The sequence below is a fragment of the Pedobacter zeae genome (genome assembly GCF_014196715.1).
Lineage (GTDB): Bacteria > Bacteroidota > Bacteroidia > Sphingobacteriales > Sphingobacteriaceae > Pedobacter > Pedobacter zeae.
The window spans coordinates 1,080,944-1,138,614 of sequence record NZ_JACIEF010000003.1; the positions used below are offsets into that span (position 1 = coordinate 1,080,944).

General features: G+C 40.3%; 55 protein-coding genes, 1 pseudogene and 1 riboswitch (1 of these 57 cut by a window edge). Of the genes and pseudogenes, 13 read left to right on the top strand and 43 right to left on the bottom strand.

Features of this window, described 5'->3' with window-relative positions; all coding sequences use genetic code 11:
- The 16 genes and pseudogenes from GGQ60_RS17640 to GGQ60_RS23030 all read right to left on the bottom strand — a co-directional run.
- Positions 1–114, bottom strand: partial view of an MbnP family protein gene (locus GGQ60_RS17640; RefSeq protein WP_183766804.1) — the start only. 732 nt of this gene lie to the left of the window's left edge; 114 of the gene's 846 nt are visible here — the first part of the coding sequence; its start codon is at positions 112–114; its stop codon lies off the left edge, out of view.
- On the bottom strand, positions 111–1,211 hold the full coding sequence (locus tag GGQ60_RS17645) for a cytochrome-c peroxidase (protein ID WP_229685144.1): 1,101 nt from the start codon (positions 1,209–1,211) through the stop codon (positions 111–113). Before GGQ60_RS17645 ends, GGQ60_RS17640 begins: the two co-directional genes overlap by 4 nt.
- 5 nt (positions 1,212–1,216) lie before the next feature.
- On the bottom strand, positions 1,217–1,999 hold the full coding sequence (locus GGQ60_RS17650; RefSeq protein ID WP_183766805.1) for an MbnP family protein: 783 nt from the start codon (positions 1,997–1,999) through the stop codon (positions 1,217–1,219).
- A gap of 210 nt (positions 2,000–2,209) precedes the next feature.
- Positions 2,210–2,425 carry a hypothetical protein gene (locus GGQ60_RS17655; RefSeq protein ID WP_183766807.1) on the bottom strand — a complete coding sequence of 72 codons (216 nt, stop codon included), beginning with the start codon at positions 2,423–2,425 and terminating at the stop codon, positions 2,210–2,212.
- Positions 2,426–2,685: 260 nt separating this feature from the next.
- A complete protein-coding gene (locus GGQ60_RS17660; protein ID WP_183766809.1) occupies positions 2,686–3,210 on the bottom strand; it encodes a thermonuclease family protein in 525 nt (174 codons plus the stop codon).
- Positions 3,192–3,401: a hypothetical protein gene (locus GGQ60_RS17665; RefSeq protein WP_183766811.1), complete on the bottom strand. Its 210-nt coding sequence runs from the start codon at positions 3,399–3,401 to the stop codon at positions 3,192–3,194. Before GGQ60_RS17665 ends, GGQ60_RS17660 begins: the two co-directional genes overlap by 19 nt.
- 28 nt (positions 3,402–3,429) lie before the next feature.
- Positions 3,430–4,236, bottom strand: a complete 807-nt coding sequence (locus GGQ60_RS17670) for a hypothetical protein (RefSeq protein ID WP_183766813.1) — start codon at positions 4,234–4,236, stop codon at positions 3,430–3,432.
- A gap of 73 nt (positions 4,237–4,309) precedes the next feature.
- The gene (locus GGQ60_RS17675) at positions 4,310–5,599 is read right to left on the bottom strand and encodes a hypothetical protein (protein WP_221235987.1); all 1,290 of its coding nucleotides are present in this window, start codon (positions 5,597–5,599) and stop codon (positions 4,310–4,312) included.
- A gap of 64 nt (positions 5,600–5,663) precedes the next feature.
- On the bottom strand, positions 5,664–6,044 hold the full coding sequence (locus GGQ60_RS17680) for a DUF6804 family protein (protein WP_183766816.1): 381 nt from the start codon (positions 6,042–6,044) through the stop codon (positions 5,664–5,666).
- 44 nt (positions 6,045–6,088) lie between these two features.
- A complete protein-coding gene (locus GGQ60_RS17685; protein WP_183766818.1) occupies positions 6,089–6,469 on the bottom strand; it encodes a DUF6232 family protein in 381 nt (126 codons plus the stop codon).
- 264 nt (positions 6,470–6,733) lie between these two features.
- Positions 6,734–7,069 (bottom strand): hypothetical protein, encoded by a 336-nt coding sequence (locus GGQ60_RS17690; RefSeq protein WP_183766820.1) that lies wholly within the window; start codon positions 7,067–7,069, stop codon positions 6,734–6,736.
- 218 nt (positions 7,070–7,287) lie between these two features.
- Positions 7,288–8,352, bottom strand: coding sequence for a type I restriction endonuclease (locus GGQ60_RS17695; protein WP_183766822.1), 1,065 nt, complete (start codon positions 8,350–8,352; stop codon positions 7,288–7,290).
- A gap of 10 nt (positions 8,353–8,362) precedes the next feature.
- Entirely contained in the window at positions 8,363–8,695 is a 333-nt protein-coding gene (locus GGQ60_RS17700; protein WP_183766824.1) for a YegP family protein, read from the bottom strand.
- Between the two features lie 401 nt (positions 8,696–9,096).
- Positions 9,097–9,762, bottom strand: a complete 666-nt coding sequence (locus tag GGQ60_RS17705) for a DNA-binding transcriptional response regulator (protein ID WP_183766826.1) — start codon at positions 9,760–9,762, stop codon at positions 9,097–9,099.
- Positions 9,763–9,773: 11 nt separating this feature from the next.
- Complete coding sequence (locus GGQ60_RS17710; protein WP_229685160.1) at positions 9,774–10,862, bottom strand: sensor histidine kinase; 1,089 nt, start codon at positions 10,860–10,862, stop codon at positions 9,774–9,776.
- Positions 10,863–10,916: 54 nt separating this feature from the next.
- A pseudogene (locus GGQ60_RS23030) lies at positions 10,917–11,219 on the bottom strand (tetratricopeptide repeat protein); the annotation flags it as partial.
- Positions 11,220–12,075: 856 nt separating this feature from the next.
- Here GGQ60_RS23030 and GGQ60_RS17715 point away from each other — a divergent pair.
- The gene (locus GGQ60_RS17715; RefSeq protein ID WP_183766830.1) at positions 12,076–13,113 is read left to right on the top strand and encodes a hypothetical protein; all 1,038 of its coding nucleotides are present in this window, start codon (positions 12,076–12,078) and stop codon (positions 13,111–13,113) included.
- On the opposite strand, the gene GGQ60_RS17720 is transcribed toward GGQ60_RS17715, so the two are convergent.
- Positions 13,085–14,065 (bottom strand): hypothetical protein, encoded by a 981-nt coding sequence (locus GGQ60_RS17720; RefSeq protein ID WP_183766832.1) that lies wholly within the window; start codon positions 14,063–14,065, stop codon positions 13,085–13,087. The two genes, GGQ60_RS17715 and GGQ60_RS17720, sit on opposite strands and share 29 nt — an antisense overlap.
- 10 nt (positions 14,066–14,075) lie before the next feature.
- Positions 14,076–16,280, bottom strand: coding sequence for a peptidase domain-containing ABC transporter (locus GGQ60_RS17725; protein WP_183766834.1), 2,205 nt, complete (start codon positions 16,278–16,280; stop codon positions 14,076–14,078).
- A gap of 114 nt (positions 16,281–16,394) precedes the next feature.
- Here GGQ60_RS17725 and GGQ60_RS17730 point away from each other — a divergent pair, with 114 nt between their 5' ends.
- Together GGQ60_RS17730 and GGQ60_RS17735 are read left to right on the top strand one after the other, a co-directional pair.
- Entirely contained in the window at positions 16,395–17,510 is a 1,116-nt protein-coding gene (locus GGQ60_RS17730) for a sensor histidine kinase (protein ID WP_183766836.1), read from the top strand.
- 27 nt (positions 17,511–17,537) lie between these two features.
- Entirely contained in the window at positions 17,538–18,248 is a 711-nt protein-coding gene (locus tag GGQ60_RS17735) for a LytR/AlgR family response regulator transcription factor (RefSeq protein ID WP_183766838.1), read from the top strand.
- 237 nt (positions 18,249–18,485) lie between these two features.
- Here GGQ60_RS17735 and GGQ60_RS17740 read toward each other — a convergent pair whose 3' ends face one another.
- The 16 genes from GGQ60_RS17740 to thiS form a co-directional block, all read right to left on the bottom strand.
- The gene (locus GGQ60_RS17740) at positions 18,486–19,178 is read right to left on the bottom strand and encodes a hypothetical protein (RefSeq protein ID WP_183766840.1); all 693 of its coding nucleotides are present in this window, start codon (positions 19,176–19,178) and stop codon (positions 18,486–18,488) included.
- Between the two features lies 1 nt (position 19,179).
- Positions 19,180–22,341, bottom strand: coding sequence for a lantibiotic dehydratase (locus tag GGQ60_RS17745; RefSeq protein ID WP_183766842.1), 3,162 nt, complete (start codon positions 22,339–22,341; stop codon positions 19,180–19,182).
- A gap of 12 nt (positions 22,342–22,353) precedes the next feature.
- Complete coding sequence (locus GGQ60_RS17750; RefSeq protein ID WP_183766844.1) at positions 22,354–22,722, bottom strand: LytR/AlgR family response regulator transcription factor; 369 nt, start codon at positions 22,720–22,722, stop codon at positions 22,354–22,356.
- A 2-nt stretch (positions 22,723–22,724) separates the two neighbouring features.
- Positions 22,725–23,933 carry a lanthionine synthetase LanC family protein gene (locus GGQ60_RS17755; RefSeq protein WP_183766846.1) on the bottom strand — a complete coding sequence of 403 codons (1,209 nt, stop codon included), beginning with the start codon at positions 23,931–23,933 and terminating at the stop codon, positions 22,725–22,727.
- Positions 23,934–23,935: 2 nt separating this feature from the next.
- A complete protein-coding gene (locus GGQ60_RS17760; RefSeq protein WP_183766848.1) occupies positions 23,936–26,350 on the bottom strand; it encodes a TonB-dependent receptor domain-containing protein in 2,415 nt (804 codons plus the stop codon).
- A gap of 47 nt (positions 26,351–26,397) precedes the next feature.
- Complete coding sequence (locus GGQ60_RS17765; protein WP_183766850.1) at positions 26,398–26,568, bottom strand: class I lanthipeptide; 171 nt, start codon at positions 26,566–26,568, stop codon at positions 26,398–26,400.
- A 128-nt stretch (positions 26,569–26,696) separates the two neighbouring features.
- A complete protein-coding gene (locus GGQ60_RS17770) occupies positions 26,697–26,870 on the bottom strand; it encodes a class I lanthipeptide (RefSeq protein ID WP_183766852.1) in 174 nt (57 codons plus the stop codon).
- Positions 26,871–26,987: 117 nt separating this feature from the next.
- Positions 26,988–27,167 carry a hypothetical protein gene (locus GGQ60_RS17775; protein WP_183766854.1) on the bottom strand — a complete coding sequence of 60 codons (180 nt, stop codon included), beginning with the start codon at positions 27,165–27,167 and terminating at the stop codon, positions 26,988–26,990.
- A gap of 22 nt (positions 27,168–27,189) precedes the next feature.
- Complete coding sequence (locus GGQ60_RS17780) at positions 27,190–27,342, bottom strand: hypothetical protein (RefSeq protein WP_183766856.1); 153 nt, start codon at positions 27,340–27,342, stop codon at positions 27,190–27,192.
- Positions 27,343–27,825: 483 nt separating this feature from the next.
- Entirely contained in the window at positions 27,826–28,869 is a 1,044-nt protein-coding gene (gene moeB / locus GGQ60_RS17785) for a HesA/MoeB/ThiF family protein (RefSeq protein WP_183766858.1), read from the bottom strand.
- Positions 28,863–29,987, bottom strand: coding sequence for a 2-iminoacetate synthase ThiH (gene thiH / locus GGQ60_RS17790; RefSeq protein WP_183766860.1), 1,125 nt, complete (start codon positions 29,985–29,987; stop codon positions 28,863–28,865). The genes moeB and thiH overlap by 7 nt, the downstream gene beginning before the upstream one ends.
- Entirely contained in the window at positions 29,974–30,744 is a 771-nt protein-coding gene (locus GGQ60_RS17795) for a thiazole synthase (RefSeq protein ID WP_183766862.1), read from the bottom strand. Before GGQ60_RS17795 ends, thiH begins: the two co-directional genes overlap by 14 nt.
- An 11-nt stretch (positions 30,745–30,755) precedes the next feature.
- Positions 30,756–31,391 carry a thiamine phosphate synthase gene (locus tag GGQ60_RS17800; protein ID WP_183766864.1) on the bottom strand — a complete coding sequence of 212 codons (636 nt, stop codon included), beginning with the start codon at positions 31,389–31,391 and terminating at the stop codon, positions 30,756–30,758.
- Positions 31,388–31,999, bottom strand: a complete 612-nt coding sequence (locus GGQ60_RS17805; protein WP_183766866.1) for a thiamine phosphate synthase — start codon at positions 31,997–31,999, stop codon at positions 31,388–31,390. Before GGQ60_RS17805 ends, GGQ60_RS17800 begins: the two co-directional genes overlap by 4 nt.
- Before the next feature lie 6 nt (positions 32,000–32,005).
- Positions 32,006–33,889 carry a phosphomethylpyrimidine synthase ThiC gene (gene thiC, locus GGQ60_RS17810; protein WP_183767234.1) on the bottom strand — a complete coding sequence of 628 codons (1,884 nt, stop codon included), beginning with the start codon at positions 33,887–33,889 and terminating at the stop codon, positions 32,006–32,008.
- Positions 33,890–33,958: 69 nt separating this feature from the next.
- A complete protein-coding gene (thiS, locus tag GGQ60_RS17815) occupies positions 33,959–34,162 on the bottom strand; it encodes a sulfur carrier protein ThiS (RefSeq protein WP_183766868.1) in 204 nt (67 codons plus the stop codon).
- Positions 34,163–34,225: 63 nt separating this feature from the next.
- Positions 34,226–34,314: riboswitch (TPP riboswitch) on the bottom strand.
- Between the two features lie 394 nt (positions 34,315–34,708).
- Here thiS and abc-f point away from each other — a divergent pair.
- Positions 34,709–36,295 carry a ribosomal protection-like ABC-F family protein gene (abc-f, locus tag GGQ60_RS17820; RefSeq protein WP_183766870.1) on the top strand — a complete coding sequence of 529 codons (1,587 nt, stop codon included), beginning with the start codon at positions 34,709–34,711 and terminating at the stop codon, positions 36,293–36,295.
- Between the two features lie 49 nt (positions 36,296–36,344).
- On the top strand, positions 36,345–37,637 hold the full coding sequence (locus GGQ60_RS17825) for a leucine-rich repeat-containing protein kinase family protein (RefSeq protein ID WP_183766871.1): 1,293 nt from the start codon (positions 36,345–36,347) through the stop codon (positions 37,635–37,637).
- 146 nt (positions 37,638–37,783) lie between these two features.
- Here GGQ60_RS17825 and GGQ60_RS17830 read toward each other — a convergent pair whose 3' ends face one another.
- The 3 genes from GGQ60_RS17830 to pepT form a co-directional block, all read right to left on the bottom strand.
- Entirely contained in the window at positions 37,784–38,212 is a 429-nt protein-coding gene (locus tag GGQ60_RS17830; protein ID WP_183766873.1) for a VOC family protein, read from the bottom strand.
- Between the two features lie 185 nt (positions 38,213–38,397).
- Entirely contained in the window at positions 38,398–39,264 is an 867-nt protein-coding gene (locus GGQ60_RS17835; RefSeq protein WP_183766875.1) for an aldose 1-epimerase family protein, read from the bottom strand.
- Positions 39,265–39,362: 98 nt separating this feature from the next.
- The gene (gene pepT / locus GGQ60_RS17840; RefSeq protein ID WP_183766877.1) at positions 39,363–40,616 is read right to left on the bottom strand and encodes a peptidase T; all 1,254 of its coding nucleotides are present in this window, start codon (positions 40,614–40,616) and stop codon (positions 39,363–39,365) included.
- 149 nt (positions 40,617–40,765) lie between these two features.
- Between pepT and GGQ60_RS17845 the strand changes: the two genes are divergently transcribed.
- Genes GGQ60_RS17845 through GGQ60_RS17855 form a run of 3 tightly spaced genes read left to right on the top strand, consistent with a single transcriptional unit; the run spans position 40,766 to position 43,797 of the window.
- A complete protein-coding gene (locus GGQ60_RS17845; protein WP_229685145.1) occupies positions 40,766–41,407 on the top strand; it encodes a hypothetical protein in 642 nt (213 codons plus the stop codon).
- A 30-nt stretch (positions 41,408–41,437) separates the two neighbouring features.
- Positions 41,438–43,177, top strand: a complete 1,740-nt coding sequence (locus GGQ60_RS17850; RefSeq protein WP_183766879.1) for a M14 family metallopeptidase — start codon at positions 41,438–41,440, stop codon at positions 43,175–43,177.
- A 5-nt stretch (positions 43,178–43,182) separates the two neighbouring features.
- Positions 43,183–43,797 carry a rhomboid family intramembrane serine protease gene (locus GGQ60_RS17855; RefSeq protein ID WP_183766881.1) on the top strand — a complete coding sequence of 205 codons (615 nt, stop codon included), beginning with the start codon at positions 43,183–43,185 and terminating at the stop codon, positions 43,795–43,797.
- Between the two features lie 391 nt (positions 43,798–44,188).
- Here GGQ60_RS17855 and GGQ60_RS17860 read toward each other — a convergent pair whose 3' ends face one another.
- Both GGQ60_RS17860 and GGQ60_RS17865 read right to left on the bottom strand, forming a co-directional pair.
- Positions 44,189–45,172: a hypothetical protein gene (locus GGQ60_RS17860; RefSeq protein ID WP_183766883.1), complete on the bottom strand. Its 984-nt coding sequence runs from the start codon at positions 45,170–45,172 to the stop codon at positions 44,189–44,191.
- 71 nt (positions 45,173–45,243) lie between these two features.
- On the bottom strand, positions 45,244–46,380 hold the full coding sequence (locus GGQ60_RS17865; RefSeq protein ID WP_183766885.1) for a hypothetical protein: 1,137 nt from the start codon (positions 46,378–46,380) through the stop codon (positions 45,244–45,246).
- A 78-nt stretch (positions 46,381–46,458) separates the two neighbouring features.
- Here GGQ60_RS17865 and GGQ60_RS17870 point away from each other — a divergent pair, with 78 nt between their 5' ends.
- On the top strand, positions 46,459–47,490 hold the full coding sequence (locus tag GGQ60_RS17870) for a dipeptide epimerase (protein WP_183766887.1): 1,032 nt from the start codon (positions 46,459–46,461) through the stop codon (positions 47,488–47,490).
- On the opposite strand, the gene GGQ60_RS23035 is transcribed toward GGQ60_RS17870, so the two are convergent.
- Positions 47,468–47,665 (bottom strand): DUF6358 family protein, encoded by a 198-nt coding sequence (locus tag GGQ60_RS23035; RefSeq protein WP_183766889.1) that lies wholly within the window; start codon positions 47,663–47,665, stop codon positions 47,468–47,470. The two genes, GGQ60_RS17870 and GGQ60_RS23035, sit on opposite strands and share 23 nt — an antisense overlap.
- Positions 47,666–47,867: 202 nt before the next feature.
- Positions 47,868–48,185: a rhodanese-like domain-containing protein gene (locus GGQ60_RS17880; RefSeq protein ID WP_183766891.1), complete on the bottom strand. Its 318-nt coding sequence runs from the start codon at positions 48,183–48,185 to the stop codon at positions 47,868–47,870.
- Between the two features lie 128 nt (positions 48,186–48,313).
- Between GGQ60_RS17880 and GGQ60_RS17885 the strand changes: the two genes are divergently transcribed.
- From GGQ60_RS17885 to GGQ60_RS17895, 3 genes are all read left to right on the top strand, one after another.
- On the top strand, positions 48,314–49,435 hold the full coding sequence (locus tag GGQ60_RS17885; RefSeq protein WP_183766893.1) for a DUF4407 domain-containing protein: 1,122 nt from the start codon (positions 48,314–48,316) through the stop codon (positions 49,433–49,435).
- Between the two features lie 105 nt (positions 49,436–49,540).
- Complete coding sequence (locus tag GGQ60_RS17890; protein WP_183766895.1) at positions 49,541–51,382, top strand: M61 family metallopeptidase; 1,842 nt, start codon at positions 49,541–49,543, stop codon at positions 51,380–51,382.
- Between the two features lie 8 nt (positions 51,383–51,390).
- Entirely contained in the window at positions 51,391–52,698 is a 1,308-nt protein-coding gene (locus tag GGQ60_RS17895; RefSeq protein ID WP_183766897.1) for a M20/M25/M40 family metallo-hydrolase, read from the top strand.
- A gap of 184 nt (positions 52,699–52,882) precedes the next feature.
- Here the strand turns inward: GGQ60_RS17895 and carB are convergent, their stop codons facing one another.
- Together carB and GGQ60_RS17905 are read right to left on the bottom strand one after the other, a co-directional pair.
- Positions 52,883–55,720 (bottom strand): carbamoyl-phosphate synthase large subunit, encoded by a 2,838-nt coding sequence (gene carB / locus GGQ60_RS17900; protein WP_183766898.1) that lies wholly within the window; start codon positions 55,718–55,720, stop codon positions 52,883–52,885.
- 207 nt (positions 55,721–55,927) lie between these two features.
- Positions 55,928–56,245, bottom strand: a complete 318-nt coding sequence (locus GGQ60_RS17905) for a peptidase associated/transthyretin-like domain-containing protein (RefSeq protein ID WP_183766899.1) — start codon at positions 56,243–56,245, stop codon at positions 55,928–55,930.
- 435 nt (positions 56,246–56,680) lie between these two features.
- Between GGQ60_RS17905 and GGQ60_RS17910 the strand changes: the two genes are divergently transcribed.
- The gene (locus tag GGQ60_RS17910; protein WP_183766900.1) at positions 56,681–57,214 is read left to right on the top strand and encodes an AAA family ATPase; all 534 of its coding nucleotides are present in this window, start codon (positions 56,681–56,683) and stop codon (positions 57,212–57,214) included.
- Positions 57,215–57,671 lie beyond the last annotated feature (457 nt).

Genomic DNA, 57,671 nt, shown 5'->3' on the forward strand with positions numbered 1-57,671 from the left:
CGCGAGGTTGCTTTCATTGAAGTTTGGGGTTACATCTTCACTTTTTTTGCATGAGCAGATCAGCAATATTGCTGAGCTTAAGAGAAGTGTAATGGTGTATTTGAATCTTATCATGGCAAATTGGGTTTGTTAAATTTTGTATTGCGGACGAATTGCTCATCCGTTAGTGTATTTAAAAAGGCTATGATATCGCTTTTGTCCTGTAGCGATAGTGGAATACCTGCCTCGCCGTTGTTTTGGAAAAGCAGTACATCTGTTGTGGGCGAAACCTGTATACCCTTGTTATAATGCTCGAGTACATCTTTTAGGGTTTTTATTCTTCCATCGTGCATATAAGGCGCTGTAAGGGAAACGTTTCTGAGTGTTGGTGTTTTAAACTTTCCAAGATCAAGGAGATTGTAGGTAATTCTTGATCTTCCCTGGAAAAGGCCATCGAGCGAGGCATTGCTAAAATCCGAATCGATCCCGTTATTATGATAGCCGTCATCGGTAAAAAGTTCGCCCGAATGGCAACTACGGCATTTGGTATTAACCAGTGCCATTCCCCTGATTTCCGCATCAGTCAGCGCTGCACCGTTTTCTTTCCTGATATATTTATCATACCTGGAATTTGCGGAGATGAGTGTGCGTTCAAATTGGGCGAGGGCCTTTACGATACTGGCCGATTTTACACCGGTGCCAAATGCATCCTTAAAACGTTTCACATAATCGGGAATGGCCTTGAGCTCATCTTCCAGTTCAGAAAGGTTTTGGTGCATCTCATCTTCGCTGGTGAGCGGTCCGAATGCTTGCGATTCCAGGTTGGTCGATCCACCATCCCAAAAAAGACCACTTTTTGCCCAGGCCAGGTTAATCAGTGCAGGTGCATGGCGGGGCAATGGCTGCCCGGATTCGCCAATGTTGCTCCGTGCAACCCCATCGCTGAAAGCAAGCTCCTGACGATGGCAGGATGCGCACGACAGTTTGTTGCTTCCTGAAAGCCTCGTATCGTAAAAGAGCAGCCTTCCGAGTGCAACGCCCTGTTCGGTAAGCGGGTTATCGGGATCATCTGTCGCTTTAGGGAAATTCGAAGGGATATCAAGCCCTATTTTTTTGGGCAAGGTTTCCCCATCCATATCCTTTACCACGTCCTTTTTACAGGATGAAGCAAAGAATATGGCGGAAAACGCCACCAATGTGGCAAAGTCATGAAAAGACTTAAGACCTGCCACAGGTATTATTGGGCAGATTTTACGGTAAATACCTTGCCCGAATAGTTTGCCGCCACTGCCGCCATAACCGTAGCCTGAGTTGCACCCACAACGGGTGTGCTCATGATATCAATACCATCGGTAATCCTGGTCACATCTGCATTCAGCAAAATCGCGGTCGATTTGGCCGAGCTGATGTGCAAAGCAGATGGCAGGTTAAGGGTAACTGTTTTAAAGTTGGTATTCAGGCCGGTTTCTACAACAATGGTTTTGGTGGTTGCTGCTTCTGTTACTTTTCCTTTAAGCGAAGAGAAGATGTAGCTGGTTGCCCACATCCATGAAACATTGGTCATTCCGTTAAGTTGCGAAAGCTCCCCCGCCTGGAGGCTAAGGTTATTGTTATATTTCTCCGGAACGCCTAGAGAAAAACGGATCGCTTTATAATCTCCTGCCGGGATACCTGCAAGTTCAATGCTTTCCCTTTTGTTGGCAGGATAGATATAGGCACTGTTTGTTTCAGCGGCTTTGTTCTCTTCAATCAGGTAATAACTGTTGGGCACGGCATATTCTTCGCCATTTGCCTTAACCAGCACCACATTACTTACCCAATATCTTAGCTGGGTAAAGTTCCAGGTTTTGGTTCCTACCGTAAAATCTTTATCAAGTGCAAAATCTGATGTCCCAACAACGGCATCAAAAGTAAGGGTCGCCTTGCCTTCGGTTTCGTTAACAGGTGCCAATTGGGCATCTTTTGAACATGAAGCAAATAGCAGCGCAGATAACAATATAATCGTTAAAAATTTTTTCATTTTTTAATATAATTCACTGGGGCACACTGATTGTATGCCATGATGTTTAATGGTTGTAATTAATTTTGGGGAGAGCCTCCCCGGAAAGAAAATACAGGCCTAAACGCCAGCGACTGCCAAAGCAATGGCAACGACTGATTAGCATGATACAGAAATGCCGGCGCACAGAAAATCACTGGCGCAGAGGACAAAAAAATAAAGCAATTGAATTTAAGCCTGTAGGTTTAAGGCTTTTGGTGGTTGAAAAATAGAGAAGGCACGGTGTGTGGTGTTAAGCACCGGACGTTCTGGATAGATCGTCTTAACGGTTGGCCGTTTAAAGGTGAAAGACGAGGCAACTGTTGGTAAGGCTTCCATGTAATGGCTGCGCTGGTTTTCCCTTTCCTGTTTTTTCTCCTTTTCTTCGGCCTGCTTTAGTTTTTTCATGAGAAAGCACTTGCCATTACAATGCATCCACGGGCGGTTCTTGTTTTCGCATAGTTTTTCTGAAATATATTTCTGGTTTACCTCGAAACCGGCATAGATGAAAAAACGCGAAAAATTGCATCCGATCAGCGCAAACAATAAAAATATGGCAACAAACCTGTTCAACATTTCGCTGCAAAGATAGGGATTAACAATTCCAAAAATCAAAGAAAATGAATAAATTACCGTAAAAGTCCTTTTCGAAAAGCAGTTTTACCAGGTTATTTTGTAAAATGATGCTTTGTTTCTCTCCATTCCCAGGGTGCTACCGCACCAGCTTCTTGCCATAACCCTATTTTGTTTTTACTTGCTGTGATTTCCAGCTGCGCATATAGCGGATCGCTGGAATATTTTTTAAAATGCCAGGCCATGCCCCGTTTAATCATTTCCTGGTTAACCACCTGTTTGTTATGGTTAATTACTACAGCAATTAATCGTTTATAGCGGTCGTATTTTTGGCCCTGTACGTTTACGACTTGTCCAAAACATAAATCAGACAAAGCTTTTTTCGCCTTATTGCCGTATGGTTGCGATTTGCTTTTCTCTGGGCAATCGATATGTGCCAAACGGATTTTAATGGGCTGATGCCGGTACAGGACCTCCATGGTATCTCCATCTAAAATTCGTATGACCTTGGCGGTAAAAACAAGATTGCTGTCATTAATGTCCTTATGGTCTGCAGGCCGGATGAAACAGGACTGAAGCGTGAGCAATAACAGGAGCAGGCTTACTTTTCCCAGCCGCATAGTGTTTTTCCGTCTTTTTTAGCTTTTTCTATATCAATTGAAATAATCCTGTAAGTACAATTGCTTAAACCGCGGCATTTTGGACTGTTATGGTATTTTTTTGCACCAGGACTGTTGCAGATGTATACAGTTGTGCTTTCTTTGCAGGTAATATTCGCCAGGAAAAAGAGGAGCAAGGAGAGTGTTTTCATGATGAGGGGGTGGTTTAAGGAAAAATAATTATGGTTTTTCTTTAATGAAATTATTGATTACAATTTCTACGTCGGAGGGCAGGCCTGTTGTTTGAAGCTCAAATTTCTTCACCTTCATGGCTTTAAACCAATCGCTCCAATATTGCTTAATCACATCTTCTTCGTAGGGATTTTGCTCAGAAGGATTGATCCCCAGAACAATAATCTCCAGATCTTTCAGATTATATTCGAAAGGAATAAAGCCAAGACCGTTTTTTTTGATAGTAGCAAGATAATTAGCAGAAGTAAGTTTTTTCGTTTTTATAAACGCAGGAGTAATATAAGAGCTTTTACCTCCATTTAAAAAGATACTTTTTTTATGGTACATATAACCATCGGTTAAGATTACCAAAATGTTTCTATGTTTTTCTTTAATGCAATAATTCTCGACATTGTTTTTGAAGAATTTCCAAATGTCAGAACCCACATAGTGGCCACTTTTAATTGCATTTTGATAGATTTTCGAAGGAATTTCTGAAAAGTTCTTCTCTACATCCAGTATATTCATTCTATTAACAGATTTATCAAAATTTACCTTTAATTGTTGGCTTAGTTTATCAATGCCTGGCATTTTGGGGATTGGGTCAAAAAAGACCTGCATTTGGTCGTTGAGTAAAAGGACTTTTTTCTTTTTAATGTGATTAATAAATGCCTTTTCTACAGATTTGATGTATTGAAGATCTCTTTGATAGATATCAAAATTCTTTTTAGGATCAATTCGATCTGATAAATCTAACAAAAAGCTAATATTGAGATTTTGTACTTTTGATTGCCCTGTTGTTGTTTTGCTTTCCATTTTAAAACTACTGGTAAATAAGAGGATTAAAATTAGTGGGCATAGTAATAATTTTACTTTCATGATAATTAATTTATAATGCAGGTAAATAAACAGCGTTTTGAGCATCGTCACTTGCTCCAACATTTTTCAGATTTTCATGGTAGCAAGCAATACAATCATTCTGGAGATTGTTCTTTTCAGTTTGTGAAATGCGCAGTTTTTCACTAACAAATGTTATCCAACCTTTAACATATTCAGAAGCATATAATACATATTCTTTAGTAGGTATGATCACCGAATCGATTATTCTTTGGAGTTCAATAATTCTCCCCTCGGCTTTTACTGTGCTTTCTTTGATGTTGGCGAGCTCTGTGATAAGTATTTCTTTCTGGCTTTCTATATCCGTAATCCTGTCTTTATGGATCTGTATATCTTTCTGCCTGCGTTGTTGTTCATGTTTGATCTTATCTTTTTCGCGGTGTTCTTTCATAATAAAATCGAAAACAACACCCCAGATTACATAAACGACAAAACCTGCGAAAATGATTCCCCAAAACTGAATTTTAGAAAAGGCGATCCAAAGGTTAAAGGGAGGTGAATCAATTTCTCGGTTGGCTTTGTAAATGCTTTCTTCAATCTGGTAGGCTAAGATCGCATCGAAGATAAAAGTGGTTAGAAAAAGTAAGCCTATTTTGGTATAATTTTTCCAGCTTTTGTTCTCTCCAAACATGTGGATTAAATATCCTAAACCTAAAAATACAAAAGGGATAAAGGTAACGAATGCACCCTCAAGTCCACCATCTTTCCAAGCTTTCTCGAAGGCTTTTGAATCCAGGATGTTCATAATAACTGTACTGGTAGCATCGAATTGTTTGAAGAAAGCCGAGTAAGATGTAGAAATATAAAAGGTAAACAAATATAAGCTGAGCGGCAAAAGAATAATCAGGCCAATCCAAAACTTGGTGGATGCACCTTTTGAAGCACTGATATGATATTTTTCGGGATTTCTGACCAAGTCATTAATCTCGAATTTCAAATCTTCAATAGTATCTTTTACTAATCTTATATTACCTTCAACAGTTTTAATTTGCTCTTCTTTGTTTGTTTTGCTAATGGCAAGGGCTTTAATTTCTATTTCCTTTTCGCTTTTTTCATTCAGATAGGGCTCTTTTGCCTGTTTCTGTTTTTCTACCAATTCTTTCTCTTCATTTTGGAATTTTGCATAAATGGCATTCAAGCAGATAGATAGGGCAAGCGGACTTCCGCTGTTTCGCGATCCATCTCTGAAACCGGCTTCGTGAAAGGTTATTTTTCTTACTTCCACATTTTCTTCATTTGCTGGTTCCTTGAGCTCAACATCTTCATCTTGTGGTTGCTCCATAGGTTTTGAGGAGAAAAAATTTTCTATTTTGGGAATCATAGCTTTAAATTTTGGGTTTGATTAATTATTTTATTTCTTTTTTCGCCGAAACAATCCGGTCTCTGGTATAGGTTTTGGAAACAGTCATTACTTCAGTAGCTTTTTCTTCTTTTACGGGCTCCTTTTTTTCATAATAGCTGATGATCAAAAAAAGCAATCCGGTTATTACATCTAGCGGAATCCAAATACTTTTTCTATGCAGATAAACAGGTAATATTGGATTGAAAAGAAGCAATACAACCATAAAAACAACGGTAAGCGAATAATTTTTTTGCTTAAAGAAGTTGTAAATAAGTACGATAGCACCTAATGAAACTATTGCTCTTAAAAAAGTATAATAAGCTATAGGCAGTCTCAATATGGCAATGAAACAGGCAATTGCACAAATGGTGAGGAATTGTTTCATGGTATGAAAATTAGATTTTCTAATATTGATTGTATCAGTTGCATTTAGCCCCTGTAAACAATAGCATCATTAAGTGCATTAACAATATTCTGAACATACAGCCTGTCTTTAGAAACAATACTGTTTACTTCACCTGCATTTGTGCTAATCCTTACTGTAAATTCATTTTTAGTAAGTACCAAGATTAAAATGCCCAGAGCAAAAAGAATAAAACCCAAAATCCTCGAAGATTCTGAAAAAAGCATCAGAAAACCAATAATTACCATTATAATAGGTAATGTTCTATTTTTTATAATTTCAAAAATATGAACAGAAGAGATGTTCCGCATTGCATAAGTCTTTGAATTGGTTACATACCTTGACTGTGTAACTGTAACATTTACATCTTGATAAAATGTTACCTCGTTTTGTAATGGTCCTTCCATGTTTAGTTTATTAGAGTGTTTAAGTTTATACTCCAAAACTACCTAACCTGATACGGCTCTCCTTACGGAAAACCGTAAAATGAAAAACAATTTTAAAAATGATAGAGCCTGATTGATAGTTGGTTATGTGCCTGCAAGAAAAGGAATAGCTTCTCTCCGCAAGCACAAATTTACCTGGACAAATTAGTTTTGCTGGGCACTTTTTGGGTTCGCTACTGCATTGCGTTTCGCCTGGAATGATATCAAACCAAGAAGTTGAAAAAATCATTCCTCAGGCTTCACCTCATCTTCTGATTTTTCTTTCTTCCACCAGTTATTATCCAGGCGTTTAATGGAAATAAATGCACGGGTAAGCCCTGGTTTCATGGTTGTGGTATCGAGGTGCCTGGGCCATACGTGGATAATGGTATCTTTCCCGATGCACACCCACCAGAAGGTCTTCCCGTAACGGCGGGTCGTATAAACTTCGCTGATGGTTCCTTTAATTACTTTGGTGTTAAAGCCAGGTTCCATTAGCTGATAGGTGATTACTTTCTTTTTTTGTGCATAGGCTATGCCCGTTGCGAAGGTTAAAATTAGCAGTGTAATGAGTTGTTTCATGCCGCTAAGGTATTCAGGCTAAAAACAGATTCCTTACGGCTAACCTTAGGGTAATTCCTCCCACTTCAATACCATTGACTGGAACAGAGAGATCTACTCATATGAAGGACCCTGACGAGTTCAGGGTGACGATATTTTTTAAAAATGAGCGGCTGCCCTGTCTGCTCCCAAAACAGGCCATGAAGCAGCCCCTGCATTTTTTAGTGAAGAGCGGATAATTAATAATTTTCTAAAGTTTGATGTAATTGAGCCCTGTAATCGTAAAGTTCATCCAGGCTAAACAACTGTTTTTTCTCTCCGGCATCTTTTCCGTTATGAAAAGTTTCGAGGTATTTATTGGCGGTATTAAAGTGGAACCTGCAGATCGGTTTGCGGTTATTATCATCCAGTAATACACCGAAATATGATTGGGTATCGCGGTAGGCAATGCGTGCAGCAGGAATTTTTTCGCGTAGAATAGCCTTCACAATCTGGAAAGCTTCCAGCTCTTCTTCGGTAGTTACAATTTTGGAAGAATCAGGATCTACGGTAACGGGCATCACTTTTTCTCCATCCTTTTTTTCAATTTTCTCGTTAATATTCAGGGCCGATTTTAAACGATCGCTGATGGATTCGTTGATGGAAACAGCCAGGGCTTTTTTGGTATATTCTTTAAAAGCGATCATCCGGTTTGCGGTGAGCGGTTTGTCGAAAAACCGGCTCACCAATAATTTTACGATTTCGTCGGATGGGGTATCAATTTCTTTTTCAAATTCTTTCCTGATGGCTTTAATGTATTTTAAACCTTCGGCCGAATCGAGAATATTTTCCAGGTTATACTCATTTTTGGTAAAGCTTTGGAGGATTTTAATGGCATTGTCTTTCAGGTCTTCAATATCGATGGTAAAGAAAGGTTTCTCATCCATAATATTGGGTTTTTCGAGATCGGTATAGAAATTATAAACCGTACCATTGGTTAACACACCAAACCTGGCCTTAGAAACATGGTAGTAGCGGTGCAGCTGCGAATTGTGTGCATCGGCACTCTCTTTCCAATGTTTACATTCGAAAATGAGAATGGGTTCACCGTTTTTGCGGATCACATAATCCACTTTTTCGCCCTTTTTAGTGCCGATATCGCAGATGTGCTCGGGTATCACTTCTGTGGGGTTAAAAATATCGTAACCGAGGATTTGAATAAATGGCATTACAAATGCATTTTTAGTGGCCTCCTCGGTATTGATCTGGTCTTTTAAACCCACCACCCGTTGATGGAGTTGTTCTAATTTAAGTTTAAGATCCATAGCGTTTCCGTTAAATGGTTTCATCAACAATTTCAGCACCAGGTGCATTTGCCTTAACCGATTCGATACCCTTATTGCGTGCATCTTCGGTAGTATACAGCTGGCTTGTGCCGATAACCTCTCCGTTTCCCGCCTTCAGGTTGAAATAATAAGTGCCGTTTTTGGCGATTTTCCTGTCGTACCCGGCATCGGTGGTTGCATTGTTCTTAACCGATTCGATGCCTTTATAACACGATGCCTTAGCATTGTAACCTTCGCTGGTGAGGATCGCCTGTCCGTTTGCAGCTTTAAGGTTAAACTGATATTCGTTATTGCTTCTTTTAGTAATGATAAACTTTCCCATAGTTATTTTTTTGATCAAAAATAGGAGGGGAATAAGGACAAACCTTACGGGAAACCGTAGCAGCGCTAGTTAACTGGTTAATTGTTGATCCATCGACAGGCTATCATTGAATCTATAGAAAATCGTCCTTTCGACTGGAGTGTGCCGATTTTTCATCGGTAGCGAAATGGAGAAATCTAAAGAGACAGATTTAGCTTCGCTGAGCACTCCGTGGTTCTCGACTGCGTTGCACTCCGTTCGAAATGACGACCCGTGAGCGGGCTGTCACTCATATTGATTTTTATACAATAAATTATCCCTCAGGATAGTAATTGCCCGGAAGAATGAAATGGCCAGGAGCTGACCGAGACTAACCGTTTTCACACTGTGCAGAAATAAAATGCCTTACCCTTTGCGCTTTCCTAAATAATCCCGATATCTTTACAATAAGCGATAAGCTGTTCATTTTTGGAGAAACCGAGCACTTCTTTCATCAGATTAAGGCGTTTTTCTATGCTACTCAGGCCAGAAGGTTTAATATTGTTTTCCTGGAGGTAGTAAGGGATGTTTTTTTGAGGTGTACCTTCCACCAGCTGGGAGATGATGGCAATATCCAAATCTGAAAAATCGTGCGAATTATTTTCTTTCCTGGCCAGTTTTAAATCAGGCGAAAGGTATTTTTTATGGTTGAGGATGGCAGCTATAGCGAGTTTTAAATACTGACCATCATGGCGGGCCTTACGCACGTAACCATCAATGTGCATTTCTTTAAATAGCGAATCAATAACTGCAGTTTTACTTTCCCCGGAAAATACCAAGGTTTTTAAACCGGGTTGTACTTCTTTTGCGGCTTTAATAAGTTCGGCCCCTCCCGTAATTTTTTGGCGATTATGGTCTTCCTCAAAATAAAGGTCGGTAATCAACAGATCGTAAGGCTGCCCTGTTTTAACGGCATTTTTTATCCAAGTAAGTGCATCGTCGCAATAAAAAACATATTCAGGTTTTTCTGCACCCAGTTCGGTCAATGTTTTTTGCAACGAAATATTCTGTGTTTCATGATCTTCGGCAATCAGTATTCTTTTAAACATATTTAATACAATTAAGAAACCGGAAAAGAGATTTGGATTTTAAGCCCCTTTTCAACTTTGGTATCAAAGGTAATGGTACCACCAATTGCATCAATACGGGTTCCCGTATTCGTTAAGCCATTTTTAGGTTGTGGCTTGCCTGCAATGCCAATGCCATTATCGGTATAATAAATGTTTATTTTTTGCTGTACCTGTTCAAACCTGATCACCACATCGCTTGCGTGGCTGTGTTTGCTCATGTTTACCATCAGTTCCTGTAGGATATGTTCTATTTCCTCTTTTGCCTGTTCTGAAACTTTCTCCCATAGTGCTGCCGAATTTCCAACAAGTACTACCCGTGTGTTTTCGGAAGCGAAAGATTTTAAGGTTTCAGAAATTTTTTCGTTGAAAGGTTGGTTTTTCAATTCAGGTTTTTCATAAGAAATATCGCGCGATTGCTCATAAAGTTCCTCTATCTCATTGATGATAGGGCTGTCTTTTAAAGTTTCCTGATGATCGAGTTTACTCATAATGCGATACAATCCGTTAGCCACAACATCATGTACTTTTTGGGAGGTTTTAAGCTTATTATTGCGGATAGTGTTTTGAGCTTCGAGTTCTAATCTCTGTTTCCTTTTTTTATACCAAAGTGTACCTACAATAATAAGTAAAGGAATACAGGTAATGAGTATAATAATCTGATACCTTTTGCCATCGTTGTCCTTTTGTAGCACGAGATTATCGGCTTTGCTTTTTTCGGTTTCGTAACGGATCAGGGCAAATTGGTTTTTGGCAGTATTACGAGCAAACTGAACGCTATCGTTCAGTTTTTCATAAACACTAAAAAAAAACTTAGATTCCTTTGTTGGGCTTAGCTTTATAAGTTTTTGCAAAGCCTGTAATTGATCATCAGGGCTTTTTATTGCTTTTGCCACACTATACATTTTATCAGCATAGAAAAGTGCTGAATCGGATCTTTTCTCGATGTAATAATCTGCAAGATGCGCATAGCTTGAATTTTGCCCCCACTTATCTTTTTTCTTTTCACGGATGTGAAGCGCTTTTAAAAAAATGGGTATGGGATTATAATGCCGATTTTGACGCCACTTTGTCAAAGACATATTTGTTAATATACGAGGAAGAACTGTACTGTCTTGAGTAAGCTCGGCACTCTTTAGTATTTTCTCAAAATAAGTTAATGCTTCAGAATATCTTTTTTGATCTGATAAATTTATCGCGAGATTACCTGTATATATAATTTTAGATTTTTCTTTAATAGCTAATTTAATAGATTTCAAGTAAAATGTATCCGCTTCTGCGTAGTTGTAGAGTTGGTGCGCAACTTTACCTAAATTATTATAATTTGTTGAAAGGATTTCCCGTTCTAACGTATCAGCAACATTTAGATATTTAATTGCAGATAATGACATTTCTTGGCTTCCGAAATAATCATTTTGATCACCACTAATGATTGCCATATTTATTAGGCATTTGGCAATTCCTACACTATCCTTTGTGTTCGAAAAATCTTCCCTAGCTTTATTAAAATAGATGAAACTGCTGTCAGGTAAATTATGATCAGAGAAATACCAAGCTCTTTCGTAGTTTGGATTGGTGCTATTGGCTTTTTTTTCAGATTTTTTTTTATTGCAGGATAAGAGCAATAGCAAGAGAAGAGGCGTTATCAGTTTTTTCAATACTTTTATTATTTAATCCCCTAATTTAAAAAAAAGCGAGCAAAAATTGCCCGCTTTTTAAATCCATTATCTAGGAGGATTATTTCCAGTGTCGCCACCGGTGCCATCATCACCTGGATCTGTCGGTGGTGGATCTCCCGGATCACCAGGATCCGTATCATTGGTGCTTACTACTGTACCACCGTTATGGTTGCAATTGTTATTTGTATTTGTAGGCGTTGCCAGGCCAAGTAATATGGCAATAAAAAGAGGTAAAAACATCTTGTCAAAAATTAAAGGGTGATAAAATCTGTAGGTCCCCGCGAATCCTATCGCGGGGGTTGCTACGGTTGTATCAGAAGGCCTTCTGAATTTTTGGGAAGTGTTTGAGTGTCTGTCGCGGGAGCTAATAACTGCTTCCCAAACCGGCTATTCACTACCGCGATTTCTACTCGTTTTAACATTTAGTTCTTTGCTTGGATTATCGTTTGAATCGTCGCTTGAATTAATTGTTGAGACAAATATCCAAGCTTCAAATCGCTAGTTTTCAGATAATTCCAAAGATTCTAAAGAATTCTTTTTAAATTCCAAAGAATTCCGGAAACCCGTAAGGATTCCAAAAATTCCATTTTTACTTTTACATTAAATTTTTTGAAAAATGCCTGAAGATTATCAAGACATAGTATTGGCTGCCTATAAAAAGATGAGGGATAATGGGAAGCTGCGTGCAATTTTGCCTAGAGAAACAACTACTAAATTAAGAAGCGCTTATTTGAAGGTTTACGAAAGTAGGCACGATCCAAAGGACCTAGATATACTTGCAGTGTTCTTTGATGTAGATAGAATGGATTGCGATTTTGAGAACATTTTAAACAAGTCTGAACCTGATGATTACAAAGCTCTTTGGAAACATATTAGAGGTAAAACAATCACAACCGACGAGAAAAATAGTGATCTTTTAGCCTGGTTAATAGATTTGGAACCCAGACCGAGTAGTTCTTATTATTTGAGTGCTGATAAAACAATTAAAATAGGTGGGATACCTATAAATGAGCTTTTTCTCCCTCCAGTGCCACCAAATCCACCCGGCCCCCAAAAGCCACCTACTGAAGATCCCGTTTACATCCCGCGCTTCTCACCGCGTTACATCATCCTTTCCTGTATCCTTTTACTCTTTATTGGCAGCACTTCTTTTTTTGCCTGGGAGCGTATTGCCGCAAGCGTTAGAACGCCCAATGCAGGCGAGAATTCTATGTATTGGGATGGTGATCACTATGAACCTGTTAAAGCTGGGCAACAGGAGCCTGGGATTGCCATCATTCCATTAAACCTTAAAAAGTTAGAGCAGCAAAGAAAAATTAATTTACCAGATACGCTAACCAGTTATTCGATTGGTAAAGTGTGGTATAAAGGTCATGGCAAGGACCATGAATTTTTTACTGATAGTGGCGCGTATCCTTTAGATACACAAAGAGTATTAAAACCACTTTCAAATATAATCTTAACCAAGTATACTTCTAATTATAGGTATTTGCTTACACGGTTAGTGTGGTTTTTATGTGCTGCATTTTTTGTAGGCATTTTCGGTATTTGGGCAAGTAGATTAAAGAAAGAAGTAAAACAGCCAGTGGAAGAACCAAAGGCTGAAGAAGGAGAGACATTGAACTTTATAGCGTCACAAGCTGCAAGTTATTAAGGTATAAAGAAACACCTTCCTGTACCTTTTTTAAATCTTTACATTCGTGTTTTTCTAATACGCGGATGCTTTGCAATAATAGGTTTTCTTTCAATTTATTATAATCAGGCGAAATTTCTTCGTCTTTTAAAAAGATGCTGATGTTGTTTAAAAAAGATTCCGGTCCTTCTTTAAAATAAGAAGCTTTGATGTACATCCAGTTGTATAAAATGCTGCGGTTATAGGTGTCGGTTTCCATGGTTTCCAATAACTCCTTAAAAAAGAAATCGTAATAAAATAGATCGCCAAATGGCGTTTCATGGGCCGAACTGTTTAAAATTGCCAGTTGTATAAATACCGAATCGAGGGTATTCTCCGTCATTTGCCTGATCTGCATAAATTTTTGATGGTTCCAGTCATTGATGTATAATCCATCAGTATTACCACTCATAATAAAGCGGAGTATCGAGCGCAATAGCGTAAAACCCTCGAGGTATTTTTTACTGCTGAACAAAATGCGCGAAATATTTTGTAATTGTTCTATACGCCTAAACTGCAATACCTCATAACCTTCGGCCTCCAGCCCGGCACTTAAAGATAAACCGGAAACCAGTAAATCAATCCCCTGGTTAAACTGTCCGGCCTTATAATGGTAGTTGGCCCATGCCGATAGTTTAAAAAGCCTGATTAAGCGTTGAGGCGCTTCTTCAAAATCTTCGAAAGCGGTATCGCCCGAAAGCAGCACGGCATGTGCTTCGGTAAGTTTATTTTTTCTGCACAGTACCACGGCATTAAAATAGGTATCTGTTACCTCCGAAATGCGGTCATTCATTTCGTCGCCCATTTTTTTTGCTGCTTCTGCATTTAACAGGATACTGAATACGCCCCGCTGTGGCTTGGCAAACTTATCTGCAGTTTTGTAATGGTCGTTTAGCCTTAAAGTTTCGATAAATGAAGTTATTGCTGTTTTCATGGCTTATTGATTAATTTCCTAATTCAAGCTGATTTTTGATCAATTCGTAATAGTAACCGCGCTTGGCTACCAGGGCATTATGATCGCCCTGTTCTACTACATTACCGTTATCGAGCACTAAAATGTTATCAGCATTTTTAACGGTACTTAAGCGGTGTGCTACAATGAGCACGGTTTTCCCTTCGAAAAAGTTATAAAGACGTTCCATAATTACTTTTTCGTTTGATGAATCCAGTGAGCTTGTGGCCTCATCCAGAAAAATATATTCAGGATTTCTGTAGACCATGCGGGCAATCAGTACCCGCTGCCGTTGTCCGCCGCTTAAACCTTTACCATCCTCCCCGATTTTGGTATAGATACCCAAGGGCTGACTTTTTATATACTGCTCTATATTGGCAATGTGGATGGCACGGTCCATTTCTGCCGGATCGGTAAATTCTTCATTGAGGGCAATGTTATTGGCAATGGTATCAGAAAAGATAAAACCATCCTGCATCACTACGCCACAATGCTGGCGCCAAAACTTCGGACTGATCATACTAAAGGGCAGGTTATCTACATAAATTTCGCCCGATGTGGGTTCTGATATTCTTTGCAGCAGCTTTAAAATGGTGGTTTTCCCGCTTCCGCTACTCCCTACTATGGCGGTGGTTTTACCTCCCGGGATGGTAAAATCAAGGTTATTTAAAACGGGTTTATTACCTGCTCCCGGATAAATGAAACTCATGTTTTTAATTTGTATGCTCCTTCCGGGCGGCATCTTGTAGGTATAATTTTTAGCCGGCGATTCTTCATCTTCCAAATGCTGTATCTGTTCCAAACGGTCCATACTGATCTGCGCATCCTGGTAAGACTGTAAGAAAGATGCCAGCTGTACAATCGGCGCATTCATCTGCCCGATAATGAACTGGATGGCCATCATATCGCCCAGGCTTACCTGTTTATCGATTACCAGGCGGGTGGCCAAAAAGAGAATCAGGATGTTTTTAGCCTGGTTGATAAAAGTTGCGCCTACCTGTTGGTACTGACTTAATGAAAGTGTACTCACATTTAAACGGAAAAGCTTGGCCTGTATACCCTCCCATTCCCATATTTTTTTGGTACCGCAATCGTTAATTTTAATTTCGTGAATACCATTTACGACCTGCAGGGTCTTTGCCCGGTTTTGGGCCATCAGCTCGAAACGCTTAAAATCGAGTTTTTTCCTTTTCTCCATAAAAATGTAGATCCAGGCGAAATAAATGGCGCTGCCAATTATAAATACCATGCATATTGTAGGGCTGTAAATAAACAGCAGCACACTGAAAACCAGGAAAGCAATCATCATAAACAAGGTATTGAGCGTACTGCCGGTTAGCAGGGCTTCAATCCTTTTATGATCCTCGATGCGTTGTAAGATATCGCTGTTTAACTTGGTATCGAAAAAAGACAGGGGAAGGTTTAACAGTTTATTTAAAAAGTTGGATAAAATAGAGAGGTTAACCCTTGCGGTAATGTGGAGCAGTATCCAGCCACGCAACAGCTCTACCGAGGTTTGCCCAAGCGTCATCAACAACTGACCAAAAAGAAGAATATAGATAAACTGCACATCCGCTCCTTTTACCCCAACATCTACCAGCGCTTTGGTAAAAAAAGGGAATATCAACTGTATTACGGCTCCGGCCAGCAAACCTGCAGCCAGTTGTTTCAGAAGTTTTTTGTAATGAAAAACATGTTTAAGCAATACGCTCATACTACCGCGCTTTTCGGTAATATCTTCTTCGGTAAGGTAAAAATCGGGCGTAGGGCTTAATAATAAGGCTATACCCGCAGCTTTTTGGTTAATAGAGGTGTACGCCCAGTTATTAAGAAATTCATCATGTGTGTAGGCATGCAGGCCACTGGCAGGATCGGAAATGTATACTTTCTTTTTGGTGATTTTATATACCACTACAAAATGGTTTTTACGCCAGTGGATAATACAAGGGAGCTGTCCGCGTTTTTCGAGCTTCTCGAAAGTGATGTTGCCGCCCACAGATTGGATGCCTATTTTCTCGGCCGCTTTGCTGATCCCTAAAAGCGATACCCCCGTTTTACCGATCTGGCTCAGTGTGCGGATTTTTTGGATGGAGAAAAACTTGCCGTAAAACTTGGTAATGATCTGTAAACAGGTTGGGCCACAGTCCATCACATCGTGTTGTTTATAATGCGGAAAATTTGCGAGCTGTATCTTCATTCTTGTAAATATTTAATTATAGGAAAGTCTAAAACCTTCTTATTTATCAAAAGAAAAAATATATATTTATCTCTCAAGTTTTTTTCGACGAAATCACTTTTAAATGCTACAAAATTGAATATTATACATTCTGCCAAAGGGAATTTTAAGCGGGTGCAAGAGCTGGAGTGGGATATTAAATATACAACCCCAATCAGGATTGCTTTACACCTGCTCTTATGGATTTTGCTCGGTTATATGTATTACCGGGGCTATAGTAAATTCGATAAAACCATGGGCTGGTTTTTGGTGGGCAAAGACCTTGTTGCGGTAATCAGTATTTTTTATATAGGCTCGTATTTTATACTCGACAGGTATTTGTTTAAAGGGAAGTTTTTGGCTACCGTTTTATTTGTAGTATTAAGTTATTTATGGTGGGCAACATTGACCTATTTGGTGTGTTTGTATTTAAAAGCAAACCTTTCGCCCGATTCGAAATTGATGCTGTATGCCGATTTTGTAGTCAAAAGTGGCTTTGTGGGGGTCTTCTCGGTTAAAATGTTCCTTTTTTATTTTCTGGATTTTTTGTACCTCCTGTTCCCGCCGCTTAGTATTAAACTGATGAAATCAATTGTAGCGCAGAGCAATAAACGTATTGCACTGGAGCGCGACAACCTGAACCTGGAGATCAATTTTTTAAAGGCACAGATCAATCCCCATTTTCTGTTCAATACTTTAAATAATATTTACCGCATGGTAAATAAGAAAGATGAGCAAACAGGGCCGATGGTTCTTCATTTGGCAGGTTTAATGCGTTACACCCTTTACGAATCGAACGATCCGGAGGTGTTGTTATCGCGCGAAATTGAATTTATCAGGGATTACCTCGAGCTGGAAAGCATCAGGTATGGCGATGAAGTAAAGATCGACCTGGATATCGATAAACCTGAAAAACCTTTGCGCATTGTACCGCTGATTATATTTCCCTTTATAGAAAATGCTTTTAAACACGGGCCTGATGCCAGTATAGAATCGGCCTGGATCCGCATCAGGATCAAGGTTTTTGGAGAGCAGCTTCACTTTGAAGTGGCCAACAGCTGTACCCACAGGCTCGCAAAAACAAAGTTTGGAGGGCTGGGTATTGCCAACATAAAAAAAAGGCTTTTGATCCATTATCCAAACCGGCACGAACTGATTATTAAAAACGAATCGAACGAATACATCGTGACGTTAAAATTAAATCTTAAATAACCTTCATCATCCTTATAAAACTATTCTATGACGCTTAAATGCTTAATTATTGATGACGAGCCCCTGGCCCGCGAAACGCTGGAAGAGTACATCTCAAAAGTTCCGTTTCTGGAGCTTGCAGGCAGTTGCAAACATGTTTTCGAAGCGATAGAAATACTGCAAAGAGAGCAGATAGATGTTCTTTTCTCTGATATCCACATGCCCGAAGTAAATGGCATTGAGCTGATTAAAATGCTGCAGTACCGCCCATATGTAATCTTTATTACAGCTTATGCCAATTATGCGGTAGAAGGTTTTGAGCTTGATGCAGTTGACTATATTGTTAAACCTTTCTCTTTTGAACGTTTTTTTAAGGCGGTAAACAAGTGTTTAACCATGAGCCAGCAGAAAAACAATAAACCCAGCACTGATCAGTCTAAATACCTTTTTGTAAAAGATGGTCATAAGTTGCACCGTGTACTTTTTGATGAAATCTGCTACATCGAGGCGATGAAAGATTATATTAAAGTGGTGCTGAAAGACCGCAGCATTATTACACACCTGACGATGAAACGGGTAGAAGACCAGCTTCCCGAAAGCCAGTTTATCCGCATACAAAAGTCGTATATCATCAACATCAACAGCTTAAAATTTATTAGCGGTAACATGGCTGAACTGCATGATGTAAGCGATAAACTGCCAATTGGTAAACAATATAAAGACCTGATCTTTGAACGTTTTGGCTTAAAGAACGATTAATTTAACCAGGGTTATGGGTGTTAGTGTTTGATTATTAGTTTGTTATGTTTTATTCCGTCATTGCGGGGCTGGATACGAGCGAGCCGAAGCCATCTATCATGTAATTTATCATCACAAAGATTTTTCATTTGTAGCTTATTGCTTTAATGGCATTCAAGCTCACTTCGCGGGTGCTTCACCCCCGCGCAAAACTGCTTCTTCAGTTCGCAATGACGAAATTAAGACTCAAAACTCATGTTAATTTAATATACGGGAAAGAATGGTCTTATTTTCAAGAACGAGCGTAAGCCGTGCATCTAAATTTAAAACGGCTACATATTTCTGATCAAGTATGTTTCCCGATGCCGGCTCTATTGTTCCGGTAAAATCAAACATATTATTGGTTTTTAAAGGGCCAAGGGTGGTGAGTTTACCATATAATTCAAGGTCATCGCCCAGCAGATTATTGGGTGTTATTTTAAAGGCTGTGTTTTTTGAGTCATTTAGTAAGCGGGCATATTCAGAACTGATTTGTCCTTTAAACTTAAACCCTCCTTTGGATGGCACAAGCATAGCCAATGTATCTTTTTTATGGGTTTCGGTTAAAGCACCATCAGCATAAAACAGTTTACCAGTAAAAGGGGCGGTGATGATTTGCTTTATGCCATCGCGATCAGCGAGTGCAATGGCTTCACCTTTTTTTGCCTGGGCTCCGGATGTTTTTAAAAACCGGCAAACATTTAAACTTTTTGAAAGGATAAGGGGATTTTGTTCACGGTAAATGTTAATTGCGATAGCCTTTTTATCTGGATAATGGGTAAATGCTGATAATGCAAGTAACAGTAGCAAAAGTAAAAGCAGGCTTCCGCCACCCGATTTAAGCAGCCATTTTGGGGGTTCGCCCACAATTTCTTTAATTTCTGCACTATAAATGTGTTCTGTCTTATCCATATCAATACAGGTTAGGGGTTAATGTTTTTTGTTTGTTCCGTGCGAGTATGCCCTGGTAATATTTAGTCAAATAGTGATAAATAACAAGTTCGTGCATGCGCTGTTTGGTTACAAAAATCCTGTTGAGCGACATATGAATGTAACTTGGAAGAATTTCAGCCAGTTCAGCATCAAGATCAAGATCAGGGTGTAGCAGGGCATATTCTGTTCTGATGGCATCATAATCCTTTATATTCTCTGCCGATCGGATTTTGAAAAGATTAACCGCATCAGCAACTTCTTCAGTGTCATCATCTCCGTTTAAAAAGCCGTTAAGTGCTTTGCTAATGGTCCTGTATTTATTATTAAGTTGCAAAGTAAGGCCTGCGTTTCCGCCAAACTCACTGAAGAAAGCCTGTTGCATCCTGCTGGCGAGTTTGAGTTTTTGCTCATTACCCAAACCGAAATCACCCATTAAAAGATCAATGCTGCGGGCCGCAAACAACCAACGGTAATATTCGCCTTCATCACCTTCGATCATATTCAGAAAATTGATGATGGCTTTGCTGTCGTGATAAAATACCGATTCGCTAAAGGTCATCGTGTTTGTTCCGTAACGTTCCACTTCCTGTTTATAGGTATCGTACTGGATTTTATGTACAATCCGCTCTTCTGCCAATTGTTTCAGGCCATCATTGATCCGGCTAACAATATTGGCCATTGTTTCGGGCTGATCTGGGTGTAAAAAACGGATCCTTAAATGGCCTTCGGGGTCGTGGTACCTTAAGAAAAACCATTTTTCTATCCTGCCTTCCTGGGTTAGGGTATTGACCAAGGGCAGCATATAATCTGTTAAAATTTTCTCTGCCCATTTAGAGCCGCAGTATATTTTAACATAGGTCCATTCCGAACCCAGGTTAAACTTGCGGGGCAGGTGATGTGTATTAACCGCCATATGGTTTACCTGTTTTTCTGCAGGTTCTGCTTTACGGAAAGGAATGATCACCTCGTTAATAAAAGCTTCGCCAGCATTATCGAGCATTAAAGCATGGTCATCTTCGTGCAGGAACTCGTATAATATTACGGTATTCTTCTTAAGATTTTGTGTAAGCAGCTCAAGGCCCAAAACACTTGTAAAGTCAATTAATAGTTCGCGGTCGCCCTCTATTGAAACTACTTTAGTTGGCAGTTTATATTTGGCGAGGAAAAGATTAAGCTGCTGGGCGGTATCAATGGCTTTAACTTCTGCATACACATCCGGTGTTATTTTCCATCTGGCACGGCTCAGAATAAAATGTTTATATTCTACCCTGGGCAAATAAGGCTGATCGTTTAAAATCCCCCAGTCCCAATTAATGTTGTAAGCGCCGTGCTGGTGCTGCAGGTCGCATAAAAATTTATATACAGCAATTCCATTGTTATAATTATGCGCCGAAGAAAGCCTCGGGATTACCATTTTGTTGAGGCGTTTCGAGCGGAGTTTAATTTCGTTGTTGCTTACCGAAATCATCAGGTCTGAAACCGGCATCTGCTGATCATTTGGCAGGGAAGAAGTACCCAAAAAAGGGATTTCGTACTCCCTTAACTGCGGGCGCTGTAAAATATTGCCCACTCGCGAATCGGGCAGGTGTACAATTTCTGCAATGACTGCCCCGTCCAGGTATTTTTCTTCGAACAGTGCACATTCTTTTAATTTTTGGGTTAAAAAAGTATCGTTTTGTGCAAAGCGGGCCAATAGTGGTAGTGCAGAAGGGCCGCAGCAAGCGCTGAGGTTAAATTTAAAATCGCCATTATCCAGGCTTTCCGTACTCCTGCTCACGAAATTACCGATAGCATAAAAAGTTGAAGGAATCTGCTGCTGTTCTTTTTTCCTGATCCCGTTTAAATCGTTATCAGTTAACACCACCGGGCTTCCCTGGTTCTTGCTGCTTTCTAAGAACTTATTAAAAACCAGTTCCCTGTAGCTGGTCCAACTGATGTTTTTGACAGAAGCCGTACTGTTGAGCACTAAATCATCAATTAGCGGTGCGTGGTTATTGTTACCGGTTCCGGCTTTATCGTAACCAACACCGGCATCGTTATCAAGCGCTTCCAAAAGTTCAATTTCCTGGTCTTCGTACCGCTCCGTAAATTTTTTGATAAAATTTTTGATCCTTGCCGGCGTTTTGTTTTCGTTTAACACGGAAAGCGATTGCATTTCGGCAGCAAGAATATCCATTACCCCACTATTGATGTGGTTATGATCCATCCCGATGTGAAGATCGGTCTGAACCAGGTCTTTAGCATGCGATAAGGGAAAATTTTCTTTGATGATGTGATGGACCTCGTTACAGGTTTTAACAAAATCTTTCGGTCCAAGCAGGTGATTTTCGATGGCAGTTAATGCCGGAATGCTGGAATGATCGGGATTATTGCTTTTAAGGATATGGATCAGTTTTTTATAAAACTCATCTCCTGTAACTGTTGGTTCCAGTTCAGATACCAATATTTGAGCATCTATTACACTATCAAGGTAGTTTTTGGCTTCATCAATATTAAGGTTCAACTGCGTCAGCGCATCAAGCAGAAACTGGTAACTTGCGCCGGCACTGGCCTTTTCTATTAAACACTGAATGTACCTGGAGTGTTTAATGGCCACCACATAGTAATGACGTTTTTTATTAATGAACTTATATTCAAAATATCGGTAAACACCTCCTATTTTATACAAGCTGTTGTTGACGGTAAAGATCAGTTTACCCTTGATAGCGTCATTTTTCAGCAGCGACCTCACCAGTTCAGAAATGTAATTCATATCCAAACGGGTATATTGGGTTAGACGGCCTCCGGGTTCTTTTAATTTAAGTTCACTGGCCTTTTCCGTAACCTCACCGGTATGATATCCGGAAAACAATCCATAAGGGGTTGCCCTGGTACCCATTCTTAACAGGTATTTGTAAAGGGTAACCAGTAGTTTGTCGTTTACAGCATCAGCCGGACCATCAAGCCATTTTTTTACTTCTGCATACAATTCGGGGCTGGCCAGGTAAATGGCATCCTGTAATTCGCCCGATTGGTACCGATGGTATATTTCCTGTATAAAAGCACTGCGGTTTTCTATTTTGTTTAAGGCTAAAACCGTATTTATGCTTTTGGCAGGAAGGCGCATTAAGTAAAAATCAAAAGGCTTGATGTTGTTTCCCATAGTTCGAGTTTTTTATTTTACAGCTTTGAGCGGAATAACTTTATTAAGGCTATTTTTAAAACTCTCAAGAGAAAATGGTTTAAACAATATGTCCCGGGCAAACTTTAAATTATACTCATCTAAATGTTTGTGAGAGAGCGCCGTAATAACGATTATAATATAGTCTTTAATCTTGAGTTTCGCAATCTGATTAATATCGCCACCCCTAAATTTGATGTCCAAAAATAAGATATCGGCCTTATGCATGTTTAAAAGACGTTCTAAGCCCTGCATGCTACTTACTTTTCCCAATAGAACAAGCTCATCACATTGCGAAATATATGCTTCTACCTGCTCCTGGGCAAGCGGTTCGTCATCTAGTATAATGCAGTTGAATTTCATGATCAATGGAGCCAGGTAAATTGATTAATCTTGTAACGGTCTGAAGTGGATTGCATAATCGTTAAGGCAATGCCGATTAAGCCAAAGTTTAAATCGAGCTGCGCATTATCGTACTCGCCAAAGAAAAAGGATTTAAAGCCTAAATATTTATTCCGCCCGGTGGCGTACGAGGGAATTTGCGCTTCCCAGTAAGCCGAAGCTTTTTTAAACGCTTCAATTCCGGTAAGCTCATAAATCCTGCTGTAAATTAAACAGGGCGAACACACTCCGTACTTAACAGAGGCATCATTTAAAAAGGTTTCTTCTTTTGTTTTCCGCTTAATGGTTGCGAGCGCAATCTGTATACCTTCTGCCAGGTAATCTTCTTCCTTTAAAATTTGGGCTGCCCTGATGATGGCATAGCTCGTACCAATATCGCCATAAACCAGGCAATGATTAATTATTTTTTCGGGCTCTTTAATCCACAATGGAAAAACGGAGGTAAATAGCTGGCTGTCCATGCGATTTTGGAGCAGAAATTTTAGACCGTAACGCATTAATTCAGCACATTTTTCGGGTTCAATGCCTGCCTCGCTGGCCGAAGATAAAAAATTGAGTACCATGGCACTTCCATGCGCCAAACCTGTATAAACCCTGGGCTCGCTAAAATAATGCGTAGTCCAGAAATATCCGTTAACCTCATCACCTTCTTTTAATTCATCAAGTGCATGAAGGATCTGCAATACTGCTTTTTTAGCAACAATTGATAATGATGACCTGTTAAGGAGGTAGAAACCAATTCCTATGGCACCTTTAGACATGCCAAAGTTACGCTCGGCAATATTTTCTTTCACCCTTCCGGCCAGTAAATCATCAATCTGCCGCTTAAATGAGGTATAATCTTCTTCTATATGGCCTTCGTTTTCTAAATAAATCAGCAGATTGCCAAATTCGGCAATATCTAGGTAGTAGTTTGAGGTTAGTGTAGATTTATACCTGGAAGGGTTAAGGTCATCAAAGGCGGCCTCCAAAAACCGTTCGGCAGCGGCATAATAAATTTCATTTTTTGTATAACTGGCATACAAACAGTTTAACAGGACGGCCCCGCCCTTACCATGCCCCACGCCAAAATTAGGTAGCGCATCGAGCGCATGTTTGTTTACCAGGTCAACAATCTCTGGCAATAGTATTTGTGTATTAATTTTTCCCAAGTTCTTAGAAACAGCTTCCATAATTATAATTTTAACCTTCCCAGCTCATCGCTGTTACTGTTTGTTTGTACACGCCTGTCTTTACCAATCTTGCCAAAATTGTATCCAAAGGCAATTCTTGCTCTTCGCGTATCTACCCGGTGTATACTTTCTGTTATTAAAGGAACAATATTGGTAGACAGGAGCTGATTGTTTTTGTAAAAAATATCGCTTACATCAAACTTGATAAACCCCTGGTTATTAAATATTTTCTTCCTGATCCCGGCTGTTACATTCGAGTAGCCTTCGTAATCGTAAATGCCCGAAATGGTCGGCGATTCATAAGCGGCAGACAGCTCTGCAGAAACAGTAGGCGAAATTTTAAAGGTATGGTTCGAACTAATGGTAAAATAATACTTCTCCCTGATCATAATATTGGCATTCGCTACCGGATCAGGGAAGCGGATATTCTGGTAATAGCCTGATAGGCGGTTATTGCTATTCCACCAGCTGGCAAACTTGATGGGGAAGCCAAAGCTGGCACTTACCAAATGGTTTTTTAAGAAATTTGCTTTTGTTTTTATAAATTTTAAAGAATTCTGATCGTATAAAATGGTGCTCATAATCGCTTCTTCAGTTTGAGTATATGCAAAACGGAGGCTATATTTTTTGTATAAGTTAGACCATGTAAAAGCATGTTGGTACTCTGGCCTGAGCAGCGCATTTCCCCTGGTAAGGGTATAGTTATCAATGTAAAGCTCGTATGGAATCAGGTCGTCATATGAGGGGCGGTTAATGGTTTTGGCATAGGCTAATGATGTGGTATAATTTTTAGTGACCTTATAATCTGCCCTGATGTTCGGAAACAGGTTAAAATAATTAGAATCTAAGCCCATTACCACCTTGTACTGGGTATATTCGCCCCTTAAACCCGCCTGAAAGTTAAATTTTCCTATTTCGTAATTCAGGTTAAGGTAAGCTGCCGGGATCTGTTCCTTGTAGCCCAGGTTGTTAAAAATACTACCGGCTTCCTGCCATTGGTTATTACTAAAATTAGCAGGGTTTTGATGACTGTTATTGCTGGTGTAAGTATATTTTAAACCACCTTCTAGTTTAAATGCCGGATTGATATTTTGAGTATAATCTAATGAAGTGGTATAGATATCGTAATTAGATGATGCCCTGTTCCTGAACAGTGAAACCTCAGGGTTTGTAGCCCCGTTGTTAAATTTATCCTGGTTAAACTGTTGGTTCTGGTTGCTCATGTAATTGGTATAGTTGGCTGTAAACAACAGGTTAGAGCCTATCGTGTCTAAATCGAGTTTGTAAAATACATCGTAATTGGAAAAATCTACTTTAAGATCCAGGTCATTGAAAGTATTAACCCTGCTCGAACTGCCTGGTTGGTTGATCAGCGCATTTACATCGCCTTTTCCATACATGTGTGCTTTTACAAAAGTATAATCAGCACCAATGGTACTCTTTTTATTGATATAATAATTTAAACTGGCATTGATACTTCCATCGGCGGATGCGCCATCAGAAATATCTACCGTTTGGTTAAAATCACCTACCCGGTTTATGCCCTGAAACAGTATCCTGTTATCGTATCCTTTTTCGATGTGGCCATGTTTTCCATAACTGCCGTTCAAAGTAAAATCGTATTTAGGTGCACCGATTCTTAAGCCGGCGTTTGCACCACCCCCAAACCGGTAACCCTGGGTCAGGTTTCCACCGGTATTGGCTGTCCAGCCAATTTTTTTGCTTCTTTTGGTGTGAATTTCGATGACTCCACCACTGGCGCTTGCGTCATATCTTGATGATGGATTCGTAATCAGCTCTATACGATCAATCTGATCGCCAGGTATAGAACTTAAAATATTGGATAAGGTTGCATTGGGTATTTTTTTTCCATCGAGGATAATCAATACATTCGATTTTCCTTCCATAGTGATATTGCCATTGCTCATCTGTACGGAAGGTGCCATGCCGATAATGCTGTAGGCATCGTTGCCCGCTGCAAGCACACTTTCGCCAACATTTAATATAATCCGATCTGTTTTTTGCTGTATAAAAGATTTATTGCCTACAATTTTAACTTCTTGCAGGTTCTGAACATCAGCGTTCAGGGTAATTTCGCCCAACTCTACATCTTTGTCGGCGGTCAATACAATTTTTTTTGTCGATTTAACAAAGCCCATATTATTTAATATAAGCATGTATTCGCCAGGCTTTGCTTCAACACTAAATAATCCTTCCAGGTCGGTAATCGCACCTTTTACCAGTGCGCTCCCCCCGGCATTCCATAATGCAACACTAGAATAGGGAATCCCCTTTTTTTGATCGTCGATAACCCTTCCTTTTATTTTTCCCTGGGCATATGCGAAATTAATGCCTGATAATAAAAAAAGGATTAGGAGCGTTAGATACGGGAAGTAGGTTTTTTTTCTCTTTTTCATAGTGCTGATGATATAGGGTAGTTTTATAAGTAGACAGGTAGGGCCAGTTAATCGCTGGGAGCGTTCAGTTCTCCTTTAATGGGGCCTTTACAGGAATCTGCCCAGAAAGAAAACCCGGTTGCATTCCTTTCCTGAATATCTTTTAATTGATTTTCAGTTAGTTCTGCGATAATTTGTTTTTCTAATTGCGCTTTATTTGATAACTTTACCTTTTTCATGTCAATATGATTTAAATCTTATCGTTTAGGCCAATACCCCAGAGCATTGGGGTAACATTAACTGTGAGAATTGATTTTGATTAATAAAGAGTGCGCCGGGTCTAAGCGGCACACTCTTTAAAGGTTTTTTAGCCACCTATTTCTTCTTCAACAGAAGCTTTAGTGTTATTTTTGCAAGAATCTGACCAGCATGATAATTCAGCTGCGTTTCCACCTTCAATTTCTTTTAATTGATCTTCGCTCAATTTTGAAATGATTTCTTTGTCTAATTGTACTTTTTCTGATAAATTAACTTTTTTCATGATGTTTAATTTTTTAATGATTTAATTGATTTGATTAACTTGTTTTCCCATTTAATTACTCTAACCGGTGTGAGTATTATGCTGGGTTTATTAATGCTAACTACAGGGCCAGTGCAGTCAGTGATTAAACTTTTGGAAACTGCCGTTGTTCTGATCGAACTGGTTACGGTGTTCTTCTTTTAAATAGTGAAGAAATTGTTCTTCGCCCCCGCCACCCAAGATCATTCCTAACTCATCATCCATAAAGGGGCGAAAATCTTCTTCATTACTTTCTGGGTTAAATTCATATTTTTTCATAATGGATAATTTTTTTAAGTTATTAAATTGCGAAACCTGTCATGGTTGTGGTCATGGTTAGCGTGTCACCTATAACAGTATTGTCTTTGTTAGCTATGCCACATTTAACATTTTCACATGTGATGATTTCTCTTTTCAGTTCTAATTCTTCAGTGTTGTTTAGGTTGCGTTTCATAATAGTTTTTGTTTGTTGTTTATGATACAAACATTCACTTTTGATTTTATTTCCTAGAATATATTCGACCAAATGATAGGTTTTCATGACCAAATCAGAGATATATCACACATTAATAATTAGCCTGATTTGACTTTCTTATCATACGGCGCGTATGGCGATTTAAATTAGAGCCGGAAAGATGGGGATCTGAGGTATCGTTCCCAGGTATTTAGCCTCTGGTTCATGGGCGATAGCCTGAATATGCTTACCAGTTATTGCGCTCTCTGTAATTTATTTTTAATAACAGCAGGCTGTACAGAATCGATAAATACATTGCTCCTAAAGGCTTCAATCGTGTATACCTGATGGTTTTCTCTTCGCGCTAAGGGAGAAAAGATTTCAATGTATTTTGATTAGGATGCACTAAGTATTACGTTTATTTCCTCTGAGATGAGGACATTCGAAAAGAGTGAGAAAAGTTGAAATTTATGAGACGGGCCATTAATAATGAACTGATAAGCCTCCTGTTAAACTGTAAACCTCACCTTCATAACTTTCTTTCAATACCTTTACGGCCATTTTGCTCCGTTGCCCGGTTTGGCAGTAACAAACTACTTTTTTATATGGCGGAATACTGCTCAGCGCTGATGGTAATTCATATAAGGAAATATTCACCCCTCCGATATGGTTTTCTTCGTGTTCATATTCTTCACGCACATCAATTAAAAAAATCTGATCGGGAGCTTCTGAAAGCCATTGATTTAAAGTCTTTTTATCGATTTCTTCCGAGGTTTGCATTACCTTTTGAGGTTTTGCGATGAAGGTTTCCCTTTCTTGTGCAATCTTGAATACAGATACCGTATTGTTCAATGCGTCAATCGTCATTAATTTTCCTGAAAGATTTTCGCCGATATTGCAGATCAGTTTCAGGGCTTCATTGGCCATGTACAAACCGATTATTCCAGGCAAAATGCCTATTACCCCGCCCTCCACACAGTTGATGTTTTCGGTTGGTGGTGCAGGGTAAAGATCCCGGTAATTTGACCCTCCATGATGGTTAAATACCGCAACCTGACCTTCAAATTGTAAAATAGAGCCAAAAATGAGTGTTTTACCCAAACTTACACAGGTATCGTTAACCAGGTAACGAGTGGTAAAATTATCTGAACAATCGATTACCAGGTCGTAATCCTGGCAAATATTCACCGCATTATCTGCCTTAAAACGTTCGTGGTATACCGTGAACGCCACATGTGGATTGAGCAATTTGAGTTTTGCTGCGGCAGTTTTTGCCTTTGACAAGCCGATATCGGTGTGATTATATAAAATCTGCCGCTGCAGGTTGCTCAGTTCTATCACATCATCATCTACAATTCCGATGGTGCCAACACCGGCTGCGGCCAGGTATTGCAATACCGGACAGCCCAAACCGCCGGCGCCAATTACCAATACGGTGGCTGCTTTTATCTTTTCTTGTCCTTTTAAGCCTAATTCAGGCAAAATCATCTGCCTGTTATAGCGGTTCAGTTCTTCTTTTACTAACATGATTTACGGATCAAACTCATATCCCAATCTTTCCAAACCGGCTCGTAGCCCTGTTTTCTGATCATCTCCGCAATTTCCTGCGCAGAACGTTCATCAGATATTTCGAACTGCTCTAAAGATTGAGGTTCCACTTGATAACCACCGGGATTGGTTTTAGAGCCGGCGCTAATGGCAGTTACCCCTAATTTAATTACCTGGTTTCTGAATGCTTGCGTTTCGCGGGTAGAAATAGATAATTCTACTTCGCTGTTAAATAAGCGGTAAGCACAGATCAGTTGCACCAGCTCTTTATCGTTCATGGCCACTTTTGGTTCCAACCCCCCGCTAAAAGGCCGCAGCCTTGGAAAAGAAATGCTGAATTTACTCTGCCAGTACTGTTTTTCGAGATAAGACAGGTGCAGGGCCGTAAAAAATGAATCTGTGCGCCAGTCTTCCAGGCCAATGAGTACGCCAAGGCCCATTTTATGAATACCGGCCTGCCCCAAACGGTCGGGAGTTTCCAGCCGGTATAAAAAATTAGATTTCTTACCTTTAGGATGATGTTTCCGGTAATCCTCCTGGTGATAGGTTTCCTGGTAAACCAGTACGGTATTTAAACCATGTGGGATCAGGGTTTCGTAATCGGCCACATCCAAGGGCTGTACCTCCATTGAAATATGGGCAAAATGTGGACTGATCAGATCCAATACCTTTTTAAAATAATCGGTATGCACCGTTTGGTTGGCCTCGCCGGTAACCAGCAGCACGTGGTCGTAGCCCATGCCTTTAATTACCGCCACCTCCTGCATAATTTCCATTGGATTGAGCGTTCTCCTCCTTACCTTATTGTCATAACTGAAGCCACAATAAGTACAGATGTTATTACACTCGTTGGAGAGGTAAAGCGGAATGTATAGCTGTATTACCCGACCAAAGCGGTCTAAGGTTAAACGCTGACTGATCTGCGCCATCTCTTCGAGATATGGCAATGCAGCAGGCGAAATAAGTGCTTTAAAATCCTCCAGATCCCGTTGTGTGCTGCTTAAAGCCCGTTCTACATCGGCAGCCGTTTTATCGTAAATACTGGCTTGGGTATCGTCCCAATTGTAGGTTTCGAATACCTCGTTAAAACTCTTCATCTAAAAATGCGGTTAGTGGGCTGCTTGCTGCAGCATAATGTTGTGGTGTGCCTAATTTAGCTTCGAAAGCCATCCTGCCGGCTTCAACGGCTAGTTTAAAGGCAGCAGCCATATTGGTAGGATCTTTTGCTATGGCAATGGCTGTGTTCACCAAAACGGCATCAGCTCCAATTTCCATGGCTTTTGCAGCATCAGATGGCGCACCAATACCTGCATCTACAATTACCGGTACCCTGCTCTGGCTAATGATAATCTCTAAAAAATCGATCGTTTTTAATCCCTTATTACTGCCAATCGGGGAGCCAAGGGGCATTACTGCCGCCGTGCCCACCTCTTCCAAACGTTTACATAAAACCGGGTCGGCATGGATATAAGGTAATACGACAAAACCGAGTTTAACCAATTCTTCGGTCGCTTTTAAGGTCTCAATCGGGTCGGGCATGAGGTATTTTGGGTCTGGGTGGATTTCCAGCTTGATCCAGTTGGTTTCTAAGGCTTCGCGAGCCAGTTGGGCGGCAAAAATGGCTTCCTTTGCATTGCGTACGCCTGAAGTATTGGGTAATAAATTAATGTGCGGATAGTGAAGGTGGCGAAGAATATCGTCATCCTTATCTTTTAAATCTACACGTTTAAGGGCTACCGTAACCAGTTCGGATGCCGAAGCAATTAAGGCGCTTTCCATCTCTTTGGCCGAACTGAATTTTCCGGTTCCGGTAAAGAGGCGGGAACTAAAGGTTTGATCTGCTATGGTTAACATCGCTGTAATTTTTAAATCGAGTGAATACTGAATTTGCTGTTGATCTGTTCGAGAACCAAAGCCGTTTCTGTTTGGTTGGTGAGTGCTGCCGAGATGGCAATTCCGTGAATTCCGGTTTCGAGTATGGCTGGAATATCTTCGGCTTCAATGCCGCCAATGGCGATAATCGGTGTAGTAATACCCGCTTTACGCACTTTTTCCATTAACTTTTGGTAGCCTTCCAATCCTACTATAGGGCTTAGGTTTTCTTTGGTACGCGTAAACCTGAATGGACCCAAACCGATGTAATCGGCACCTTCAGTTACCCTTTGCCGGATATGTTCGAAAGTGTTGGCTGTACCTCCGATGATCTGGTGTTTGCCGATAATTTTTCTGGCTTCGGAAATAGGCATATCCTGCAGCCCTAAATGTACACCATAACTGTTTACGGCTTTTGCCAGGTGTGGGTAATCGTTTATAATCAGTTTGGCTCCATACGTTTCGCATAAGGCTTGCGCAGCTTTTGCAAAAGGGAGAATTTCGGCTTCGGCCAGGTTTTTAATCCGGAGCTGGATCCACTTCCCTCCCGCTTGGAGCACTTGCTCAATGGCATCGATATGGGTACCTGTTTTAGGGGCTTGCGAAATATATTGTAAAGGCTGAATCATTGTTTTATCGTTAAATTTTGAGCATAAGCCTGGCATTTGGCCTGGGCTGTCTTAAAAGTAGTCAGGGCCTGCGAGGGATCGTTCCAGATGCTGCCTAATAGTGCAACACCATCGAAATTCATTTCTTTTACCTGGTCTATATTGTTCAGGCCAATACCGCCAAGTGCAATTAATCTTGTGGTTTTTGGCTTGTTTATGCTAAAACCGGCATCAACAATTCCGGTATATCCGGGTTTGGAAAGGCTGTTGAAAACAGGGCCAAAAAAACTGTAATGGTATTGATCAAGGTGATCAACTTCTGCCAGCTGGTGTATGGAGGTGCTGAATGTGTAAGGTTTTGAAAAATCACCCACTGTACTGTTCTTTCTAAAACTCTCGGTATGGTGTAATCTATTGATATTGTAATCATTAGCCAGTTCATGGAAATGATGTAAAGCAACGCGGTTATGGTACTCGGGCAAAATACCATCAATAAATTTGCGGTGTGCCGCCTCATCTGCTGTGGGCTTGCGCAAATGAAATACAGGTAAACCAGCATCAAAAAGCTGGTTTACCAATAAGGTTTCGCCTTTTAAAATTTTCGGATGCGCAATTACAAACAGTTCCATTGCATTTTATGAATAAATTTCGCTTCCTTTTTCGGTAAATTCTTTTGATTTCTCCTGCATCCCTTTGGCCAATGCTTCTTCTTCTGCTACACCTTGTTTTGAGGCATAGTCTCGTACGTCCTGGGTAATTTTCATCGAACAGAAATTTGGACCGCACATCGAACAGAAATGCGCAATTTTGGCTCCTTCTGCAGGCAGGGTTTCATCATGGAATTCTTTTGCCGTATCGGGATCGAGCGATAAATTAAACTGGTCTTCCCACCTAAACTCAAACCTCGCTTTACTCAGCGCATTATCACGGTATTGTGCACCAGGGTGACCTTTGGCCAGGTCGGCCGCATGTGCAGCAATTTTATAGGTAATTACGCCGTCTTTTACATCTTTTTTGTTCGGAAGGCCTAAATGTTCTTTAGGTGTAACATAGCACAACATCGCCGTTCCAAACCAACCGATCATAGCTGCACCTATTGCCGAAGTAATGTGATCGTAGCCCGGTGCAATATCAGTAGTAAGGGGGCCTAAAGTATAAAATGGAGCTTCCGAACAATGTTCGAGCTGTTTTTCCATATTGGCTTTGATCAGGTGCATGGGTACGTGACCAGGTCCTTCGATAATGGTCTGTACATCATGTTTCCAGGCAATTTTGGTCAGTTCGCCCAGGGTTTCGAGCTCTGAAAACTGTGCGGCATCGTTGGCATCGGCAATACAGCCCGGTCTTAAACCATCACCCAAAGAAAAAGCCACATCATAAGCTTTCATGATTTCGCAAATTTCTTCGAAATGTGTATAAAGGAAGTTTTCTTTGTGATGTGCCAAACACCATTTGGCCATGATCGATCCGCCACGCGAAACAATTCCGGTAATTCTTTTCGCGGTTAAGGGCACGTAACGGAGCAGTACGCCAGCATGGATGGTAAAATAATCGACTCCCTGTTCGGCCTGCTCAATCAACGTATCGCGAAAGATTTCCCAGGTGAGGTCTTCGGCCTTACCGTTTACTTTTTCCAAAGCCTGGTAAATGGGAACGGTACCGATGGGTACTGGTGAATTTCGGATAATCCATTCGCGGGTTTCGTGGATATTTTTTCCTGTAGAAAGGTCCATAATGGTATCGGCGCCCCATCTGCAGGCCCAAACAGCTTTTTCTACCTCTTCTTCGATGGTAGAGGTAACCGCAGAATTGCCAATATTGGCATTAATTTTCACCAGGAAATTACGGCCAATAATCATTGGCTCCAGTTCAGGGTGGTTAATGTTACAGGGAATTACCGCACGTCCGGCAGCCACCTCATCCCGCACAAACTCTGGCGTAATGTATCCCCTAGGCGTATTGGCACCAAAACTATTACCCTGGTGCTGGTGGCTCATTACCTCGTGCTGATCGCCCAATTGTGCATTCAACAGTTCAATCTGCTGGTTTTCCCTTATGGCAATGTATTCCATTTCGGCGGTAATAATGCCTTTTTTGGCATAATGCATTTGTGATACATTGGCTCCTGGCTGGGCTTTATAAGGTTTCTTGGTATAGTTAAAGCGCAAAGCATCAAGTTTATCATCTGCAAGGCGTTGCTGCCCATAAGCAGATGACAGTTGATCGAGCTGCACTACATCCTGTCTGTCTTTAATCCACTGCTCCCTTAATCTTGGAAGCCCTTTCCGTACATCGATAACCGCATTTGGATCGGTATAAGGGCCGCTGGTATCATAGACCGTTACCGGTGGATTGGGTTCGGTCAGGCCAAATCCATTGTGGATTTTGGTTTCGGTTAAGCTGATTTCGCGCATGGCCACCCGGATATCGTGGATTTTGCCCGGTACAAATATTTTGCGTGAAGCCGGAAATGGACTGCGGCTGATGACTTCCTGATTTGGTGTTTTTTCTTGTTTCATCATTTGGGATTATTTAGTGGCAATGAGAAGGTGATTAATGGAAGAGATTTTATAATTCAAGCATTTTCATTATCCCCCCTGTGTGGCTTTAATGAGTATAACCTGGTCGCCTGGACTTAAAAGATAGGTATGCCAGACAGATTTGGAAATGATGGTCTGGTTAACAGCTATGGCAAGGCCATTTGTCTCCGTTGAAATCACAGCAGCAAGCATTTGTTCGATCGAACAGGTTTCGTTGAGCCGGTAGTTTTGATTGTTTATAGTTACTTCCATATTTAAAAAATTGGAAAAACTATAGAGATTGCCCCAAAATGGAGATCGAAAAGACAGCAATATAAGATTGCTTTCACTTTTCCCTTCGGCAGTACTAACTGCATCAGGTTCAAAGGGTATTTCTCAGCACGTAGGCACCCCTAAAGTTTTTTGTAAAGATATGCGATTAAATTTTTAATGCAAATAAAAATTGATATAGATAAAATCTATATTTTATTGAAAATAATATTACTGTTATTCCTAATGCAGTGAAGAACCTTTAAATAACGAAATACAGCTGCAAAGATATTTAAAATAAAGATCCTTCGTTATACTCAGGATGACAAATTGGCGGGAATGAACGCCCGATTTTTGGCTTATCAGAGTGCTAACTTCAGACTAAAGACTATGGACTGGCCAACCGCTTTTCGCTAAAACGCAAAAAAATCACTATCTTTGCACCATCATCAAAATCCCCGATCCATGTAAGATTCATTTCTTTTCAGAAAATAGATAACAGGCAGAACGCTTCCGTTCCTGCAATTATTTACCGATAAAAAGAAATTTATGCTTAATCTACAAGGGGCTGGTTATATCCATGCTAATGGAGATTTACTGTTTTCAGATTTAAATCTCACCATCAACAAATACGAAAAAATTGCACTCATTGGCAATAACGGAGCCGGAAAATCGACACTTTTAGGCATTCTGGCGGGTAAACTCCTGCCAACCACCGGACATGTTAAGGCCAATTCGGCACCTTATTATGTACCACAGCTTTTTGGGCAGTTTAATGATTTTACCATTGCACAGGCACTCAGGATAGAAGATAAACTGAAAGCACTGACCGAAATCCTTAACGGAGAAGTAAGCGATGAAAACCTGGGCATCCTCAACGACGACTGGACCATTGAGGAACGCTCTACAGAAGCTTTAAGTTTTTGGCAACTGAAAGGTTTAGATTTAAAACAAAAAATGGAAAGTTTAAGTGGCGGGCAAAAAACCAGCGTATTTTTAGCCGGTATTGCTATACACCGCCCTGCTATTGTTTTGCTGGATGAACCCACCAATCACCTGGATTTGGAAGGCAGAAGCCGGCTGTACGATTACATCCGGTTGGCGAGGGCTACCGTAGTGGCAGTGAGCCACGACCGGACTTTATTGAACCAAATGGAGAAAATCTGCGAACTAAGTCAGCGGGGGATAACCCTGTATGGCGGAAATTACGATTTCTATACTGCCCAAAAGAAAATTGAAAATGAGGCATTGAACAACGATTTAAAAGCGAAAGAAAAAGCTTTGCGTAAAGCTAAAGAAGTGGAACGGGAATCGCTTGAGCGGCAACAAAAGCTTGATGCCAAAGGGAAGAAAAAACAAGAAAAAGCCGGATTACCTACCATTTCGATGAATACGTTAAAAAATAACGCAGAAAAAAGTACAGCAAAACTGAAAAGTGTTCACGCTGAAAAGCTAGGTCATATTTCCGCTGAGCTAAGCCAGCTTCGTTCGGCACTGCCTGATGCGGATAAAATGAAAATCGGTTTCAATGCGGCTGCGCTTCACAAAGGAAAAAGCATTGTTAAAGCGAAGGAGGTTAATTTTGCCTTTAGTGGCCGGTTTCTCTGGAAAGAGCCTGTCAGCTTTCAGCTTTTTAGTGGCAGACGTTATGCGGTTAACGGTCGGAACGGATCGGGTAAAACCACCCTGATCAAGCTTATTTTGGGGCAACTGCAGCCCTCAACGGGAAGTTTAAACCGGGCTGACATTAGTTTTATGTATATTGATCAGGATTATTCATTGATCGATAATCAACTCTCGGTTTACGAACAGGCTCAGCAGTACAATTCCGGTGCATTACAGGAACATGAAGTAAAAATCCGTTTAAACCGGTTTTTATTTAGTAAAACCGACTGGGACAAGCCCTGCTCAGCCTTAAGCGGTGGCGAAAAAATGCGGTTAATGCTTTGTTCATTAATCATCAGCAACCAAGCGCCAGATTTTTTGATACTGGATGAGCCTACCAACAACCTCGATATCCAGAATATAGAAATTTTAACTTCAGCCGTTAACGAATACGAGGGAACACTGCTGGTCATCTCACATGATGAATATTTTCTTGGTCAGGTACAGATAGAACAGACCATTCACCTTTAAAATAAATATATAGCCTTATCTTCGTTCCGGATTATTAAACCGTATACCTATGCAAAACCTGTTAGCACTTCAACGTGGCGAACTTAACGGAGCAATATCGTTAAAGCTTTCTGAAAACCTGACCGAGTTTCCAAAGGAAATATTCGAGCTGGCTGATACCCTTGAGGTGCTGGATTTATCTTTTAACAAATTAAGTGCTTTACCAACAGATTTCGGGAGGTTAAAAAAGCTCAGGATTTTTTTCTGTTCCGAAAACCTTTTTTCGGTTTTACCGGAAGTACTGGCCGATTGTCCTTTGCTGGATATTGTCGGTTTTAAATCCAACCGGATCGAAATCGTACCCCCTAAGTCGATCAACCCGAATATTCGCTGGTTAATTTTAACGAATAACAACATTGCTGAACTGCCAAAGGAAATCGGCTTTTGCAAAAGGATGCAAAAACTGATGCTTTCGGGCAACCGTTTATCAACATTACCCGAAGAATTGAGCAATTGCCAGAATTTGGCATTATTGCGGATTGCGGCGAATAAACTACATGAATTGCCGCAGTGGATCACGCAACTGCCAAAACTATCGTGGATTGCATTTTCGGGCAATAATTTTAGCAAAACACCGGCAGTAGAAACACTTTCGCTGATCAACTGGCATGATTTGGAAATCAGCCATCTGTTGGGTGAAGGGGCTTCGGGTGTGATTTCGAAAGCCAGCAGAACCATTGGAAATGAAACCAGTGAGGTAGCGGTTAAAATATTTAAAGGCAATGTAACCAGTGATGGTTTACCGGAAGATGAGATGACAGCTTATATTGCTGCGGGTTACCACCCGGGTTTGGTAAACCTGATCGGACAGATTGCCTCACATCCCGAAGATAAAAAAGGTTTGGTAATGGATTTAATTCCGCATCATTTTTACAATCTCGGCAATCCGCCAAGTTTAGAAAGCTGCACCAGGGATGTTTTTCCTGCCGATCGAAAACTTTCTGAAAAACAAATCTTAGGCATCGCTAAAACCATAGCTTCATTGGCCGCACAATTGCACGAAGCAGGCATTATGCATGGCGATTTATATGCACACAATGCTTTAATTGATGATGATGGCAGTACTTTGTTCGGTGATTTTGGTGCAGCCAGTTTTTACGATAAATCGGCTAAAATGGCCAGTGCATTGGAACGGGTAGAAGTAGGTGCTTATGGTTATTTACTTGACGACTTGCTGTCGCTAAAAGATAAAGCGGTGAGTGAAGAGGTTGATAAAATGATCAGCGGACTTAGAGACGCATGTTTGGTTCCTGAGCCTTTAAATAGGCCTGGTTTTAAGGATTTAACGGAGGCGTTACAATAGAAAGATCGTCGTCTCGACTGAAGCGCAGCGAAATGCCAGCCCGTTGCGGGCAGGGAGAGATCTATCAGCTGCATTAACCATAGATTTCTCCACTCCGGTCGAAATGACGACCACTTTATCGGTAAAACTTTAAGTAAGTGATGGGCTTATTGGCCCTGATTGCTGAAGTTTACCATCCACTGGATACCATATTTATCCTTGAAACTACCAAAATAATCACCCCAAAACATATCCTCCATTGGCATTTCAATGGTTCCACCGGCAGAAAGACCATTAAATAAACGATCGGCATCCTCACGGCTGTCAGCCTGAATATTGATATACATGTTATTGCCTTCTTTAAGCACATGCCCCATAGAAGGTACACAATCAGATGCCATTAAAATGGTCTGTTCGTTAATAGGTAAAGCCACATGCATTACACGGTTTCTCTCCTCTTCTGATAGTTTATCTGAATCAGGTGCATCACTCATTTTTGCAAAAAAGGTGAATTCTCCACCAAAAACCGATTTATAAAAATTAAACGCTTCTTCGGCCTTGCCATCGAAGTTTAAGTAAGGGTGCATAGTTGCCATAATCTTATCTATTTATTTGTTTACGTCTAAGTTACAGCAGTTAAAAACAATAAAAAGGGTGCAGACAGGACAAGTTTCAGGGTAGTTTGACATGAGTGCTGAGATCGGACTTCAGAATCTGTACACCCCCAAAGTAAAAGATCCCTTCAATCTCTAAACGCCCACTAACGGTCAGCAAAACCAGGTTAAAAACATTCTACTTCCCAAAATCTCGACCATTTTTCGCCAACAGCCAGCTTTACTATGCCTTCCTTATGCTCCAGTTCCTGGTCGTGGTTGATGCCATCGGCCACCCCGCACCAAGGCTCTAAACATATAAAAGGGGCATCGGTTGCTGCCCATATCCCAAAGAAAGGAAAATCCTCAAAATGAAAGTGAAGGCCGTAATCGTTTTTGGTATTCAATAAGCTAATGTGATTGCTTTTCAAAGTTTTAAATACTAATGCATCATTGTAAAACAGATCGTGTTTAAGCTGCAGTTTATGGGAATTCAGCTCGATGTTGCCAGTTTCATCTGCTACAAGTCCATCATCCAGCTTCCAGTAAGTTAATTTCTCATCGGTATTAAAAGCGAGGTAATAATCTTCATAAACCGTATCAGGAGTATTAGGAACTGCAAATGCAGGATGCGCGCCCAATGAAAACAGCATTGCTCCGGTACCCGTGTTGCTTACCTCGTAAGTTAGTTTAAGCTTACGTTCCATCAATTCATATTTCAGTTTCAGCTCAAAATAAAAAGGATAAACTTTTAAGGTTTCCTCACTTTGGTGCAAAGTAAAAACGGCTTCGGTTTCGCTTATTTTTTCGGAGTTAAAAACATGATCGCGTGCAAAACCATGCCTTGGCAGTTCGTAGTTTTTACCTTGGTAATTAAAACTGTTGTTTTTTAAGGAGCCTACAATAGGAAACAAAACCGGACTGTGTTTTGCCCAATACCTGGGATCTGCATTCCATAAATATTCCAAACCGGTTTCCTTGTTAAATAAGCCCTGTAGTTCTGCGCCCTTAGCAGCCAGGCTAACTTTTATATAGTCGTTTTCGAGAGTAATCATTTGTAAATCTAAATTATCAAAAGGATGTGCTTAAAAATATATTTTTTAAATCAGGACAATCATCAGTCTGAATCGACTTCAGGCTCATAACTTGATGACTAACCCCGTTCTTCCCAGATGCAGGCAATGTTAATAATGGTTTGTACTGCTTTTTCCATATCCTGTACACTTACCCATTCTTGCTTACTGTGAAAAGCATGTTCTCCGGCAAAAATATTGGGGCAAGGTAAACCCATATACGAGAGCCTCGATCCATCCGTTCCGCCGCGGATACTTTGTTGCTTGGCCACCACGCCTGCACGTTCAATGGCCTCAATTCCATATTGTACAATTTTGGGATGCTGATCAAGTACCTCCTTCATGTTCCGGTATTGTGCCGTAATTTCTAAAGTATAGCTTGATTTTGGATATTTTGCCAGCACCCGTTTTACCGTTTCTTCTAAAAACTGTCCGTGTGCAGCTAGTTTTTCATTGGTAAAATCGCGGATGATAAATTGCGCTTCGGCTTCTTCTACCTGCCCATGAATGCTTACGGGATGGATAAAACCCTCTTTTTGATGCGTCGCTTCAGGAGTTAGCGTATCTTTTGGTAATGCGCTTAAAATTTCTGCCAGGATTTTAATGGCACTTTCCATTTTTCCTTTTGCAAAACCCGGGTGGGTGCTTACACCATAAATTTTAAGCGTAGCACCATCTGCAGAAAATGTTTCATCTTCTATAGAACCGAGCGTTTCACCATCAATGGTATAACCAAAATCGGCACCCAGCTTTTTTAAATCAACCTTGTCTACCCCCCGGCCAATTTCTTCATCAGGTGTAAAAAGTACTTTAATGGTTCCATGTTTTACCTCGGGGTTTTTCATAAAGAAAGCTGCCGCCTCCATAATTTCAGCTAAACCGGCTTTATTATCAGCACCCAATAAAGTAGTTCCGCTGGCTGTAATAATATCATTGCCGATCTGGTGTTTCAGGTCTTTATGGTCGGCCATTTTGATCACTATTTTAGGATCGTCAGGCAGGATCAGGTCCTGTCCTTGATATTTGTCATGAACAATCGGTTTCACATTTTCACCACTGCAATCAGGCGAAGTATCCATGTGCGAGCAGAAAAAAATTACGGGCAATTGCTTATCCGAATTTGAAGGTATAGTACCATACACGTAACCATTATGGTCCATTTCTGCATCAGAAACGCCGATTTCCAATAATTCCTGCACCAATTCCCTTCCTAAATTCTTTTGCTTTAAGGTAGAAGGGCAGGTAGGAGAATCGGGATCAGATTGCGTATCAATCTTTGCATATTTGATAAAACGCGCTTCTAATGTCTTGTTAAAGTTGCTGTATGTACTCATAATTCAAAGGTAAAAGTTCTAGATATTCGATAAACATATTATTTTTGTAAAAAAACAATATGATTTTTAATTTGCTGAGAGCTACGTATATAACCCTTTTTCTTGTTTTTGTTGGAAGCTTCTCTTATGCCCAGTCAAACTATTTTAAAATGTCGTACGGTTTTGGCGCCGGAGCGAACAAATCTTATACAGACGTTTATAAAGGAAGTTTTGGATATACAGCTTATGGCGTATTCGATTATCATATCACCCCCTTTGTTACAGTAGGCCTTGAAGGGCAATATGGAATGATTCAGGGTGGCGATATCGTAACCGACCCGCACAACCGCCAGTTTGTAAATAAATATATGGCTATTTCTGCAAATGCCAAATTGATGCTTGGCGAGCTGGTGGATTATAATAAAAGTGAGTTCTTGTACAATATTCGGGGTTTGTACGTTGGGATGGGTGTAGGTGCCATTAAGAATAAAATAACGGATATTGTGAGGTATAAACCATCCTGGGCTGCTGTTGACCCGGGTTATGGTCCTTTTCCGGGAGTTGATAAAAGTGTTAACCTATGGGTGCCTTTAAATTTCGGATTCAACTATTTTATTAACGATGGATATGGCTACATGCGCTATATCATCAATATCAATGCACAATCAAATTTCACTTTGGGAGAAGGTTTGGATGGTTATAACGATTCGAGCGCTAAATTTAAAAACAACTCCCCTGATGTTTACAACACCTATACCATTGGTTTTAAGTACATGCTGGGTACAATTAAATCTTATCGTAAAACACTTTAATAACAGCGTTTCATTTCTTAGCTTTAAAGCATGAGAAAATTCTTTGTGTTGTGTTTGCTATCAATGAGGCTAAAGGCCATCGCACAAAAGACCCCGTTCGAGTTAAGTGGCAAAACCGGAACAACAACATATACTGAAGCAATATCTTATTACGAAAACCTGGCTGAAGCTTATCCCCAGGCCAAACTGCTCACTTACGGGCAAACAGATTTTGGAAAGCCATTACATGTACTGGTTTTATCACATGATCAGGTTTTTGATCCGGTAAAGATCAGGCAACAAAATAAAAGGGTTTTATTGATCAATAACGGGATCCATCCGGGTGAGCCTGAAGGGATAGATGCCTCGATGATGCTGGCGCGCGACCTGCTTAAAGCGGGTAAACTGCCAAAGGATGTGGTGATCTGCATTATTCCGCTCTACAATATAGATGGCAGCTTTAATCGTAGCGGAACATCAAGGGCTAACCAAAACGGGCCAGTTGCTTATGGTTTTAGGGGAAATAGCAAGAACCTCGACCTGAACCGTGATTTTATTAAAACCGATTCGAAGAATTCGGCAGCATTCCAACAAATCTTTAATACCTGGCAGCCCGAAATATTTGTAGATACCCATACCAGTAACGGAGCCGATTATCAATATGTGATGACGCTTATTCCTACGCAAAAAGATAAGCTTAACCCCATACTTGCCGGTTATTTAACCAAAACCCTCCTGCCTGATCTGTACGCAGCGATGGAGAAAGCAGGTTATCCGATGATTCCTTATGTAAACTCGATCGGCGAAACCCCTGAAAGCGGAATCACCGGGTTTATTGATCCTCCGCGCTACTCAACAGGTTATACCACACTCCATAATACCATCGGTTTTATGCCTGAAACCCACATGCTAAAATCGTATGATTTACGGGTTGATGCCACTTATAAACTCCTGGATAGTTATATCAGGCTTGTAGAGCGCGATGCAAAAGTGATCGGTGAGAATAAACACAAAGCAGACGAAGCTATTGCCGTGCAAAAGGAATTTCCGTTAGAATGGAAGTTAAATAAAGCTGAAGTAAACGACCTGACCTTTAAAGGTTTTGAAGCCGGGCAAAAGGCCAGTACCGTGAGCGGTGCCGACCGTTTATATTACGACCGAAGTAAGCCTTATACCAAAACCATAAAAGAATGGAATAAATTTGAACCTGCAGTTTCTGTTCAAAAACCAGTTGCCTATATCATTCCAAAAGCGTGGGACCGCGTAATTGCCTTGCTTAAACTGAACAATGTTAAAATCAGCGAACTGAAAACCGATCAGAAAATTAAGGTAGAAAGTTATTACATCAGCGATTTTAAAACCGCAAACCGGCCTTACGAGGGGCATTACCTGCATTCTGCTGTAAAATTGAATACTGTAGAACAGAACCTCCAATATTATGCGGGCGACTTTGTGGTATACACTAATCAGCCTGTTAACCGTTATATTATAGAAACATTAGAACCCCAGGCTACCGATTCTTATTTCAATTGGAATTTTTTCGATTCTATTCTCGACATGAAGGAGCATTATTCGGCTTATGTGTTTGAAGATACAGCAACAGGGCTGCTAAAAAATAATCCGGAACTGAAAAGTAAACTGGAAGCCAAAAAATCGTCTGACGCTGAATTTGCAAAGAATGGTGCTGCGCAACTTGATTTTGTATATAAAAATTCTGATTATTACGAAAAAACACACAACAGATATCCGGTTGCGCGTTTGGTTACAGACGTTAAACTCGATTTAAAATAGCCCCAATGGAATACTTCAATATTGCACCAGTTGCCTCCACAATTTTCGTTTTTACCATTATTACCAGCCTATACGCTTTCTATGATCGTTCGCTTTATGGAAAGTTTATGCTACATCCCTATAGTGTTTCGAAAGGACAAAATGTATACACTTTGATTACCAGCGGACTGGTTCATGCCGATTGGATGCACCTCTTTTTTAATATGTTTACTTTCTATGCTTTTGCTTTTACGCTCGAAAGCTTGATGGGTAGCTGGCGATTTGGGATACTTTACTTTTTGGGGCTGGTGCTGAGTGATCTGCCAACGGTGATTAAACACAAAGATCATTTTAACTATAATAGTTTGGGTGCATCAGGAGCAATCAGTGCAGTGCTTTTTAGTTATATTTTATATAATCCAATGTCTAAAATTTATATCATGTTCATCCCAATCGGGATTCCTGCTGTACTTTTTGGGATTTTGTATCTAATCTATTGTGCTTATGCTTCACGTAACTCAAGAGATCATATCAACCACGATGCACACTTTTTCGGGGCACTAACCGGATTAATTTTTACGATAATCTTCGTCCCTGGCATTTTACAGAATTTTATTGCCATGTTAACAGGAGGGAGATAGTTAATCCGTCAATCCGGACATTTCCCTCATTTGTTATCCTGAACGCTAGTGAAGGATCTTTTTACAAGTAACTACATCAAGTAATCTGTAATGGGTAAGTTCAGCTGGGTTTAAAAATATTTACCCTTCAACAGGCTATTATTGACAGTTCTTATAGAAGAATCGTCCTTTCGACTGGAGCGTGCCGATTTTTCATCGGTAGCGAAATGGAGAAATCTATAGAGACAGATTCCTCGACTACGTTGCACTCCGCTCGAAATGACGACTCGAGAGAGGGCTGTCACTCATATTGATTTTTATACAATAAATTACCCTTTAGGATGACTTAGCGTTGCAATTCCACTATCGAAAAATTTAAATCTGTGTTATCTGTGCAAACCTGTGGCTAAAACTACCCGGCAGTAGGTAAATAAGGTTTCTCGAAGAAACTCATTGGCTCATCAGGATTTTTAATAATCTCGAACACCACATATCCCCATGGTTTCCAGAAATTTTCCAGCACCTGTGCATAGGTTTTATGTTGCCAGACATCAAAAAGCGGTTTGGTCATGTTGCCACGTAAGGGCATCGCTTCGATATAGGTCGTGCCTTCAACAGGCATAAAAGTATATTCGGGTAAGCGGTTAAAAAGGTAGGCCGAATAATAAAAACGGGCACTCAGCTCTTCAAACTGCTCGGCAGTTAAAGCTTTACCTTTTATTTCGTTAATAATATCCTGGTGATAGCGTTTATTGGTGCCATTATCCTGCAAACAGGCAATAATGCCAAAATCTTTCATTTTTAAAGAGAAAGTCAGCGTATTAATCTCATCGCGGAAACTGAATGGTGTTTCATGGTTTTCTAATTTAACTATTGTGATTGACCAAGGCGAAAAATTTTCAAACTCCAAACTGGTGTAAAGGTTCTGCATCATGAAATTCAGGTTGGCAAATTTCATCATTAGAGATTGCGACATATTTAACCCATCGGCAGTCATTTCTTTGCGTAAAGCCGAATGCATTTCGATATATACAAAGCCGTATAAAAACTTGCCGATCCAATTAAAAAGATCCAGTTCGGGTAGTGCTGAAACAGCTTCATAGCCTTTTGCAAAAGCCGCTTCGATCTTATCCTCCAGCGGGTTTAAAAACTGCTCATTTACTTCGCTATTCACCGGAATCACCAAAGTGTTATACGGCCGGATACTCTCATCCAAAAACTGGATCTGCTCTTCGCCGCTTAAACCTGCCTGTTCCAATAACCATTTTGGAAGTAATGGCACTTGAATTACAGGAGAATTAAAAGTTTTGCCACTTAAAAAGCAGGTTTTATATAAAAAATCGAAATTTTTGAAAGGGTTGTATAAGCCGGTATTCATCACTGCAATATTAGCCATTATATTTTTAGGGCTAAGCAACGATATTTTATTTTAACGCAGGGATTACAACCTCCTCACCTTGCTTCCACCTAATAATTGGCATAATAATACCCGATATCATCAACCAATTGATTATAAATCGGTTTGGTAAACTCCAAAAACAAGGCACTTGGCGGTGGTGGCAGTGTTTCTTTCCTTCTGGTCATGATCAGCTGTTCTTTACTTAAAGCCCTTTCGTCGCCCTGAAAACTCGCCCAGCTATCACACCAAATGTAAGTGCCCGGAAATTTCTGCTGGCGTAGCAGTTTTCTTGTTTTCCAGTCAGTAATACTCATGTCCAACAATCCCGACGAGCTGATGTTTTTTTCAAAAATACTTAAAGTGGCTTTTACGGTGCCGTAAACGGGCCTTTTAGTACGGGTTTCGCCAATCACCACACTATCGCGTTTTAATTTTTCAACCCTTTCTTTTACATAGGTCTGTCCCACTACAAAATCGTCAAAATTTAAGCTTAATACCTGGTCGGGAACAATTTTTTGATTGGTGGCCTGCTCTTCACTATAGAAAATCACAAACCTGTTCCTCGTATATTTTGCGATATACTGATCGATCTGCTGCTGAAAATAATCAGCGCTTAATTTATATAAACTGCTGTTTACAATAATCGGTTGTACCACAACCCTGGTTACGGCCGCCCAATAAGCATCTTCCATTTTTGCTTTGGCATCTTTATAGTTGGGCTGAAGATTTAAGGTTTTCTCAAACTCGTAATATGCTTTTTTGGCGGTTTGGCGGGTCTTTTCTCTTAAATAACCTAAACCAGAATTATACCTTGCACCAGCAGCATTATATTTGCTTTCGGCCAGTTCTGTAATATATTTTGACGGATTGGGAACAATTGCCAAACAGGCAGGGCAGCTATTAATCTCATCTGCCAATTGATTTATTTTTTGATAATCGTACATTATTGATTCCCACCTGAATAAGTCGTTAGACATTTTGGCTTCATCAATTTTCCGCAAATGATCTTTTAAAGCCAGGTCGTAGGCCGTTTTCAATACTTCCATGGCTTCACTGTTTTTTGGCGAATTTTGCAACCTGCTTACTGACTTTTCGACCGAAGCATCATAATCACCTTTTTGTAAGGCTTTTTTTCCTGTGGTACATCCTCCAATAATTAATAAGGATAAATAAATAAAATACCGTAATCTTGAAATGTTTTTCATGGCAGGAATATTTGCGTTAATAAACAAAGATAATTTGTAACACGGTAATTACCTCATTTATTTAGAAGACGATTGATAATGAAAATTAGTTGCAAGCAATTTGAGTTAGAATTAAAACATCCTTTTTCGATTTCGAAATTTACCCGGACCAGTACACCTTTAATGTTGTTAAAGGTCGAATATGAAGGTACTGTAGGATATGGTGAAGCTTCTATGGTACCTTATATGGGCGAGAGCTACGAAAGTGCCAACGCTTTTCTCAACCTCGTAGACTGGGATAAAATCCGTTTTCCATTCAATTTTGAAGAAATTATCGCTTATTTAGATAATCTTGCACCCGGTCAGCCGGCTATTAAAGCAGCCATTGACATTGCGCTTAACGACATCCAGGGTAAGCTTTTAAATAAACCCTGTTACGAAATTTATGGCGCCGATCCTGCTAAAATGCCCGTAACTTCCTATACCATTGGGATCGATACGGTAGAAATTATCCGCGAGAAACTGAAAGATGCCGAAGCATTTAAAGTAATTAAAGTAAAACTGGGAAGAGATAACGATCAGGAAATTATCGAAACCATAAGAAGTATGACCAGCGTACCCTTGTATGTGGATGCTAACCAGGGATGGACAGATAAAATAAAAGCCATCGATCTGATTTACTGGCTGCATAACCAGGGTGTGGTATTGATTGAACAGCCGATGGATAAAAATAATCCCGATGGGAATGCATGGCTTACAGAACGTAGCCCAATTCCGTTATTGGCAGATGAGGCGGTACAGCGTTTAGCAGATGTAGATAAACTAAAAGGCGCTTATCACGGCATTAATGTAAAGCTGATGAAAAGCTGTGGCATGTACGAAGGCTCCCAAATGATTTTAAAAGCCCGTTCTTTAGGTATGAAAGTGCTTATTGGCTGCATGAGTGAAACAAGTTGTGCAACTTTAGCCGGGGCAGCTTTGGCGCCTTTATGTAACTGGGCCGATTTAGATGGCCCCTGGCTCACCAAGAACAACCCGTTTATTGATCCGGCTTTCGAAAATGGCAGATATATTTTAAAAGACCTGCCAGGATTGGGACTTGAAGGGATTACTTCGGATCTTTTTCTTTAAAAGACTTCCGGATCTCTTTGGTTAGCTGATATTTGAAATAAAATAAACAACAAGCCACACCAACCAGAAAACCTGCCGGCAGGTATTTATGATTGTTGTAACACCACACCAAACCAAAAATAGATAAGATAATGGCCAGGTTGTAAAAGATATTTAAAGCAAATTTTTTACCCACGATTAGAGGATTTAGTTTGTAAGAGAATTTATGTAAAAATAACCAATGAACAATAATCAATATTCAAACCCTACCCGGAGGCAAAAAATGTTCAAAACGTTTAGTGGCGCGAGGTTAAAGTTTGAAAATTGATATTTGTTTGTGCTGAATATAACCCTCCTCCAGTATCATTGGAATTTGGGCATTTGATTAATTGGTTATTCTAATAAACCGGCATATTCGGGTCGTAAGCCTCTTGCCAGGCTAAAATCCCGCCTTTTAAATTATAAAGATTTTCAAATCCGTATTGTTGTTCTAATTGCATCACTGCTGCTGCACTTCTTTTTCCGCTGCGGCACTGGATAATTACAGGTTTATCTTTCGCAACTTTGTCGGCCTCAATTAAAATTCCACCTAAAGGGATATTCTCACCATCAAGATTGGAAACCTCATATTCGAATGTTTCACGAACATCAATTAGTTGAAAATCTTCTTTGTTATCGATTTTCTCTTTTAGCTCTTGTACCGATATTTCTTTCATTTTATAAAATGTATTTATGCAAATATAGGAAAATCGGCTTTACACGCTACATCAAAAAAATGCCATAAAATTTTACCTAAAACTGTAACAACTGAAACCCTTAGGCGTTTAAATATAAATAGTTACAAATGGACAAGTTGAACCGTTTCTTTTGGTTTTGTTCCGGCGCTCATATTCCAACGCTAGAAAAATATCCTTCAGAGCAAAATAAATATACCGGCATCGGTGCCACCATTTTCTTTACAGGCTTATTTGCCGCACTTTCTGGCGGTTACGCCATGTATTTTGTATTTAAAGGTGCTGATCTGGCCGTGGTTTTCGCCATTATTTTTGGCTTTTTATGGGGGGCGGCCATTTTTAATATGGACCGTTATATCGTATCGAGCATCAATAAAAGTGCGAGCACCAATAAACAGCTGCTACAGGCTACCCCACGTATTTTACTGGCCATTATGATCGGTATGGTAATCTCGCGGCCAATCGAACTGAAAATTTTCGATAAAGAAATCAAAGAACGCTTAAAAGTAAGCTACCTCAATGGTCAGAGGGCTAAAATTGATACTTTGAACAAAGCTTTCGAGAAAAAATACCAGGTAGAGTTTGGCCGTTTAAACCAACAAAAAGCCACAAGAGATTCGCTTGAAAAAGGAATAAAAGCTGACCGGCAAAAGCTGAATTTTGAGATTTTCGGGAACAAAACCACCGAAACATCGGGCATAATGGGATATGGTCCTTATGCTAAACGCAAAGAAGCTGAAATTGCACAGCGTACCGCCGAACTCGATTCTTTAAAAGCGGCCATCAATAAGTCTGAAGGTTTTGTTGATAAACGCAAAGAATTTGATGGTTTATTTACCGAAAAGCTGTATACCAAAAAGCAGTTAGACAGTTTATCGGATATTGCAGGTTTCGCCGACCGCAACTGGGCCCTGGGCCAGCTTAAATTTAATGTAGATGGCAGCCGCGACAACAATACAGCCATTGCAGTTATGTTTATTGGTTTGCTGTTTATTTTCTTTGAATGTTTACCGGTATTTGTTAAGCTGATGAGTGCACGCGGCCCTTACGATTATGCCATTGCCGATGGAGATGAAGTTTCGATTTACCATTCTAAAAAAGATAAGGATTTTCATTTCGAAGTAGCTGATAACATCCACGAAACGAGGGTCGATTCAGAATCTTCTAAAAAGAAGGAAATTATAAAAGGTAAAGCCTACCGCGACCTGGAGAAATACGATTGGGATAGTTAATTGAGGTAAAATGGAGTAGAAAAGACGGAATGCGTAGCGAAATACTTCCATTTTACATGATTACATCTTCCATTTTTATTAAATTGCCCTCATCAATTGCTTTTTATGAAGACTTTTTTAGGTGCTGCCATGGTGAGCCTGTTCTCACTTACCGCTTTTGCCCAAAATGAGATCAGTTACACGGTTTCATTTCCCAATGCCATCCACCATGAGGCAGAGATCAGTATGTACATTCCTAACGTACCGGCAGGTACGCTAAAGGTGCGCATGAGCCGTTCTTCGCCTGGACGATATGCCACTCACGAGTTTGGCAAAAATGTATATCATTTAAAAGCTTTTGATGGCACAGGAAAACCTTTAACGGTTAACCAGTCGGCGGGCGATGTATACGAAATCCCAGGCCATGGTAACAGCGTTAAAATAACCTATACCCTTTTTGGCAACTGGATTGATGGTACCTATGCCGGTTTCGACGAAACGCATGCCCATATGAATATTCCGGCAACATTTGCTTTCCCGCTAGGCATGGATAACCGTGCAAGGACAGTAAAATTTAATTATGCCGGTAACCAGAACTGGAAAGTAGCTACGCAGCTAAAACCCCAGGCTGATGGAAGTTATTTTGCGCCAAACCTGCAGTATTTTATGGATAGTCCCATTGAAATAGCCGATTATAAAACCGCCAGCTGGCAGGTTAAAAATACTGACGGAAAAATGCAAACCATCCACCTGGTTTCACATGCCAACGACGATCAGCAAACTATCGATAACTATACCACAATGCTGAAGAAAATGGTTGATGAACATTTAGCGGTGTGGGGCGAATTCCCGACCTATGATTATGGTCACTATTACTTTTTACATGATGTGTACCCTGATAATGCAGGCGACGGGATGGAGCATCGAAATTCGACTTCCATTGTGCAACGCACACCAAAAATTGCAGGCTACGAATCTAATTTGCTGGGTACATTTTCGCACGAATATTTTCATAGCTGGAATGTGGAACGATTACGTCCTAAGACCCTTGAGCCATTTAATTTCGAACATGCCAACATGAGCAATGAACTTTGGCTAGCCGAAGGTTTTACCCAATATTATGGCAACCTGCTGCTAACCCGTGCAGGCTTGAAAACAGAAGATAATGCCATCCAGACTTTTAATGGATTGGTAAACGCGGTTTTACTCTCGCCCGGAGCACTCAATTTTTCGCCCATTGAAGCCAGCCGTTATGCCGTATTTGCCGATGCAGGTGTAGCGATCGACCAAACCAATAAAGCTAATATTTTTACTTCTTATTATACTTATGGAGCGGCAACTGCTCTGGCATTAGACCTCCGTTTAAGGGCAGAATTTAAACTAACGCTTGATGATTACATGCGTGCGCTGTGGAAAGCTTACGGAAAGCCAGAAATTGCCTATACTGTTCCGGATCTGGAAAAAACCCTGGCAAGCTTAACTAAAGACCAGTCGTTTGCTGCCAGCTTCTTTAAAAAATACATTTATGGCACCGAAAAAAACGACTATGCGAAACTGTTGTTAAATGCCGGATTGGTGTTACGTAAGGCAAGTCCGGGCAAAGCATTTACAGGTTTTGGCCGTCTTACAGTGCAAAACGGGAGGGTAATTTTACCGCAAACTTTAATCGGCACACCTGCTTATCAGGCGGGATTGGATGTAGACGATGTCCTTTTAACCATTGATGGCACAGCAATAAAAGACCTGGAAACGGTTAATGCAGTTACAGACGCACACCAACCCGGAGATGTACTTAACATCACTTATCTGTACCGCGGTGTAGAAAAAAGCACAAAATTAACCCTGGCAGAAAATCCGGCTTTAGAGTTAATAAGCATTGAAAAAACAGGCGGAACCTTAACGGCTGCCATGCAAAATTTCAAAACCAGCTGGTTAGGTACACAGGTTAAATCGAAAACAACTAATTAAACATAAAAATGAAGAGAATAGCCCTTTTTGCCCTATTGGGGATGGCAGGTTTGCAGCTCAAAGCGCAAAACATCGATAAAATTATTACCCGCGAATATACCGATCACCTGATTAAAACCTTAAGTGCCGATGATATGCAGGGGCGTGCAACCTTTACGCCAGGTATTGATAAAGCCGCAACTTTTATCGAATCGGAATTTAAAAAGATTGGTTTACAGCCTTTAGCCGGTGAAAAAACTTTTCGCCAGACCTTTAACAAATACCAGGTTGCAAATGTAACTACCCATGTTAAAATAGATGGACAGGAAGTTGCGCCAGAAAATTTAATGATTACCGGTGCTACTACAGAAAGTATTACACTTGATAAATCGAATACTACGGTTGTTAAATTAGATCCTGAAAAGCCGTTTGTAGCACAATTCAGGACAATGCTAAATGCTGATAAAAATCAGGTTGTTTTGGTCGACAGTAAATTTGCTGATCTGTTTAACCGCTATAAAGATCATTTCAGCAAACCTACAACGGTTGATGAGGAAGATATTAAAAAAACAACGAGTGTTGTACAGGTTTTTGTTTTAGGTAAAGATGCAGCAACAGATTTTTCTGCAACGCTTAAAAACAAGATAACCAAAATGCCTTTATTTAATGTTGCAGGTGTTATTCCGGGTAAATCTAAAGCGAAAGAAATTGTGGTTTTCTCTGGTCATTACGATCATTTAGGCTTTTTAAAAAGTGTTGATGGTGATAGCATAGCCAATGGCGCAGATGATGATGCTTCGGGTACAACCGCTATGATTGCACTGGCCAAATATTATAAAGCACAAAAAAACAATGAGCGCACCTTAATCTTTGTTGCTTTTACTGCTGAAGAAATAGGCGGTTTCGGTGCAAGATATTTCTCCGAAAAACTGAATCCTGATGATGTAGTAGCCATGTTTAATATCGAGATGATTGGTAAGGATTCGAAATTTGGCAAGAATACTGCATTTATAACCGGTTATGAAAGATCTGATTTTGGTAAGATTTTACAGAAAAACCTGGCCGGAACCGAATTTACCTTCTACCCTGATCCATACCCGGACCAAAACTTATTTTACCGTAGCGATAATGCCACTTTAGCTGCTTTAGGTGTTCCGGCGCACACCATCAGTACCGATAAAATTGATATTGATAAACTGTACCACAGTGTGAAGGACGAGTACAGTTCTTTAGATGTAGAAAATATTCTTTCTACCATTAAAGCGATTGCAAAAAGCGCAACCAGCATTGTTAATGGCACCGATACCCCAACCAGGATACCGAAGCTGAAGAAATAAAAGCAGCAGTTATAAAATGGTCGTCATTCCCGCGCAGGCGGGAATCGTAATGCTGAAAACTTTAAGATTCCCTAGACATCGTCCTCGTTACAAACGAGGATTATAAATAGTCTAATAAACATTGTAATAAAAAAGGCCAGTGATTTTCACTGGCCTTTGCTATTTATAAACTCTTATGAGCAGATTACTTGCTCAAATACATCGATTTGTCTTTGTAAAGCTTGCGGAAGTAAGGATCTTCCAGGTCTTTGATGAAACGGATCGCTTCACCGGTCGATTTCATTTCAGGGCCAAGCTCTTTTGTAACCTCAGGGAATTTCTCGTAAGAGAATACCGGTTCCTTAATCGCATAACCTTGTAGCTTACGTTCGATGGTAAAATCTTTCAGTTTTGCTACACCCAGCATAATTTTCGCTGCAATGTTAATATAAGGTACATCGTAAGCTTTTGCAATGAACGGAACCGTACGGGATGCTCTTGGGTTCGCTTCGATTACATAAACCTTTTCATCTTTAATGGCAAACTGAATGTTCAGTAATCCACGTACATTTAAGGCTTTGGCAATTTTGATAGAATATTCTTCCATCGCTTTGGTTACCGTTTCTGATAAACTAAAGGTTGGCAATACCGCAAACGAATCTCCTGAGTGGATACCTGCAGGTTCGATATGCTCCATCATACCCACGATGTGTACATCATCACCATCAGAAATTGAATCTGATTCTGCTTCTTCTGCCCTGTCTAAAAAGTGGTCGATCAATACACGGTTGCCAGGTAAATCGCCTAGTAATTTTACTACTGCTTTTTCCAGGTCTTCATCGTTGATCACAATGCTCATGCCTTGTCCGCCTAATACATAACTCGGACGAACCAGTACCGGGTAACCTACCTCATTTGCTACAACAATTGCTTCTTCAGCATTTTCGGCAACTCCGTATTTTGGATAAGGGATATTTAAATCCTTCAATAAGTCTGAAAAACGGCCACGGTCTTCCGCAATGTCCATGTCCTCAAAAGAAGTTCCTATAATTTTGATGCCGTTTTGCGTAAGTTTCTCAGCCATTTTCAAGGCAGTTTGTCCACCAAGCTGCACAATTACGCCAATTGGTTTCTCCAACTCGATAATTTCGCGTACATGTTCCCAGAAAACCGGTTCGAAGTACAATTTATCGGCCATGTTAAAGTCGGTCGAAACCGTTTCAGGGTTACAGTTAACCATGATGGCCTCGAAACCTGATTCTTTAGCAGCCAATAAGCCGTGTACACAAGAGTAATCGAACTCAATACCCTGACCAATACGGTTAGGGCCAGAGCCTAAAACGATTACTTTTTTTCTATCTGTTGGTACCGATTCATTTTCCTCTTCGAAAGTAGAGTAATAATATGGTGTTTGTGCAGGGAATTCGGCAGCACAGGTATCTACCATTTTATATACCCTGCGGATACCCAGTTCTTTTCTGCGTGCGTAAACCTCATCTTCGGTTACATTACCCAGTAACCACGAAATCTGTACATCCGAAAATCCTTTTTGTTTTAAGGTATAGAAGAAATCGCGTGGGATATTGTTCAGGGAGTATCTTTTTAATTCAGTTTCTAAAGCGACAAGTTCCTGAATTTGGTTTAAGAACCATTTGTCGATTTTAGTTACCTTACGGATCGATTCCAAAGGCACACCCATCGCCATGGCATCTTTTATTAAGAACAGACGGTTCCATGAAGCGTGCTCAAGGCCGTCCATAATTTCTTCGATATTACGCACTTGTCTACCATCGGCACCTAAACCTGCACGGTTGATCTCTAAACTCTGACAGGCTTTTTGTAAAGCTTCGATGAACGTACGGCCGATAGCCATTACCTCACCTACCGATTTCATTTGCAAACCAAGCTCTTTGTTTGCGCCTTTAAATTTATCAAAGTTCCAGCGTGGTACTTTAACGATTACGTAATCTAAAGTTGGTTCGAAATAGGCAGAAGTAGTTTTGGTAATCTGGTTTTCGATTTCATCCAGGTTGTAACCTATGGCTAACTTCGCTGCGATTTTTGCAATCGGATAACCGGTTGCCTTACTTGCCAATGCTGATGAACGCGATACACGCGGGTTGATTTCGATGGCGATGATTTCGTCATCAACCGGATTAACCGAGAACTGAACATTACAGCCTCCGGCAAAATTACCGATTGCGCGCATCATTTTAATCGCCTGGTTACGCATTTCCTGGTAGCAGCGGTCAGAAAGTGTCATGGCAGGGGCAACTGTGATCGAATCTCCGGTGTGGATACCCATTGGGTCGAAGTTTTCGATCGAACAGATAATGATTACGTTATCGTTGCTATCTCTTAACAACTCCAACTCATATTCTTTCCAGCCTAAAACTGCTTTTTCTACCAGAACCTCGTGGGTTGGCGAAGCTTCTAAGCCGCGTTTTAAAGCCGCGTCGAATTCTTCTTTTCGGTGTACGAAACCACCACCAGAACCTCCCAAGGTATATGAAGGGCGGATTACCAATGGATAACCGATCTCCTGTGCAGCCTCTTTACCTTCTAAAAATGAGTTGGCAATTTTAGATTGTGCAACACCTACACCGATATCGACCATTAACTGGCGGAAAGACTCACGATTTTCTGTTTTTTCAATCGCATCAACATCTACTCCTACTACTTTTACGCCATATTTTTCCCAAACACCACGTTCTTCAGCCTCTTTACAAAGGTTTAACGCTGTCTGACCGCCCATTGTAGGAAGTACCGCATCAATTCTAGGCAGATCCGCAGAGTCGATATGCTCTTGTAAAATAACCTCTATTGAATCAACAGTTAACGGCCGCAGGTAAACATGGTCGGCGATAACCTTATCCGTCATAATGGTAGCCGGATTGGAGTTGATAATGGAAACGGTAATCCCTTCTTCTTTTAAAGAAAGGGCCGCTTGCGAGCCCGAGTAATCAAATTCACAGGCCTGGCCAATAATAATTGGTCCGGATCCTATAATCAGTACTGAGCGGATGGAAGTGTCTTTAGGCATGATAAAGCTTAAACAATAATTAAAATTCTAAAGTGTTGAACCCGAAGGTGAAGAAGCAAGAAGGTTTTTTGCTTTTTAGGAGGAAAATCCCAACTGTTCTGTCGGGATGCAAAGATACATCTTTAGCGCGATTTTGGGGCGTTTTTTTTAAAATAAAAAAGAGTACGATTTAGGCACTCTTTTTAGATTTTTCTTTTGTAAAATGAGTTACTGTACTAATTTAATTTCGCCTAAATCGGTAGTGGCGCTATCTTTTACAGCTACCCGCTCAATTACCGCATCTTTATAGGGGGCATTGGCTTTTACTACAACGGTATATACCCCTTCTTTGAGGTTGGAAAAAGTGAAAACACCTTGACTAATTTGTGCTTTTAGCGTGTCTGTTGCTGCTACAAGCGAAACGCCGGAAGCCGCATCAGTTGGCGTAATTTTCCCGGCTATCCCTCCCAATTTAATATTTGTAAAGGCTATTGAACCTAAAGTAAAAACGATTAAAAGAGATAATACAACACATAACTTTTTCATGGTATAACGTTTTAGCTGTTAATGTCTGAAATAAATAACAATATTTTGTACAAAAAGTTTTAAATACTGAACACTATTTTTATGATTGTACTATAAATTATACAAAGGTGTAAAATGAAAATGTATGTTTTTGTGCTAATTGTTAATTATTGTTAAAAGAATTTTGTAAAAACAGGCCTATTAGTCAGAATTAAGTCACGAAGTTGCGACAGTCGAAATATTGGCAATAATGTTGTAATAAGCTAGACACATATACGTTTTGTATATACTTTAGATATCGATCTAAAGCTTCCTCCGCGGATTAGTTACCCGCCATGAGGATTTCTTCATAAATAGTTTGTTTGGTTTATTATCCGGTTGGAGGAGCCCTCCTCAACCGGATTTTTTCTTTTAAGGCTTTTTCTTTTACATTTGACCGTATTCAGAAAACTTATCGTGGATAAAACTATTAAAAAGATTGCAATTGTAGGTCCGGAAAGTACGGGGAAATCTACCATATCTCAGTTGCTTGCAAAATATTATAAAGTTCCGTGGGTGCCTGAGTATGCCCGTTACTATTGCGAAAACCTGGTTGCCGATTATACCCTGCAGGATGAAGTGAATATGTACTATGGGCAGGTCGCTTTAGAGGACGCCATTTTAGTGACTGCAGAAAGTGATTTCATTATTTGTGATACTACTTTTATTACGGTAAAAATATGGAGTGATGAAGTGCTTGGTGAAACACCTCAGGTGGTATTGGATGCACTACCGAAAAAGCCATATGACCTCTACCTGCTCATGGATATTGATTTGCCATGGCAAGACGATCCGTTGCGCGACTTCCCGGATAAAAGGGAATATTTTATGCAGGTTTGGCATAAAGAGCTGCGTACCTTAAATGCAAATTATAAAGTAGTTGGCGGTTTGGGCGATGAGCGGGTGGGCAATGCGATCAAGGCAATTGATAGCTTTTTGTCCAGAATCTAAGACGATATTATAATTTTTGGAAAGCGGGACTAAAAATGCCAATGGCGCAGAACCTTTCATTTCTAACTAATAATAAAGTTTTTTCTTTTTGGGAAATGAAGGATGGTGTTTCACGGCGGATGTAGTCCCGGAATCGTTTCAGTAAACCTAAAAGTGCAAAAAAATGGCGTTAAGTAACCTGTTTTTAGGGATTTACGTTAGAAAGCATCAAAAAACACGCTTATTGGTAAATATTTTCTACATTTGCTCCATCATTAGGGGTGCCTTGTTTAAATAACACAAAAACAGGCTGAGATCATACCCATTTTGAGGTAAAAGGTAGAAGGTAATAAGGTAGAGGGTAAAACCACCAGCCTTTAAACCTTCCAGCCATCAACCTCAAATGCACCTGATCCGGGTAATGCCGGCGTAGGGATTGGAGTTATGGAAGTTTAACTTAAATCGGGGAAGCCCCTTT

Coding starts and splice junctions, on each gene's coding strand:
- GGQ60_RS17650 (WP_183766805.1), bottom strand. CDS start 1,999: ATGAAAAAATTTTTAACGATTATATTGTTATCTGCGCTGCTATTTGCT.
- GGQ60_RS17655 (WP_183766807.1), bottom strand. CDS start 2,425: ATGAAAAAACTAAAGCAGGCCGAAGAAAAGGAGAAAAAACAGGAAAGG.
- GGQ60_RS17660 (WP_183766809.1), bottom strand. CDS start 3,210: ATGCGGCTGGGAAAAGTAAGCCTGCTCCTGTTATTGCTCACGCTTCAG.
- GGQ60_RS17665 (WP_183766811.1), bottom strand. CDS start 3,401: ATGAAAACACTCTCCTTGCTCCTCTTTTTCCTGGCGAATATTACCTGC.
- GGQ60_RS17670 (WP_183766813.1), bottom strand. CDS start 4,236: ATGGAAAGCAAAACAACAACAGGGCAATCAAAAGTACAAAATCTCAAT.
- GGQ60_RS17675 (WP_221235987.1), bottom strand. CDS start 5,599: ATGGAGCAACCACAAGATGAAGATGTTGAGCTCAAGGAACCAGCAAAT.
- GGQ60_RS17680 (WP_183766816.1), bottom strand. CDS start 6,044: ATGAAACAATTCCTCACCATTTGTGCAATTGCCTGTTTCATTGCCATA.
- GGQ60_RS17685 (WP_183766818.1), bottom strand. CDS start 6,469: ATGGAAGGACCATTACAAAACGAGGTAACATTTTATCAAGATGTAAAT.
- GGQ60_RS17690 (WP_183766820.1), bottom strand. CDS start 7,069: ATGAAACAACTCATTACACTGCTAATTTTAACCTTCGCAACGGGCATA.
- GGQ60_RS17695 (WP_183766822.1), bottom strand. CDS start 8,352: ATGGATCTTAAACTTAAATTAGAACAACTCCATCAACGGGTGGTGGGT.
- GGQ60_RS17700 (WP_183766824.1), bottom strand. CDS start 8,695: ATGGGAAAGTTTATCATTACTAAAAGAAGCAATAACGAATATCAGTTT.
- GGQ60_RS17705 (WP_183766826.1), bottom strand. CDS start 9,762: ATGTTTAAAAGAATACTGATTGCCGAAGATCATGAAACACAGAATATT.
- GGQ60_RS17710 (WP_229685160.1), bottom strand. CDS start 10,862: ATGTCTTTGACAAAGTGGCGTCAAAATCGGCATTATAATCCCATACCC.
- GGQ60_RS17715 (WP_183766830.1), top strand. CDS start 12,076: ATGCCTGAAGATTATCAAGACATAGTATTGGCTGCCTATAAAAAGATG.
- GGQ60_RS17720 (WP_183766832.1), bottom strand. CDS start 14,065: ATGAAAACAGCAATAACTTCATTTATCGAAACTTTAAGGCTAAACGAC.
- GGQ60_RS17725 (WP_183766834.1), bottom strand. CDS start 16,280: ATGAAGATACAGCTCGCAAATTTTCCGCATTATAAACAACACGATGTG.
- GGQ60_RS17735 (WP_183766838.1), top strand. CDS start 17,538: ATGACGCTTAAATGCTTAATTATTGATGACGAGCCCCTGGCCCGCGAA.
- GGQ60_RS17740 (WP_183766840.1), bottom strand. CDS start 19,178: ATGGATAAGACAGAACACATTTATAGTGCAGAAATTAAAGAAATTGTG.
- GGQ60_RS17745 (WP_183766842.1), bottom strand. CDS start 22,341: ATGGGAAACAACATCAAGCCTTTTGATTTTTACTTAATGCGCCTTCCT.
- GGQ60_RS17750 (WP_183766844.1), bottom strand. CDS start 22,722: ATGAAATTCAACTGCATTATACTAGATGACGAACCGCTTGCCCAGGAG.
- GGQ60_RS17755 (WP_183766846.1), bottom strand. CDS start 23,933: ATGGAAGCTGTTTCTAAGAACTTGGGAAAAATTAATACACAAATACTA.
- GGQ60_RS17760 (WP_183766848.1), bottom strand. CDS start 26,350: ATGAAAAAGAGAAAAAAAACCTACTTCCCGTATCTAACGCTCCTAATC.
- GGQ60_RS17765 (WP_183766850.1), bottom strand. CDS start 26,568: ATGAAAAAGGTAAAGTTATCAAATAAAGCGCAATTAGAAAAACAAATT.
- GGQ60_RS17770 (WP_183766852.1), bottom strand. CDS start 26,870: ATGAAAAAAGTTAATTTATCAGAAAAAGTACAATTAGACAAAGAAATC.
- GGQ60_RS17775 (WP_183766854.1), bottom strand. CDS start 27,167: ATGAAAAAATATGAATTTAACCCAGAAAGTAATGAAGAAGATTTTCGC.
- GGQ60_RS17780 (WP_183766856.1), bottom strand. CDS start 27,342: ATGAAACGCAACCTAAACAACACTGAAGAATTAGAACTGAAAAGAGAA.
- moeB (WP_183766858.1), bottom strand. CDS start 28,869: ATGTTAGTAAAAGAAGAACTGAACCGCTATAACAGGCAGATGATTTTG.
- thiH (WP_183766860.1), bottom strand. CDS start 29,987: ATGAAGAGTTTTAACGAGGTATTCGAAACCTACAATTGGGACGATACC.
- GGQ60_RS17795 (WP_183766862.1), bottom strand. CDS start 30,744: ATGTTAACCATAGCAGATCAAACCTTTAGTTCCCGCCTCTTTACCGGA.
- GGQ60_RS17800 (WP_183766864.1), bottom strand. CDS start 31,391: ATGATTCAGCCTTTACAATATATTTCGCAAGCCCCTAAAACAGGTACC.
- GGQ60_RS17805 (WP_183766866.1), bottom strand. CDS start 31,999: ATGGAACTGTTTGTAATTGCGCATCCGAAAATTTTAAAAGGCGAAACC.
- thiC (WP_183767234.1), bottom strand. CDS start 33,889: ATGAAACAAGAAAAAACACCAAATCAGGAAGTCATCAGCCGCAGTCCA.
- thiS (WP_183766868.1), bottom strand. CDS start 34,162: ATGGAAGTAACTATAAACAATCAAAACTACCGGCTCAACGAAACCTGT.
- abc-f (WP_183766870.1), top strand. CDS start 34,709: ATGCTTAATCTACAAGGGGCTGGTTATATCCATGCTAATGGAGATTTA.
- GGQ60_RS17825 (WP_183766871.1), top strand. CDS start 36,345: ATGCAAAACCTGTTAGCACTTCAACGTGGCGAACTTAACGGAGCAATA.
- GGQ60_RS17830 (WP_183766873.1), bottom strand. CDS start 38,212: ATGGCAACTATGCACCCTTACTTAAACTTCGATGGCAAGGCCGAAGAA.
- GGQ60_RS17835 (WP_183766875.1), bottom strand. CDS start 39,264: ATGATTACTCTCGAAAACGACTATATAAAAGTTAGCCTGGCTGCTAAG.
- pepT (WP_183766877.1), bottom strand. CDS start 40,616: ATGAGTACATACAGCAACTTTAACAAGACATTAGAAGCGCGTTTTATC.
- GGQ60_RS17845 (WP_229685145.1), top strand. CDS start 40,766: ATGTCGTACGGTTTTGGCGCCGGAGCGAACAAATCTTATACAGACGTT.
- GGQ60_RS17850 (WP_183766879.1), top strand. CDS start 41,438: ATGAGAAAATTCTTTGTGTTGTGTTTGCTATCAATGAGGCTAAAGGCC.
- GGQ60_RS17855 (WP_183766881.1), top strand. CDS start 43,183: ATGGAATACTTCAATATTGCACCAGTTGCCTCCACAATTTTCGTTTTT.
- GGQ60_RS17860 (WP_183766883.1), bottom strand. CDS start 45,172: ATGGCTAATATTGCAGTGATGAATACCGGCTTATACAACCCTTTCAAA.
- GGQ60_RS17865 (WP_183766885.1), bottom strand. CDS start 46,380: ATGAAAAACATTTCAAGATTACGGTATTTTATTTATTTATCCTTATTA.
- GGQ60_RS17870 (WP_183766887.1), top strand. CDS start 46,459: ATGAAAATTAGTTGCAAGCAATTTGAGTTAGAATTAAAACATCCTTTT.
- GGQ60_RS17880 (WP_183766891.1), bottom strand. CDS start 48,185: ATGAAAGAAATATCGGTACAAGAGCTAAAAGAGAAAATCGATAACAAA.
- GGQ60_RS17885 (WP_183766893.1), top strand. CDS start 48,314: ATGGACAAGTTGAACCGTTTCTTTTGGTTTTGTTCCGGCGCTCATATT.
- GGQ60_RS17890 (WP_183766895.1), top strand. CDS start 49,541: ATGAAGACTTTTTTAGGTGCTGCCATGGTGAGCCTGTTCTCACTTACC.
- GGQ60_RS17895 (WP_183766897.1), top strand. CDS start 51,391: ATGAAGAGAATAGCCCTTTTTGCCCTATTGGGGATGGCAGGTTTGCAG.
- carB (WP_183766898.1), bottom strand. CDS start 55,720: ATGCCTAAAGACACTTCCATCCGCTCAGTACTGATTATAGGATCCGGA.
- GGQ60_RS17905 (WP_183766899.1), bottom strand. CDS start 56,245: ATGAAAAAGTTATGTGTTGTATTATCTCTTTTAATCGTTTTTACTTTA.